This window comes from Kribbella jejuensis, from assembly GCF_006715085.1.
Classification (GTDB): domain Bacteria; phylum Actinomycetota; class Actinomycetes; order Propionibacteriales; family Kribbellaceae; genus Kribbella; species Kribbella jejuensis.
Window position 1 is genome coordinate 683,074 of sequence record NZ_VFMM01000003.1, and the last position, 55,291, is coordinate 738,364.

Annotated in this window: 59 protein-coding genes (2 of these 59 running past the window's edge); 27 read left to right on the forward strand and 32 right to left on the reverse strand. The window is 68.9% G+C overall.

All coding sequences use genetic code 11. The annotated features are described in order from the left end of the window. The 5 genes from FB475_RS30920 to FB475_RS30940 all read left to right on the forward strand — a co-directional run. A protein-coding gene (locus tag FB475_RS30920) for a DUF456 domain-containing protein (RefSeq protein ID WP_141860932.1) crosses the window boundary here: on the forward strand, nt 1-207 show its 3' portion. Its footprint begins 279 nt before the window's first position; 207 of the gene's 486 nt are visible here — the last part of the coding sequence; its start codon lies off the left edge, out of view; it ends in the stop codon at nt 205-207. Between the two features lie 80 nt (nt 208-287). Continuing rightward, complete coding sequence (locus tag FB475_RS30925) at nt 288-821, forward strand: hypothetical protein (protein ID WP_141860934.1); 534 nt, start codon at nt 288-290, stop codon at nt 819-821. 77 nt (nt 822-898) lie between these two features. Then, entirely contained in the window at nt 899-1,600 is a 702-nt protein-coding gene (locus FB475_RS30930; protein ID WP_141860935.1) for a response regulator transcription factor, read from the forward strand. Further along, nucleotides 1,600-3,096, forward strand: a complete 1,497-nt coding sequence (locus FB475_RS30935; protein WP_141860937.1) for a sensor histidine kinase — start codon at nt 1,600-1,602, stop codon at nt 3,094-3,096. The genes FB475_RS30930 and FB475_RS30935 overlap by 1 nt, the downstream gene beginning before the upstream one ends. Before the next feature lie 159 nt (nt 3,097-3,255). Next, complete coding sequence (locus FB475_RS30940) at nt 3,256-4,272, forward strand: glycoside hydrolase family 3 N-terminal domain-containing protein (RefSeq protein ID WP_141860939.1); 1,017 nt, start codon at nt 3,256-3,258, stop codon at nt 4,270-4,272. Nucleotides 4,273-4,415: 143 nt separating this feature from the next. Here FB475_RS30940 and FB475_RS30945 read toward each other — a convergent pair whose 3' ends face one another. Then, complete coding sequence (locus FB475_RS30945) at nt 4,416-5,042, reverse strand: SAM-dependent methyltransferase (protein ID WP_141860941.1); 627 nt, start codon at nt 5,040-5,042, stop codon at nt 4,416-4,418. Between the two features lie 100 nt (nt 5,043-5,142). Between FB475_RS30945 and FB475_RS30950 the strand changes: the two genes are divergently transcribed. Beyond that, nucleotides 5,143-5,952, forward strand: a complete 810-nt coding sequence (locus tag FB475_RS30950) for a phosphotransferase (protein WP_141860943.1) — start codon at nt 5,143-5,145, stop codon at nt 5,950-5,952. Between the two features lie 7 nt (nt 5,953-5,959). Here the strand turns inward: FB475_RS30950 and FB475_RS30955 are convergent, their stop codons facing one another. From FB475_RS30955 to FB475_RS31005, 10 genes are all read right to left on the reverse strand, one after another. Beyond that, entirely contained in the window at nt 5,960-7,015 is a 1,056-nt protein-coding gene (locus FB475_RS30955; RefSeq protein ID WP_141860945.1) for a Gfo/Idh/MocA family protein, read from the reverse strand. A 1-nt stretch (nt 7,016) separates the two neighbouring features. Then, nucleotides 7,017-7,823, reverse strand: a complete 807-nt coding sequence (locus FB475_RS30960; RefSeq protein WP_141860947.1) for a sugar phosphate isomerase/epimerase family protein — start codon at nt 7,821-7,823, stop codon at nt 7,017-7,019. A 35-nt stretch (nt 7,824-7,858) separates the two neighbouring features. After that, nucleotides 7,859-9,151: an ROK family transcriptional regulator gene (locus FB475_RS30965; protein ID WP_141860949.1), complete on the reverse strand. Its 1,293-nt coding sequence runs from the start codon at nt 9,149-9,151 to the stop codon at nt 7,859-7,861. A gap of 600 nt (nt 9,152-9,751) precedes the next feature. After that, on the reverse strand, nt 9,752-10,429 hold the full coding sequence (locus FB475_RS30975; protein WP_141860951.1) for a YidC/Oxa1 family membrane protein insertase: 678 nt from the start codon (nt 10,427-10,429) through the stop codon (nt 9,752-9,754). Between the two features lie 89 nt (nt 10,430-10,518). After that, nucleotides 10,519-10,785, reverse strand: coding sequence for a DUF6412 domain-containing protein (locus tag FB475_RS30980; RefSeq protein WP_141860953.1), 267 nt, complete (start codon nt 10,783-10,785; stop codon nt 10,519-10,521). Nucleotides 10,786-10,789: 4 nt separating this feature from the next. Further along, nucleotides 10,790-12,094, reverse strand: coding sequence for an RNA polymerase sigma factor (locus tag FB475_RS30985; protein WP_141860955.1), 1,305 nt, complete (start codon nt 12,092-12,094; stop codon nt 10,790-10,792). Between the two features lie 204 nt (nt 12,095-12,298). Beyond that, nucleotides 12,299-12,919: an HhH-GPD-type base excision DNA repair protein gene (locus tag FB475_RS30990; protein WP_141860957.1), complete on the reverse strand. Its 621-nt coding sequence runs from the start codon at nt 12,917-12,919 to the stop codon at nt 12,299-12,301. A 1-nt stretch (nt 12,920) separates the two neighbouring features. Next, nucleotides 12,921-13,334 (reverse strand): universal stress protein, encoded by a 414-nt coding sequence (locus tag FB475_RS30995; RefSeq protein ID WP_141860959.1) that lies wholly within the window; start codon nt 13,332-13,334, stop codon nt 12,921-12,923. A 365-nt stretch (nt 13,335-13,699) separates the two neighbouring features. Continuing rightward, nucleotides 13,700-15,178: a glutamate-cysteine ligase family protein gene (locus tag FB475_RS31000; RefSeq protein WP_141860961.1), complete on the reverse strand. Its 1,479-nt coding sequence runs from the start codon at nt 15,176-15,178 to the stop codon at nt 13,700-13,702. Nucleotides 15,179-15,288: 110 nt separating this feature from the next. Beyond that, a complete protein-coding gene (locus FB475_RS31005; protein WP_141860963.1) occupies nt 15,289-16,050 on the reverse strand; it encodes an MBL fold metallo-hydrolase in 762 nt (253 codons plus the stop codon). Between the two features lie 37 nt (nt 16,051-16,087). Between FB475_RS31005 and FB475_RS31010 the strand changes: the two genes are divergently transcribed. Both FB475_RS31010 and FB475_RS31015 read left to right on the forward strand, forming a co-directional pair. After that, nucleotides 16,088-17,443, forward strand: a complete 1,356-nt coding sequence (locus tag FB475_RS31010; protein ID WP_141860965.1) for a DNA polymerase IV — start codon at nt 16,088-16,090, stop codon at nt 17,441-17,443. Then, on the forward strand, nt 17,436-18,368 hold the full coding sequence (locus tag FB475_RS31015) for a tetratricopeptide repeat protein (RefSeq protein WP_141860967.1): 933 nt from the start codon (nt 17,436-17,438) through the stop codon (nt 18,366-18,368). The genes FB475_RS31010 and FB475_RS31015 overlap by 8 nt, the downstream gene beginning before the upstream one ends. 3 nt (nt 18,369-18,371) lie before the next feature. On the opposite strand, the gene FB475_RS31020 is transcribed toward FB475_RS31015, so the two are convergent. The 5 genes from FB475_RS31020 to FB475_RS31040 are packed head-to-tail and all read right to left on the reverse strand — an operon-like array spanning nt 18,372 to nt 22,326. Then, nucleotides 18,372-19,094 carry an MBL fold metallo-hydrolase gene (locus FB475_RS31020; protein WP_141860969.1) on the reverse strand — a complete coding sequence of 241 codons (723 nt, stop codon included), beginning with the start codon at nt 19,092-19,094 and terminating at the stop codon, nt 18,372-18,374. Further along, a complete protein-coding gene (locus FB475_RS31025; protein WP_141860970.1) occupies nt 19,091-19,477 on the reverse strand; it encodes a YccF domain-containing protein in 387 nt (128 codons plus the stop codon). Before FB475_RS31025 ends, FB475_RS31020 begins: the two co-directional genes overlap by 4 nt. Beyond that, nucleotides 19,474-20,328, reverse strand: a complete 855-nt coding sequence (locus FB475_RS31030) for an alpha/beta fold hydrolase (protein WP_141860972.1) — start codon at nt 20,326-20,328, stop codon at nt 19,474-19,476. The genes FB475_RS31025 and FB475_RS31030 overlap by 4 nt, the downstream gene beginning before the upstream one ends. Further along, nucleotides 20,300-21,436, reverse strand: coding sequence for a saccharopine dehydrogenase family protein (locus FB475_RS31035; protein ID WP_141860974.1), 1,137 nt, complete (start codon nt 21,434-21,436; stop codon nt 20,300-20,302). Before FB475_RS31035 ends, FB475_RS31030 begins: the two co-directional genes overlap by 29 nt. Beyond that, a complete protein-coding gene (locus FB475_RS31040) occupies nt 21,433-22,326 on the reverse strand; it encodes an SDR family oxidoreductase (RefSeq protein WP_141860976.1) in 894 nt (297 codons plus the stop codon). The genes FB475_RS31035 and FB475_RS31040 overlap by 4 nt, the downstream gene beginning before the upstream one ends. A 74-nt stretch (nt 22,327-22,400) precedes the next feature. Between FB475_RS31040 and FB475_RS31045 the strand changes: the two genes are divergently transcribed. From FB475_RS31045 to FB475_RS31065, 5 genes are all read left to right on the forward strand, one after another. Beyond that, nucleotides 22,401-23,015 (forward strand): TetR/AcrR family transcriptional regulator, encoded by a 615-nt coding sequence (locus tag FB475_RS31045; RefSeq protein ID WP_141860977.1) that lies wholly within the window; start codon nt 22,401-22,403, stop codon nt 23,013-23,015. A 9-nt stretch (nt 23,016-23,024) separates the two neighbouring features. Further along, nucleotides 23,025-23,489: a hypothetical protein gene (locus FB475_RS31050; RefSeq protein WP_141860979.1), complete on the forward strand. Its 465-nt coding sequence runs from the start codon at nt 23,025-23,027 to the stop codon at nt 23,487-23,489. A gap of 9 nt (nt 23,490-23,498) precedes the next feature. Further along, nucleotides 23,499-24,302, forward strand: a complete 804-nt coding sequence (xth, locus tag FB475_RS31055) for an exodeoxyribonuclease III (RefSeq protein WP_141860981.1) — start codon at nt 23,499-23,501, stop codon at nt 24,300-24,302. A gap of 23 nt (nt 24,303-24,325) precedes the next feature. Further along, complete coding sequence (locus tag FB475_RS31060; RefSeq protein ID WP_141860982.1) at nt 24,326-26,407, forward strand: S9 family peptidase; 2,082 nt, start codon at nt 24,326-24,328, stop codon at nt 26,405-26,407. A gap of 180 nt (nt 26,408-26,587) precedes the next feature. Continuing rightward, on the forward strand, nt 26,588-27,547 hold the full coding sequence (locus FB475_RS31065) for a sigma-70 family RNA polymerase sigma factor (protein WP_141860984.1): 960 nt from the start codon (nt 26,588-26,590) through the stop codon (nt 27,545-27,547). An 82-nt stretch (nt 27,548-27,629) separates the two neighbouring features. On the opposite strand, the gene FB475_RS31070 is transcribed toward FB475_RS31065, so the two are convergent. Then, nucleotides 27,630-28,346: an HAD family hydrolase gene (locus tag FB475_RS31070; protein WP_141860986.1), complete on the reverse strand. Its 717-nt coding sequence runs from the start codon at nt 28,344-28,346 to the stop codon at nt 27,630-27,632. Between the two features lie 45 nt (nt 28,347-28,391). Continuing rightward, on the reverse strand, nt 28,392-29,372 hold the full coding sequence (locus FB475_RS31075; protein ID WP_185759509.1) for a CPBP family intramembrane glutamic endopeptidase: 981 nt from the start codon (nt 29,370-29,372) through the stop codon (nt 28,392-28,394). A 192-nt stretch (nt 29,373-29,564) separates the two neighbouring features. On the opposite strand from FB475_RS31075, the gene FB475_RS31080 reads away from it, so the two are divergent. Continuing rightward, nucleotides 29,565-30,533 (forward strand): Dyp-type peroxidase, encoded by a 969-nt coding sequence (locus FB475_RS31080; protein ID WP_141860990.1) that lies wholly within the window; start codon nt 29,565-29,567, stop codon nt 30,531-30,533. Between the two features lie 3 nt (nt 30,534-30,536). On the opposite strand, the gene FB475_RS31085 is transcribed toward FB475_RS31080, so the two are convergent. Then, the gene (locus FB475_RS31085) at nt 30,537-31,445 is read right to left on the reverse strand and encodes a hypothetical protein (RefSeq protein WP_141860993.1); all 909 of its coding nucleotides are present in this window, start codon (nt 31,443-31,445) and stop codon (nt 30,537-30,539) included. A gap of 84 nt (nt 31,446-31,529) precedes the next feature. Between FB475_RS31085 and FB475_RS31090 the strand changes: the two genes are divergently transcribed. The 3 genes from FB475_RS31090 (at nt 31,530) to FB475_RS31100 (ending at nt 34,714) form a co-directional block, all read left to right on the forward strand. Beyond that, nucleotides 31,530-33,113, forward strand: a complete 1,584-nt coding sequence (locus tag FB475_RS31090; RefSeq protein WP_337678226.1) for an ATP-dependent DNA ligase — start codon at nt 31,530-31,532, stop codon at nt 33,111-33,113. Then, nucleotides 33,106-33,780 carry a class I SAM-dependent methyltransferase gene (locus FB475_RS31095; RefSeq protein ID WP_141860995.1) on the forward strand — a complete coding sequence of 225 codons (675 nt, stop codon included), beginning with the start codon at nt 33,106-33,108 and terminating at the stop codon, nt 33,778-33,780. Before FB475_RS31090 ends, FB475_RS31095 begins: the two co-directional genes overlap by 8 nt. A 61-nt stretch (nt 33,781-33,841) precedes the next feature. Continuing rightward, nucleotides 33,842-34,714, forward strand: a complete 873-nt coding sequence (locus FB475_RS31100) for a helix-turn-helix domain-containing protein (protein WP_141860997.1) — start codon at nt 33,842-33,844, stop codon at nt 34,712-34,714. On the opposite strand, the gene ctaD is transcribed toward FB475_RS31100, so the two are convergent. The 3 genes from ctaD to FB475_RS31115 all read right to left on the reverse strand — a co-directional run bounded on the left by ctaD (nt 34,691) and on the right by FB475_RS31115 (nt 37,822). Next, entirely contained in the window at nt 34,691-36,379 is a 1,689-nt protein-coding gene (ctaD, locus tag FB475_RS31105) for an aa3-type cytochrome oxidase subunit I (protein WP_141860999.1), read from the reverse strand. The two genes, FB475_RS31100 and ctaD, sit on opposite strands and share 24 nt — an antisense overlap. A 64-nt stretch (nt 36,380-36,443) precedes the next feature. Then, nucleotides 36,444-36,971: a type 1 glutamine amidotransferase domain-containing protein gene (locus FB475_RS31110; RefSeq protein ID WP_141861001.1), complete on the reverse strand. Its 528-nt coding sequence runs from the start codon at nt 36,969-36,971 to the stop codon at nt 36,444-36,446. Nucleotides 36,972-37,021: 50 nt separating this feature from the next. Then, on the reverse strand, nt 37,022-37,822 hold the full coding sequence (locus FB475_RS31115) for an alpha/beta fold hydrolase (RefSeq protein ID WP_141861003.1): 801 nt from the start codon (nt 37,820-37,822) through the stop codon (nt 37,022-37,024). 85 nt (nt 37,823-37,907) lie between these two features. Here FB475_RS31115 and FB475_RS31120 point away from each other — a divergent pair, with 85 nt between their 5' ends. Then, the gene (locus tag FB475_RS31120; protein ID WP_141861005.1) at nt 37,908-38,771 is read left to right on the forward strand and encodes a LysR family transcriptional regulator; all 864 of its coding nucleotides are present in this window, start codon (nt 37,908-37,910) and stop codon (nt 38,769-38,771) included. Here FB475_RS31120 and FB475_RS31125 read toward each other — a convergent pair. Beyond that, nucleotides 38,764-40,794: a DUF1906 domain-containing protein gene (locus tag FB475_RS31125; RefSeq protein ID WP_141861007.1), complete on the reverse strand. Its 2,031-nt coding sequence runs from the start codon at nt 40,792-40,794 to the stop codon at nt 38,764-38,766. The genes FB475_RS31120 and FB475_RS31125 overlap by 8 nt on opposite strands. A 147-nt stretch (nt 40,795-40,941) precedes the next feature. Here FB475_RS31125 and FB475_RS31130 point away from each other — a divergent pair, with 147 nt between their 5' ends. Both FB475_RS31130 and FB475_RS31135 read left to right on the forward strand, forming a co-directional pair. Beyond that, a complete protein-coding gene (locus FB475_RS31130; RefSeq protein WP_141861009.1) occupies nt 40,942-41,517 on the forward strand; it encodes a TetR/AcrR family transcriptional regulator in 576 nt (191 codons plus the stop codon). Nucleotides 41,518-41,574: 57 nt separating this feature from the next. Continuing rightward, on the forward strand, nt 41,575-42,750 hold the full coding sequence (locus FB475_RS31135) for a Cmx/CmrA family chloramphenicol efflux MFS transporter (RefSeq protein WP_141861011.1): 1,176 nt from the start codon (nt 41,575-41,577) through the stop codon (nt 42,748-42,750). On the opposite strand, the gene FB475_RS31140 is transcribed toward FB475_RS31135, so the two are convergent. Further along, nucleotides 42,708-43,505 (reverse strand): TIGR02569 family protein, encoded by a 798-nt coding sequence (locus tag FB475_RS31140; RefSeq protein WP_185759510.1) that lies wholly within the window; start codon nt 43,503-43,505, stop codon nt 42,708-42,710. The two genes, FB475_RS31135 and FB475_RS31140, sit on opposite strands and share 43 nt — an antisense overlap. An 88-nt stretch (nt 43,506-43,593) precedes the next feature. Between FB475_RS31140 and lexA the strand changes: the two genes are divergently transcribed. Next, on the forward strand, nt 43,594-44,247 hold the full coding sequence (gene lexA, locus FB475_RS31145; protein WP_141861012.1) for a transcriptional repressor LexA: 654 nt from the start codon (nt 43,594-43,596) through the stop codon (nt 44,245-44,247). On the opposite strand, the gene FB475_RS31150 is transcribed toward lexA, so the two are convergent. The 3 genes from FB475_RS31150 to FB475_RS31160 are packed head-to-tail and all read right to left on the reverse strand — an operon-like array spanning nt 44,244 to nt 46,187. After that, complete coding sequence (locus tag FB475_RS31150) at nt 44,244-45,401, reverse strand: RNA polymerase sigma factor (RefSeq protein WP_238332547.1); 1,158 nt, start codon at nt 45,399-45,401, stop codon at nt 44,244-44,246. The two genes, lexA and FB475_RS31150, sit on opposite strands and share 4 nt — an antisense overlap. A gap of 23 nt (nt 45,402-45,424) precedes the next feature. Beyond that, a complete protein-coding gene (locus FB475_RS31155; protein ID WP_141861016.1) occupies nt 45,425-45,772 on the reverse strand; it encodes a YciI family protein in 348 nt (115 codons plus the stop codon). A gap of 13 nt (nt 45,773-45,785) precedes the next feature. After that, complete coding sequence (locus FB475_RS31160) at nt 45,786-46,187, reverse strand: VOC family protein (protein ID WP_202878616.1); 402 nt, start codon at nt 46,185-46,187, stop codon at nt 45,786-45,788. Nucleotides 46,188-46,271: 84 nt separating this feature from the next. Here FB475_RS31160 and FB475_RS31165 point away from each other — a divergent pair, with 84 nt between their 5' ends. Then, nucleotides 46,272-46,898 carry a class I SAM-dependent methyltransferase gene (locus FB475_RS31165; RefSeq protein WP_141861018.1) on the forward strand — a complete coding sequence of 209 codons (627 nt, stop codon included), beginning with the start codon at nt 46,272-46,274 and terminating at the stop codon, nt 46,896-46,898. Here the strand turns inward: FB475_RS31165 and FB475_RS31170 are convergent. Next, nucleotides 46,888-47,328, reverse strand: a complete 441-nt coding sequence (locus tag FB475_RS31170; RefSeq protein ID WP_141861020.1) for a YybH family protein — start codon at nt 47,326-47,328, stop codon at nt 46,888-46,890. The genes FB475_RS31165 and FB475_RS31170 overlap by 11 nt on opposite strands. Before the next feature lie 72 nt (nt 47,329-47,400). Between FB475_RS31170 and sigJ the strand changes: the two genes are divergently transcribed. Beyond that, the gene (sigJ, locus tag FB475_RS31175; protein ID WP_141861022.1) at nt 47,401-48,312 is read left to right on the forward strand and encodes an RNA polymerase sigma factor SigJ; all 912 of its coding nucleotides are present in this window, start codon (nt 47,401-47,403) and stop codon (nt 48,310-48,312) included. Here sigJ and FB475_RS31180 read toward each other — a convergent pair. Continuing rightward, the gene (locus tag FB475_RS31180; protein WP_337678227.1) at nt 48,275-49,609 is read right to left on the reverse strand and encodes an FAD-dependent oxidoreductase; all 1,335 of its coding nucleotides are present in this window, start codon (nt 49,607-49,609) and stop codon (nt 48,275-48,277) included. The two genes, sigJ and FB475_RS31180, sit on opposite strands and share 38 nt — an antisense overlap. Continuing rightward, nucleotides 49,606-50,472, reverse strand: coding sequence for an AurF N-oxygenase family protein (locus FB475_RS31185; RefSeq protein ID WP_238332548.1), 867 nt, complete (start codon nt 50,470-50,472; stop codon nt 49,606-49,608). The genes FB475_RS31180 and FB475_RS31185 overlap by 4 nt, the downstream gene beginning before the upstream one ends. A gap of 179 nt (nt 50,473-50,651) precedes the next feature. On the opposite strand from FB475_RS31185, the gene FB475_RS31190 reads away from it, so the two are divergent. Continuing rightward, a complete protein-coding gene (locus tag FB475_RS31190; RefSeq protein WP_141861728.1) occupies nt 50,652-51,788 on the forward strand; it encodes an MFS transporter in 1,137 nt (378 codons plus the stop codon). Here the strand turns inward: FB475_RS31190 and FB475_RS31195 are convergent. Continuing rightward, nucleotides 51,713-52,372, reverse strand: a complete 660-nt coding sequence (locus tag FB475_RS31195; protein ID WP_141861028.1) for an SAM-dependent methyltransferase — start codon at nt 52,370-52,372, stop codon at nt 51,713-51,715. The genes FB475_RS31190 and FB475_RS31195 overlap by 76 nt on opposite strands. Before the next feature lie 145 nt (nt 52,373-52,517). Here FB475_RS31195 and FB475_RS31200 point away from each other — a divergent pair, with 145 nt between their 5' ends. Genes FB475_RS31200 through FB475_RS31210 form a run of 3 tightly spaced genes read left to right on the forward strand, consistent with a single transcriptional unit; the run spans nt 52,518 to nt 54,543 of the window. Further along, on the forward strand, nt 52,518-53,435 hold the full coding sequence (locus tag FB475_RS31200) for a DUF929 family protein (protein ID WP_141861030.1): 918 nt from the start codon (nt 52,518-52,520) through the stop codon (nt 53,433-53,435). Between the two features lie 5 nt (nt 53,436-53,440). After that, nucleotides 53,441-53,911 (forward strand): vitamin K epoxide reductase family protein, encoded by a 471-nt coding sequence (locus FB475_RS31205; RefSeq protein WP_141861031.1) that lies wholly within the window; start codon nt 53,441-53,443, stop codon nt 53,909-53,911. 17 nt (nt 53,912-53,928) lie between these two features. Continuing rightward, nucleotides 53,929-54,543 (forward strand): UdgX family uracil-DNA binding protein, encoded by a 615-nt coding sequence (locus FB475_RS31210; RefSeq protein WP_141861033.1) that lies wholly within the window; start codon nt 53,929-53,931, stop codon nt 54,541-54,543. Here the strand turns inward: FB475_RS31210 and FB475_RS31215 are convergent. After that, a protein-coding gene (locus FB475_RS31215) for a phosphoketolase family protein (RefSeq protein ID WP_141861035.1) crosses the window boundary here: on the reverse strand, nt 54,532-55,291 show its end. Its footprint extends 1,583 nt past the window's final position; the window shows 760 of its 2,343 coding nt (coding positions 1,584-2,343); its start codon lies beyond the right edge, outside the window; its stop codon occupies nt 54,532-54,534. The two genes, FB475_RS31210 and FB475_RS31215, sit on opposite strands and share 12 nt — an antisense overlap.

Here is a 55,291-nt window from a genome sequence, read left to right on the forward strand (position 1 = left end):
TTCTTCGTGATCCCGGTGGTCGGGATGTTCGTCGGCTTCCCGATCGGGGTGTACCTGTCCGAGCTGCAACGTCAGCGCACGCACAGGGCGGCGTGGACCTCCACCAAGCACGCCCTGCGCGAGACGGGCGTGTCGATGCTGATCGAGCTCGCCGGTACGTCGCTCGCCGCTGCCGTCTGGCTGATCGCCGTCCTCTTCCTGGTTTGACGCGACTTTCTTAGCTGATTGCCAGCTTGTTCTTAGTCGTACCGAAGGTTGGTCTCAGTCGGCCGGGTCATCCTGGGAAGATGAAGCTCTCAGAGAAGCGTTGGCGCCTGTTCGGCACAGTTGCCGCGGTTGCCGTGACCACTGCCGCCGGCGGGGTCGCGTGGGCGGCGAGCAACGCGGACCCGACACCCTCGGCCTCCCCGTCGGCGTCCACTCCCTCGCAGCCCAACCAGAACCAGAAGCCCGGCGGTGGGCCGGGACGCGGTGGATTCAAGGGCGAGTTCGGCCTCGGCGGGGCGCTGCACGGCGAGTTCGTCGTACAGAAGGCCGGCGGTGGCTACCAGACCATTGCTGTTCAGCGCGGTCAGGTAACGACGGTCAGCACGGATTCGCTGACCGTGAAGAGCGCCGACGGCTACAGCCGGACGTACACGCTCACGTCCGACACGATGGTGAACGCGGCGCGGGACGGCATCGGCGACGTCAAGACCGGGAACAAGGTCAACGTGTCGGCGATCGTGACCGACGGCAAGGCGACCGCGACCAGGGTCAACGACGGTACGGTCCGCGACGCGGCCGGCCAGAAGTGGGGATTCAAGCACGGTCCTCGCTGATTCGGGCCGTGGCGGCTCACAGCTGATTGCCAGGAAGCTTCCAGGGTTCACATGGGTGGCGGCGGCACACTGTCACCATGAGTCCGCATCTGTTGGTCGTCGACGACGAGCCGAACATTGTCGAGCTGCTGTCCGCGAGCCTGCGTTTCGCGGGGTACGACGTGACGACGGCGACGCACGGCGCCGAGGCGCTGCGCAAGGCGCGGGACGTGGACCCCGACCTCGTTGTACTCGACGTGATGATGCCGGGTCTGGACGGCTTCGAGGTGGTCCGCCGGCTGCGCGGTGAGGACCGGCATGTGCCGGTGCTGTTCCTCACCGCTCGCGACGCCATAGAGGACAAGGTGCTCGGGCTGCAGACGGGCGGAGACGACTACGTCACGAAGCCGTTCAGCCTCGATGAGCTCGTCGCGCGGGTCCGGGCGCTGCTGCGCCGGTCGGGTCACCGCGAGGAGACCGCGTCCGAAGCCGCCGTACTGCGCTATGCCGACCTCGAGCTGAACGAGGACAGCTACGAGGTGTTCAAGGCCGGTCAGGCGGTGCAGTTGTCGCTGACCGAGTTCAAGCTGCTGCGGTGTCTGCTGGAGAACGCCGAGCGGGTGATGTCGAAGGGACAGATCCTGTCCGCGGTGTGGAACTATGACTTCGCCGGTGACGCGGGCGTCGTCGAGTCGTACATGTCGTACCTGCGCCGCAAGGTCGACACCGGCGACCAGAAGCTGCTGCACACCGTCCGCGGGGTCGGCTACGTCCTGCGCACCCCGCGAGGCCCCAACTGATGCAACTGAGTCACCGGCGGTTCACCGACCGGTACCCGCTGCGCGTCACCATCGTGGTCGTCCTGCTCACGCTGGTAGCGCTCGCACTCGCCGCGTCCGGCGTGCTGGCGACGACGATCATGCGCGGCTACCTGATCGACCGCGTCGACGAGCAGTTGCAGCAGGCCGCCGTACCGCTGTCGCACGTCAAGCCCGACCGGCGACCCCTGCCGCCTGGTGCGGGCGGACCGGTCCGACGGCAGTTGCCGAGCGTGTTCGTCGTCCAGTTCAGCGACTCCGAGGGCAACAGCGACAACGGCCCGGTGGGGTCGCGGCTGGCCGACACGGAACCACTGCCGAAGCTGCCGGCGCTCAACCTGAACCAGGTCCGCGCGCTGAACGGCAAGCCGTTCGACGTCGACGCGCAGTCCGGTGACACCCAATGGCGCGTCCTCGCGGTGGAGACCGACGACGATACGGGGTCGGTGATGGTCGCGCAGAGCCTCAAGGACATGGACCACACGATCCAGCGGCTGATCGGGATCCAGGTCGCGGCCGGCGTGATCCTGCTCGTACTGCTGGCCGGCGTCGGGACGTTCGTCGTACGGCGAAGTCTGCGCGGACTGGAGGACGTGGAGCACACTGCGGTCGCGATCGCGGGCGGGGACCTGAGCCGGCGGGTACCGCAGCGCGACCCGCGGACCGAGGTCGGGCGGCTGTCACTTGCGTTGAACCAGATGCTCGGACAGATCGAGAACGCGTTCGCGCAACGGACTGCTTCGGAGCTGGCAGCGCGTCGGTCGGAGGACGCTGCGCGGCGCTCCGAGGAGGCGGCCCGGCAGTCGGAGGACCGGATGCGGCGGTTCGTGGCGGACGCGTCGCACGAGCTGCGTACGCCGCTGACGTCGATCCGCGGGTTCGCCGAGCTCGCCCGCCAGCGCGGCGAGACCGACTCCGACACCATGCGGCGGATCGAGCAGGAAGCGAAGCGGATGGGCCTGCTCGTCGACGACCTGCTGCTGCTCGCCCGGCTCGACCAGCAACGCCCGCTCCGGATGGAGCCGGTCGACCTGCTCCCGATCGCCGCCGACGCGCTGCACAACGCGCAAGCCGTCCAACCGGACCGCCCGCTGTCGCTGACCATCCTGCCCGGTTCGGAGGCGCCGATGGTCTCCGGAGACGAAGCGAGACTCCGGCAGGTGCTCGGCAACCTGATCAGCAACGCCCTCGACTACACGCCCGTGAACGCCCCCATCACAGTGTCGGTAGGCACCCGCGGCACCGAAGCCATCCTCGAGGTCCGCGACACCGGCCCAGGTCTGTCCGACGAACAAAAAGCCCACATCTTCGAACGCTTCTACCGAGCCGACACAGCCCGAACCCGCACCACCGGCGGCTCGGGCTTGGGCCTGTCCATAGTCGCCGCTCTGGTCGCCGCCCACCACGGCCGCGTCACCACCACCGACACCAGCCCGCACGGCGCCACCTTCACCGTCCACCTACCCCTCCTCAAGTAATCCGCGGCACGCGGAGGGCTAGCTGTAGTGATCCGCGCGAACGTCTAATGAGGTATGAGCAGAGTTCGGCTTGGGGCTTGGTTGTTGGCGCTTGCGCTGGTTGTGGGTACTACGGGAACAGCTTCTGCTGCCGGTGGGGCGTCGACGGTCTTCGCTCGGATGACGTTGGCGCAGCGGGTCGGGCAGTTGTTCATGGTGGGCGGGGCAGCTACCGGGCCCGGGACGGCGACGTACTCGGCGATTTCGAAGTACCACGTCGGGTCGGTGATGTTGACGGGTCGCAGCACGATCGGTCGGAGTGCGACGCTGACGGTGACCCGCAGGCTGCAGAGCAAGGCGACGTACGCCGCGACGCTCAGCGTGCCGTTGTTCGTCGCCACGGACCAGGAGGGCGGAAACGTCCAGGTGCTGCAAGGTCCCGGCTTCTCGCGGATGCCGGCCGCTCTGACGCAAGGCACATGGTCGACCAGCACGCTGCGGACCGATGCCGCGCTCTGGGGACGTCAGCTGCGGTTGGCAGGCGTCAACCAGAACCTCGCGCCGGTGATGGACACCGTGCCGTACTCCCTGCGCAACACGAACAAGCCGATCGGCTACTACCGTCGCGAGTTCGGATACACCACGTCCGTCGTCACCAGCCACGGCAACGCGTTCCTCTCAGGGATGCTCGGCGCCGGCGTCGCGACGAGCATCAAGCACTTCCCCGGGCTCGGACGGGTCGCCGCGAACACGGACGTGTCCGCCGGCGTGACCGACTACGTGACGACGTACAGCGACCCGTACCTCGCTCCGTTCCGCGCGGCGGTGAAGGCCGGTACGCCGTTCGTGATGATGTCGCTGGCCGACTACAACAAGATCGCACCGCGCGTACCCGCGGCGTTCTCGAGCAGGATCATCGGCGGCATGCTCCGGACCGAGCTCGGCTTCCGCGGTGTCGTGATGAGCGACTCACTCGCCGCCAAGCAGGTCCAGGCGTGGTCACCAGGGGCCCGCGCGATCAACTTCATCAACGCGGGCGGCGACCTGGTGCTGATGACCGACGCAACGCAGGTACCTGCAATGGTGACGGCAGTGCTGGCGAAGGCGAACGCCGACAGCGCCTTCCGCGCGAAGGTGAACGCGGCCGCACTGCTGGTGCTGTCCGCCAAGCAACGGATGGGGCTGATCGCCAGCTAGAGCTCCGGGAACACGCGGGTCGCCGACTCGCCGTGCTCGAGCACCTGGGCGGCCGGTCCGAACATCTTGGGATCCGCGCGGCCGACCACAAGATCATGGGTGGTCATGCCCCCCAGCGTCCGCCGCGATGGTGACCGTCAGCCTCAGCGGCGGCGCAGCTTGACCGTGCAGTCGCGGCGGTTGATCAGCTCGCCGTCCCGCATCACCTGCGCCCGCTCGTGTTCGCGGCTGACCAGCGTCTCCCACTCGCCGTCGGGCAGCGCGAGGCTCTCGATCACCTCGTCGGGTCCGGGGAAGTGGATGTCGGGATGCGGGTTGTGCTCGCCGGGCGGGAAGCCGAGGTGGCCTTCGATCAGCAGTACGCCGCCCGGCGCGACCGCGGCCGCCGCAGGACGCAGAATGCCGTCCCGCGGCAACTCGGTCTTCGAGTGCAGGAACTGCACCGACACCAGGTCGAACTCACCGTCCGGGAACGACTTCCCGAGCTCGTGCTGCTGCCACTCGATCCGGTCCCCCACCCCCGCCGCGCGAGCATGCTCGGCCGCCCGCCCCAGCGCGACGGTCGAGATGTCCACAGCTGTCACCGCCCATCCCCGCTGGGCCAGCCAGATCGCGTCGGCGCCTTCGCCGCAGCCGAGATCCAATGCGCGCCCCGGGGTCAGCCCGGAAACCTCCTCGGCGAAGGCGACGTTCGGCTTCCCACTCCACACCTGCTCGTGCTCGGAGTAGAACTCGTTCCAGTACTCGTCAGGCAGCTGTTCGGTCGTCATGCACCGATCGTCCGCCGGCACTCGGCATCCCGGCAAACATTCTTGCCAACCCGGCAAAACCTGCGGGCCTGTTGGTCGGCACAGACCCTAGGATCAGGCGGTGATCGAAGACGGTGAAGAGATTCCGCTGCTCGGCGGCGACGTGACCGAGGGGCTCGTGCGGGTCGGCGATACGGTACGGCGACCACCCGGCGAGCGCCCGCAACTCGTTCAGGACGTCCTGCTGCACCTGGAGAAGGTCGGGTTCGACGGCGCACCGCGGTTCCTCGGCGTCGACTCGAAAGGCCGGCACGCCCTGACGTACATCGACGGCGAGGTCGCCGGCCGACCGCGCCCGCCGTGGATCGCGGACGAGGACCGGATGGTGTCGGTCGCGCGACTGCTGCGCGCGTACCACGACGCGGTCGAGTCGTTCGGCGTACCCGGCAACCTGCCCGCCCCGATCCAGCCGCCCGGTCTCCCCGACCTCGACGATCCGCCCGAGCTGATCGGCCATCAGGACATCACGCCGGAGAACGTCGTGTTCCGCGACGGCCGTGCGTACGCGTTGATCGACTTCGACCTCGCGCAGCCGGCGAGCCGGGCTCGTGAGTTCGTGAACCTGATGCTGTGGTGGGGCCCGACCGGCGCCGAGGCCGACCAGGACCCGCGAATGCGCGGCCTGGACCGCCCGCGCCGCTGCCGGATGCTTGCCGACAGCTACGGTCTGTCCGAGGCCGACCGGGCGCGGGTGCTACCGCTGTCGATCGCGTTGAGCCGGCGTGCCTGGCACACGATGAAGTACCGCGCCGAACTCCTCGGCGGCGGCTGGCAACGCATGTGGGACGAGGGAGTCGGCAACATCATCCGCAACCGCGAAGCCTGGCTCCACCAACACGCCGACTCCCTCACCACAGCACTGCTCGACTGACCCTGCGTCAGTGGGTGATCCTCACCTCGGCGCCGGTCCGGGCGGATTCGTAGATGGCGGTGAGCATCTTCGCCATCTCGAGGCCTTGGGCCGCGGTGGCGTCGGCCGGGATCTCGCCGCGGCAGATCTGCAGGAAGTGGTCGATCTGGTTGGCGAAGCCGACCTTGAAGTCGAAGCCGAGCGAGTCGATCTGCGGCTGGACGTGCAGCAGCGTGTCGTGCCGCTCGGTGATCATCAGCAGCGCGGGCTCGATCTCCGCGCCGCCCTTGTCGCCGTGGATCCGGACGCTGATCTCGTTGCGGGCATGCAGCGAGAACGACGTGGCCACGTCGAGGACCGCCCCGCCCTCGAACCGGATCTGCGCGGTGGCGAAGTCCTCGACCGTGTTCGGCCGGGCCGCCGACGCGGCCTTGTACCGAGTCAGGTTCTGGATGTTGTCGCGGGCACCCAGCGGGGCGAACGTCGCGCCGGACGCCGACACCGCCTTCGGCATCCCCATCAGGTACCAGCACAGGTCGATGATGTGTACGCCGAGGTCGATGAGCGGACCGCCGCCGGACAGCTCCACGTCGCCGAACCAGCCGCCGGGGTTGCCGGCCGTCCGCAGCAGCGTCGCGCGGGCCGCGTAGATGTCGCCGAACTCGCCGGCGTCCAGGAACCTCTTGGTCACCAGCGCGTTCGGCGCGAACCGCCGTACGTACCCGATCTGCAGCGCCTTGCCGGTCTCTTCGACCGCCTTCACCAGCGCTTCGGCCTCGGGCACCGTCACGGTCATCGGCTTCTCGACCAGGACGTCCTTGCCGGCCCGGAGCGCCGCCTCGGCGATCGGGGCGTGCAGCGTGTTCGGTACGCACACGCTGACCGCGTCGATGCCCGGGTCGGCGAAGATCTCGGCGGCGTCGCCGGTGACCCGCTCGACACCGAACTGCGCGCCACGTGCCTTGGCGCGCTCGAGGTCGACGTCACAGACCGCGACCAGCTCGGCCTGCGGGTTCAGCTGGTACGCGCTCAGGTGCTCGACGGCGATCGAACCGAGCCCGATCACCGCAATTCGCGTCGTCATGTCAGGCAATGCCTTCCGTCAGTCGGAGGATGTTGGCCAGCGAGCGCTCGATCGCGGGCAGCGGCGTCTCCAGGCCCTCGAACTCCAGGCTCACCGGTACGTCGGGCTTGGTCGCGGCCAGTGCGAGCAGACCGGCCACGTCCACGTCGCCGTGGCCCGTGACCGTACCGAGCAGGTAGTCGCCGGCCAGCGTCTTCAGCCAGCCCTCGCCCGCCGAGCGGCGGATGTGGAAGTCCTTCACGCCGATCGACGCCGCGACGTCGATCAGGCCGGCGGCCGTCTTGCCCGGCACCTCGCCGACGCAGAGGCCGTTGCCGAGGTCGAGGGTGACCCGGAAGTTCGGGCGGTCGACCTCGTAGACGAGCCGGGCGAGCCGCTCGCTGCCGTTCATGAAGAACCCGTGGTTCTCGATCGTCGACACGATGCCCAGGTCGGCGGCGTGGTCGGCGACCGCGCGGCAGCCCTCGACGACCTTCGCGAACGTCGTCTCGAACTCGCCCGGGTCCTGCTCGCGCCAGGCCCACGGCGCCACGTCGTGGCGGAAGATCCGCGCCCCGAAGGCGTGCGCCACGTCCAGCTGCTTGCGCAACCGGTCGATCTCGTTCTCGTCCGCGGCCCGCAGGTCGCCGCTGACCAGGTAGTTCACGATCGGTACGCCGATCTCCTCGGCGTGCTTGGCGGTGTCGCGGACGACGTCCGGGTGCTCCAGGTAGTACTCGCCGTCCATCGCGGCGACCTCGATGTGCCCGGCCGGCGAGGCCGCGACCCAGTCCAGGACCCCGATCAGGTCCATCTCGCCGCTCGTCATGAGCTGACGGAAACAGTACGAACTGACTCCGAGCTTCACGTGCTGGTCCTCTCCACTGCGTGACTGATCCGGTCCCAGGGACTGGGGACGTCCTGGATCCCGTAGATGGCTGACGTCAATCGGTCGAAGGCGTTGCCGACCGCCCCGAGGACGACCGCCTCGCGCCCCAGGGTGGCGGCGACGAAGGGCGGGCGTTCGGGGAAGACGAGTTGGTTCTCCACCGCGGCTGCCAGCGGCCGCAGCAGCGCGCTGCTGTCCGCCGCCGGGCCGCCGCGGACGACGACAACCTCCGGGTCGACGACGAGAAGTACGGTCGCGATCCGGGGGGCGATCTGTTGGCAGAACTCCTCGAGCTCCGCCTGCGCCGCGGCGTCTCCGGCGGCCGCGGCGGTCAGTACTTCGGCACCGGTCGGGCGGGACGACCAGACGAGCTGCCCGCGCTGGGCGTTGCGGGTCCAGCGCATGCCGCGTTGCGCTCCGAGCTCACCGGCGAGGCGATGACGGCCTTGGCGGATGACGCCGTTCAGCACGATCGAGACCGACAGGCGGTGCCCTATCTGCAGGTAGACGACGTCGGAGTACCCACGCCCCGCCCCACCCCGCTGCTCCGCAAGCGCGGCCAGCTTGATGTCGTTGTCCACGACCACCGGCTGCCCGAGCTCCTTCGCCAGCAACTCCCCCACCGGCAACCCCACCAACCCAGGCAACGCCAAACTAGCCCGCAACCGCCCATCCGCCTCCACCACCCCAGGCAACCCCACCCCCACCCCCCGCAACCGCCCCAGATCAAGCGAGCCGTCCGACGGGTAGGAGCTCAGGCCCCCGCCAGCGGCCGCATCCAGCACATCCCGCCCCACACCCCGCGAACCGGCCGATGGGTCCAGCGCATCGCGCTCTGCGAGTGCAGCGTGGGTGGATGGCAAGGGCGAGGCGGCTGCTGCCTCCAAGGCGGTTGGGATGAGGGAGAGGTCGGCGGGGGCGGTGGTTGTTGGTAGCTCGGCGTAGGCGACTCTTCGGCCTGACAGGTCGGTGATGATGGCGCGGGCGCCGCGGGGGCCTAGGTCGACGCCGGCGACGAGGCCGGTTTCGCGGGCGAAGCGGAAGGCTCGGGCGGGGCGGCCGGGGCCGGCGGTTGCGGGGTTGGTGGATTCGACCAGCCCGGCGTCGACGAGGTCGTCGAGGACGGCGTGCACGGTCGGACGCGACAGGCCGGTGCGTTCGCTGATCACGCCGACCGTACGCGCCTCGTCGGCGTCGGCGAGGAAGCGCAGGCAGGCGACCTGGTTCGCCGCACGCTCCGCCTGCGCGGCTCCACGTGCTGTCTCCATCGACCCCAACCCATTAAGGAACCGGCTTTAATAAAGACGGTAACAGAATGATCCGGATCCCGGCAACGGTTGTTGCTGCAAGCAACACTTCGACGCGTGGATCGCGCCGCTGTGGTCGATGGAGACAGCCCCAGGTGTCTGGGGACAGGTAATAGCAGGTCCCCAGACACCATTGCTTGGTCCCCGACCCCGACCGATCCCAGGCCGAGCACGGTGCGCACGCGGGGTGGGCTGGGTCGGCCGAGTCGGTGGGGTCGGCCGGGGCGGTGATGGGGGCGGTGGTGGGGGCGGTGGTGGGGGCGGTGGTGGGGGCGGTGGTGGGGTTGGCCGGGTTGGCCGGGTTGGTGGGGTCGGCCGGGGTGGTGGGGTCGCGGGGTCGGCCGGGTTGACCGGGTCGTGGGGTTGGTGGGGGTCGGCCGGGTCGGTGGGGTCGGCCGGGTCGGTGGGGTTGGCGGGGTTGGCCGGGTTGGTGGGGTTGGCGGGGTCGCCGGGGCCGGCCGGGATGTCGACGACCACGGCAGTCACCGATGGCCGAGGCGCCGCCGGTGACGAGCGCGGGCCGGCGGGGGCGGCGGGGGCCGCGGGGGCCGCGGGGAGGTGTTAGCGGGTGAGGAGGGTGCGTTCGGCTATGGTCCAGGCCGTCGTTGTCAGGAGGTAGAGGCCTGCCGCCAACGGGAGGAAGGCGGCGCTCAGCAGCGTGCCGAAGGGGAGCAGTTGGGCGATTCGCCGTGACAGGATCGTCGCCGACGGGTCGAGTTGGCGTAGCTGCAGGCGGGTCGAGAAGAACGCGACTACAGCGAGCAACACTGCGATTACGAGGTACGCCGGAGTGGCGGTGAAGAGCGGCCAGTGCGTGCCGAGGGGCGCACCTAGCACGCTGCCGCTGATCAGCTGGTTGGACTCCCCCGCCACGACGGCCCGGGAGAACAGCGTGTACATCAACCAGAAGAACGGCAGCTGCGCGAGCGCCGGCAGGAACCCGGCGAACATCGACGTACCGGACTCGGCCTGCAGCTTCGCGATCTCACGCTGCAGGCGTTCCGGGTTGTTCTTGTGCTTGTCGGTGAGCTGCTTCAACTGCGGCATCAGCTCGGCGCGGGCCTTCGAGCCGCGATGAGCCCGCACGCTCAGCGGCACGAGACCCAGGCGGACGACGACGGTGCACAGCACGATCGCAATCACCGCGGCGTACGTGCCGGTGAGCGGCTGGAGGGTGGCAATGAGGGACGTGAGCAAGTGATAGGCACAGGCGACCGGTGCCTCCAGGAAAGAGGGCACGGCAAAACTCCACGAGTGAGTAGGAACGAGTAGGCGTGCGCGCAACGCGGAGCCGACCGCGGACGGCGGTGGCGAGAGCGGCGCGGAGGCTACTGCCCTGGTGCTCGTGGACGGGGACGTCCGGCGGCGTCCGGATCACGCAGCCGGAGGAAGACGGTGTGCTCGGCACGGCGCCGGACCGACGAGGCCCGCGCGAGCAATGGTGCGGCCGCGTGGCCGGACACGCGCGCGGCCGACCGTGCCACCACAGCCAGCGCCAACAGCAAAGCCGCCGCCGTGAGCACGGCGGCGGCCAGTGAAGCCGTCTCGAACGCAGGGATCGCCAGCGCGAACACGCCGGCGATCCAGTGCGTCATGTCATCAGTCCAGGTAGTCGCGGAGGACCTGCGAGCGCGACGGGTGCCGCAGCTTCGACATCGTCTTGGACTCGATCTGACGGATCCGCTCGCGGGTCACGCCGTACACCTTGCCGATCTCGTCGAGCGTCTTCGGCTGACCGTCGGTGAGACCGAAGCGCATCGAGACCACACCCGCCTCGCGCTCGGACAGCGTGTCGAGCACCGCGTGCAACTGCTCCTGGAGCAGCGTGAACGAGACCGCCTCGGCCGGCACGATCGCCTCGGAGTCCTCGATCAGGTCGCCGAACTCGGAGTCGCCGTCCTCACCGAGCGGGGTGTGCAGCGAGATCGGCTCGCGGCCGTACTTCTGCACCTCGATGACCTTCTCCGGGGTCATGTCGAGCTCCTTGGCGAGCTCCTCCGGAGTCGGCTCCCGGCCGAGGTCCTGCAGCATCTGCCGCTGGACACGGGCCAGCTTGTTGATGACCTCGACCATGTGCACCGGGATCCGGATCGTCCGGGCCTGGTCGGCCATCGCGCGAGTGATCGCCTGCCGGATCCACCAGGTCGCGTACGTCGAGAACTTGTAGCCCTTGGTGTAGTCGAACTTCTCCACCGCGCGGATCAGACCGAGGTTGCCCTCCTGGATCAGGTCCAGGAACAGCATGCCGCGGCCGGTGTAGCGCTTGGCCAACGACACCACCAGGCGCAGGTTGGCCTCGAGCAGATGGTTCTTGGCCCGGCGGCCGTCCTCGGAGATCCAGTCGTACTCGTCGCGGACCTTGTCCTTGAGCTTGTTCGACTCGTCGGCGATCTGCTCCTCGGCGAACAGGCCGGCCTCGATCCGCTTCGCGAGCTCGACCTCCTGCTCGGCGTTCAGCAGCGGGACCTTGCCGATCTGCTTCAGGTAGTCCTTGACCGGGTCCGCGGTGGCCCCGGCGACCATCACCTGCTGCTCGGGCTCGTCGGTCTCGTCGGCCTCGGAGACCACGAAGCCCTCGTCCTCGGTGAGCTCCTTCTCCAGGACCTTCACCGCGTCCGGCTGGAAGTCGGACTCGTCCACCTCGTCGAGCGCGCGCGGCTTCCCGGTCTTCGGGTCGATGGACAGACCCGCTTCGGACACTGCCTTCTTCGCCGGAGCCTTCTTGGCAGCGGCCTTCTTCGCGGGGATACCGTCCTCCTTGGTGCTTGCGGCCTTCACCGCCGCCTTCTTCTTGGCGGCCGGGTCGGTCACTCGGGCGCTGGTCCTCTGAGCCGTACTACGGGCGGTGGCGGCCACGGCCCGGGCCGGCTCGGCGGGAAGGTTCTCGGACGAGCTGGACGACACGAATTACCTCTCGTCTGACGCAGGGTTTGTACAACGGTACGACTGATGGAGCTCGGGGTGTTGCTGAGTCTTGGGGTACTGCGGTTGGCGGCTGCTCGCTGGTCAGGCGGCGGCAACAGTCCATTGTAATCCGCGAACCAAGGCCACGCGTCGCACGACCCCCCAGAACCGCGCATTTCCGGGGGGTCGTCCAGCGAACTTTGCTCACCCGTTACGTGTCTGCCGCAGCGGCCGGGCCACCACCGGACGCCGGACCAACTGCTGCTCCTGTTTGAACTGCCGTACCTTCACCAGCGACGCCACGTCGATCACGTCCGCGACGGACTTGTACGCGCCGTCCTCGCCGTACGGCTCGGACGCTTCACGCCAGCCCCGCGGGCGCACCTTCAGCTGCTTGCCGAGCAGCGCGACGAAGATCTTCGCCTTCTGCGCGCCGAACCCCGGCAAGGCGGACAGCCTGGCCAGCAGATCGTCCCCGGACTTCACATCGCACCAGAGCCCCGATGCGTTACCGCCGTAGTGCTCGTCGAGGTGTTTGGCCAGGGTCTGGATCCGGGCCGCCATCGCGGTCGGGAACCGGTGCACCGCGGGCGGGCCGGCCACCACCTCGACGAAGGCATCCGGGTCGTAGTGCGCGACCGTGACCGGGTCGAAGGGGCCGATCATCCGTTTCGCGATCGCGACCGGGCCGGCGAACGCCCGCTCCATCGGGATCTGCTGGTCGAGCAACATCCCGACCAGCAAGGCGAACGGATCTCTGCTCAGCATCTCGTCGGCGTCGGGCTGTTGCGCCAGGCACAGCTTCCGGCTGCGTGTCGTAGTCACCTCAGTCCTCCCCTTCCTCGGCCTTCACGGCCAGCACCGGACACGGCGCATCCAGCAGCACCCGCTGCGCGTTGCTGCCGAGGATCAGCTTGCCGACCGGCGACCGGCGCCGCAGCCCGATCACGATGAACTCCGCGTGCACCTGCTCGGCGACGGCCACCAGGTCCTCCGCCGGGTCCAGGCCCCGCACCAGCTGCCGCACCTCGTACGGCACACCGGTCGAGTCGAGTTGCTCCCGAACCTCCGTCAGTGCCGCGTCGCTGGCCGCGGCCTCGTCGGTGTCGAAGCTGCGCCCGCCCCGATGCGAGTTCACCACCACCAGCTTGGCGTCCCGCAGCGTCGCTTCCTCCGCTGCTCGCCGAAGGGCCGCACGGCCTTCCGCCTTCGGCACATAACCCACGACGATGGTCGTCATCGCCCTGCCTCACCTCCGGGTGTGTGTCGACCCGTCTCGAACGATACTGCTCCCGACCCCGGTCGGCATCCGCTGCATTTGCACCTGTTGTGTCGCACCGGTGACGGAGGGCTGCCGGTGCCCGACTACTACCCGCCGCGGGCCTGCCTAACCTTCCGGTGGCCACACCTTTGCAGGGCTGTCACCAAAAGCGCCACCCCTGTAGTCCGGGTCGTTATCGAACTCGCAACAGTTCTGCCTCGTCGGGCGCCCCCGGACACGCCGTTGCCCAGGGCAAATGCGCGGGTTCCGTCAGGAGGACCGAGGTTCCGGGCAGGTCCGCTGCTGTCTCACGTTGTCTGGCGCAGTTGTCGAGACGAACCGGTTCAGTCGACCGGCCAGAGATGTACGGGCGTGTTGTCGTGCATGTGGTCGCGATAACGACGTAGCATCCCGCGCAACGCGTCCCGTCGGCTGTGCGAGCCCTTTGTATACAGGCGATGGAACTCGTCGGCCTGCCAGGACGCACCGTTGCGGTTGGTGAGGCACCGCTGCTCGATGATGCCCAGCAAGCGGTCGCGGACAGCGACGTCCACGCCCCACGCATCGAGACCGCGAACCGCCAACGGCAGCAGGCGTCTGAGCACCAGCTCGGTCGCGCGCGCGGTGCCGACGCCCGGCCAGAACACCTCGGCGTCGATGCCGTTGCGGGCCGCGTTGTGGAAGTTCTCCTCGGCGGCGCTGAACGACATCTGCGACCAGATCGGCCGTTCGTCGTCGGCCAGTGCGCGGACCAGGCCGAAGTAGAAGGCGCCGTTCGCGATCGTGTCGACGACTGTCGGGCCGGCCGGCAGCACCCGGTTCTCCACCCGCAGATGCGGCTTGTCCCGGACAACGTCGTACACAGGGCGGTTCCAGCGGTAGATCGTCCCGTTGTGCAGGCGTAATTCCGAAAGGGCTGGTGTATCACCGCGTTCCAGCACGGCGATCGGGTCCTCGTCGGAGGTGACCGGCAGCAGCGCCGGGTAGTAGCGGGAGTTCTCCTCGAACAGGTCGAAGATCGAGGTGATCCATCGCTCGCCGAACCACACCCGGGGCCGCACGCCCTGCGTCTTGAGTTCGTGCGTGCGGGTGTCGGCCGCCTGCTCGAACAACGCGATCCGGGTCTCGCGGAGCAACTCCTTGCCGAACAGGAACGGGGAGTTCGCCCCGACCGCGAGCTGTACGCCGGAGATCGCCTGGGCCGCGTTCCAGTACCGCGGGAACGCCTCGGGCGTGACCTGCAGGTGGAACTGGGTCGACGTACAGGCGGCCTCCGGGACGATGCTGTCCGCGGTCACCTGCAGCCGCTCCACGCCGTCGATGGAGATCTGCACGTCCTCGCCGCGGGCCGCGAAGATCTGGTCGTTCAGCAGCGCGTACCGCGGGTTGGTGCTGAGCGCCTCGCGGTGGATGTGCTCGGTCAGCAGCGTCGGCAGGATCCCGACGGTCACCATCGAGGACCCGGTCCGGGCGGCCTTCTCGTCGGCGGCGTTCAGGCTGTCGCGGATGTTCGACTCCATCGTGTCCAGCCCGAGGCCGTCGATCTGCCCGGGCGGGACGTTGATCTCGATGTTGAACTGGCCGAGCTCGGTCTGGAACGCGTCGTCCTCGATCGCGCTCAGCACCTCGCTGTTCTTCATCGCCGGGTCGCACTTCTCGTCGACCAGGTTCAGCTCGATCTCGATCCCGGTCATCGGCCGGTCCGGGGCGAACCGGTTCTCGCGCAGCATCCGCGCGAACGCGTCCAGATTGCGATGGACCTGTTCGCGGAACGCGGTCCGGTCCGCCCGGGTGAACTCGACCCGGTCGACTTCCTCACCCATCAGCGCGCCTCCCGTGCCGGCTGCCAGCGACAGCCTCTTAGAGCATGGCCTCAGTGTGCCTGAAGGTGCCCCCGAGTGCGCGCCTCAATCGCGTCGTGACCAGACGGTGGTCAGACCGGGTACACGATGAAGTCGTCCCGCTCGATCCGTACGGGCTGCTCCCCGGCCGCGGCAACCACCTCGACGAGCTCCGTCAGTACGGCGGGACGCAGCTGCAGGACGTGCTCGCCGGGGTGCTTGGCGGCGCCCATCTCGTAGTCCTTGCCCGGTACGTCGGTGAGCTCGATGTGTGCGCCCAGCACCCACTCGACCGGATTGCCCGCGGCAACGAACTCGCCCAGTCGCGCCATGCTCGCGCGGAACGCCGGCCAGTCCTTCACGTACAGCCGGCCCGGGTACAACGAGTCGCCGGTGAACAGCAGGCGGGTGCTCCGGTCGTACAGAGCGATGTCCGCGCCTTGGTGGCCCGGGATCGGGATGATGTCGACGATGCGCTTCCCGAGATCGATCGTGCCGGTGGTGTGCGGCCAGTTCTCCAGGCCGAAGTACTCCGCGACTTCCTCGGCGGATCGGCCTACGACACGTTCGAATCCTCCGTCGCCGCCGACGTGATCGCTGTGCCCATGGGTGTGGGCGACAACCAACTCCTGCTCGTCCACGAGCTCGTCGACGAGGGCGGGGAGGTCGGCGTGGCCGGTGCCGGTGTCGAGGAGGAGGGCTCGGGACTCGCCGAGGAGGAGGTAGAGGAACGGGCCTTCGAAGTTCGTGTGCAGGGCCTGGCGGATGATCGCCGTACGGTCGTCGTACCAGTGCACCTGATGGTCGGGCGTGGACGGGTCGGTGCCGTCGTCCCAGTGGGCCGGGAAGGTCATGGCGGGAATTGTCGGTGACGGCGGCGACAATTGACGAGTGCGTGATGATCCGTCGGTGCTGCACGTCGACCTGGACGCGTTCTTCGCGGCCGTCGAGCAGCGGGACAAGCCGTCACTGCGGGGCAAGCCCGTGGTCGTCGGCGGGATCGGCCTGCGCGGCGTCGTGTCGACCGCGTCGTACGAGGCTCGCCGGTACGGCGTTCGTTCCGCGATGTCCACCGCGGAAGCCCGGTCGCGCTGCCCGCACGCGGCGTACCTGAGTCCCCGCTTCGAGGTGTACCGCCGGACCAGCCGGGCGGTGATGGCCGAGATGCGGGCGCTGTCGCCGCTGGTCGAGCCGCTGTCGGTGGACGAGGCCTTCATCGACCTGACCGCGAGCGGGCTGACCGGCCTGACCGTCGACGAGGTCGAGGCGATCGCGAACGATCTGAAGGACGCGATCCGGAAGGTGAGCGGCGGGCTGACCGCCTCGGTCGGCGCCGGTACGTCGAAGCTGATCGCGAAGATCGCCAGCGATCTCGACAAACCCGACGGCGTGGTCGTCGTGCCGGCCGGGACCGAAGCCGAGTTCCTCGCGCCGATGGAGGTGACCGTGATCCCGGGCGTCGGGCCGGCCACCGCACAGCGGCTCAGCATGTCCGGCGTCCGGACCGTCGCCGACCTGCAGCAACTGGACGAGGACGAGCTGATCCGCCAGGTCGGCTCGGCGCACGGCACCAGCCTGCACCGGCTCGCGATCGCGGCCGACGACCGGCCGGTGGTGAGCGACCGGGAGACGAAGTCGGTCAGCGTCGAGGACACGTTCGAGACCGACATCATCGACCGCACGCTGCTCACCGCGATCAGCGACCGGATGGCGCACCGGGTCGCGGAACGCCTGCAGAGGGCGCAGCTGTCCGGGCGCACCGTCACGGTCAAGACACGGATGCACGACTTCACCACGCACACCCGTTCGTCGACGCTGGCCGGGCCAACCGACGACCCGCGCGTGGTTGCCCGGGTGGCGCGGCGGTTGCTCGAGGAGAGCGACATCGGTGGCGGGATCCGGTTGCTGGGCGTAGGTGTCTCGTCACTGGCCGACTGGATCCAGGACGACCTGTTCACCGAGGACGAGCACGCCGACAATCCGATCGAGCTCGTCGAGTTGCCGGCCCGTCCGCGCGATCTGGTCGGCTTCCACCCGGGTCAGGACGTTGTCCATCCCGACTACGGCCCCGGCTGGGTCTGGGGCTCCGGTCGCGGCCGGGTCACGGTGCGCTTCGAGACTGCCGACACTCCCCCGGGTCCCGTCCGGACCTTCTCCATCGACGATCCCGCGCTGACAAAAGTGCAGCACGTCGGGGCCGATGCTGACGACGAACCCGAAACCGGCCAGAATGTCGAGAATGGATGAGGTTGGGCGGGGTGTGTACCCGTTCTGTGGGCCGTGCACGGCGACGTCGGAGGCTTGGCGGGCCGCTGAGGTGCGCGGGCCGATGGGTGGGCGGTTCTACGGGCATCGCGACGTCTGCGAGAACTGCGGGTCCTCGGTGCGGACGCTGTACAAGACCGTGTTGTGGGTGCCGGTCTCCAAGGTCGGGCGGTACCGGATCGTCCCCACCGGAGGTCGCTCGTACGTCGGCCGCAAGGTGATCGAGCAGCCACTGCGGACCGTCGTACGGCGGGAACCGGTGTCGGCGATCGCGCAGTATCCGGAGCTGGACGGTACGCCGGACTACAAGCAGGCCGAGGCGTACTGGCTGGACCGCGAGCCCGGTCAGGCGCTGCCGCACTACCAGGCCGCGCTGGCCGAGCGGGAACAGCTGCTGGGCGCGGACGACCCGGCGACGTTGCGGGTCCGGTTGCGGGTGGCTCAGGGGTTGCTCGCCACCGCCAACTACGGCCGGGCGATCGCTTGGTTCGAGCTGCTGACGCCGCAGCTCGTCGAGGTGTTCGGTTCACATCATGAGCTGACGCGGACGGCGGCGGAGGCGGTGACCGGTGCGCGGCTGATGGTCGGTGGGCCACGGTCCGAGGCTCAGCTGCTCGCGGACATCGTGGCGGCGGACGTGTCGAGTGGAGCGGATGCGCAGTTGCTGCGCGATCAGGCGGCGCTGGGGAAGGCGCAGCTCGCGTGCGGCGACATCTCGGACGCGGTCGAGACGCTGATCGAGGTCGTGCGACACGCCGTGCCAGGGCATCCGGACACTGCTGTTTATCGCAGTGCGCTGGCTGAGGCGTGCGAGGTCGCGGAGGCCCGGGGGAAGAAGCGTGACGTCCAGTTGGCGGGCGCCGCGCGTCAGCTGCTCAACCGCGCAGACGCACCGACAAGCACGTAGGGATTACAGCAGCAGTTCGAGGCCTTCGTCGGCCGCGATCACTTCGCCTTCGAAGACAGCCTCCGCCTCACGCACCGAGACAGCTCGATCAGAACCCGGCCAGAAGTGCGTCAGCAACAACCTGCGGGCACCACGCGCGCCATGGGCCGCCTCGGCTGCCGTCATCAGGTAGCGGTCGGAAGCGTCTCCCTGCAGCGTCGCGTCGGAGATGAAGAGATCGGTATCGGCCGCGAGCTTCCGTAGTTCGGGTGACGGTCCGCTGTCTCCTGTGTAGGCGATCGAGATCCCGGGCGCCGACAACCGCACACCGAGATTCGTCTTGTAATGCGGGAGTTCCACCGTCAGTACGTCGAACGGCCCGATCCGCGTCGTCGACGCCAGGTCGTGTACGTCGAACACCTCCGCCGGATCCGGGTTCGGCTCGAGCGCACGGAGTACGTCGAGGACGCCCGGAGCGCAGTGCAGCGCGACCGGGTCCGCATCGGGCGCCTCGTAGTGCCGCACCCGCGCGAGGGCACTCACGTCGACGCAGTGGTCCGGGTGCTGGTGCGTCACCACGACCGCGTCGACTTCACCGTGCGGAGAGTGTTCGAGCAGCCGCGGCAGAGCGGCGTACCCGAGATCGAGTACGACCCGGAAACCGTCGTACTCCAGCAGGAAGCCGGCACACGCGCGACCCGGCTCCGGCCAAGCGCCGCAGGAGCCGAGGACCGTCAGCGACCTCACGCGAACGGCTGGTTGGACGGCACGATCTCTTTGCCGAGTGGCAGCAGCGAGACCGGGATCAGTTTGAAGTTCGCGACGCCGAGCGGGATGCCGATGACGGTCAGGCAGAGCGCGATCCCGGTGGTCAGGTGGCCGAGCGCCAGCCACCAGCCGGCGAAGACGATCCAGATCAGGTTGCCGATCAGCGCGCCCGCGCCGGCCGTCGGCTTGTCGACCACGGTCCGGCCGAACGGCCACAGCGTGTACCCGGCGATCCGGAACGCCGCGACCCCGAACGGGATCGTGACGATCAGCAGGCAGCAGATGATCCCGGCGAGCGCGTATCCGACCGCCAGCCAGAACCCGGCCAGCACCAGCCAGATCAGGTTGAGAAGCGTCTTCATGCCTCCCAGCCTGCCACCTGGCGGGTGTGTTCCCGGACCAGCTCGGCGACAAGTCCGGGATCCTTCCGGGGTATCCAGTGGCCGCCCCTGACCACCTTTACCGTCAGGTTCGGGGCCCAGCGTGCGATGCCGGTCTGGAGGGCGGTGGTGACGAACGGGTCGTCCTCCGGTGAGACCGCCAGTACGGGGATGTCGGTACGGCGTTCCTCCGGGTTGATGAGCCGGCGGAGGACGTTGGCGCGGTACAGCTTCATGCCGTTGACGTAGTCGCCGATGCTGCGGTTGTGGGTCTCGTCCTGCGGTTCGAGGCGGTTGAACGCGCGCTGCGCCCAGCCCTTCCGCCAGGCGAGCTCGGGCAACCATGGGAGGTGGAAGTAGAAGATGTACCAGGAGTGCAGCAATTGTTTGAGCGCCGCGCGGTCCCACCGGCGAAGAAAATACCCGGCGTGATCCAGCGAAGGCCCGGAAATGCTTGTGAACGAAGCGATTCGGTCCTGTAGTTCTGGGGCAGTCACTGGGTGCCAGGATTGGATCGAACCCCAGTCGTGCGCCAGCACATGCACCGGGCCGTCGGGTGACACCTCCTGGAGGACCGCCTGGAAATCCTCCTGTAAGCGGTCCAGGGAATACGCGGAGGTGTTGGTCGGGTTGTCCGATTCGCCAGCGCCGCGTACGTCGTACGTGACGACGTGGAAATCCGAGGCTAGTTCTTCGGCGACCGACGACCACAGCGACGCGTTGTCCGGGTAGCCGTGCAGGCAGATGAGGACGGGGGCGCCGGGGTTGGGGTAGGTGTAGACGGCCAGGCGGGTGCCGTCGCGGCTAGTAGTGGTCGACCGAGAGGGTGGCAAAGGTCAGTCCCGCTTTCACCAGACGTTCGCGCAGGGCGGGACCCATCGCGGCGGCGGTTGTGGTTTGGCCGGCTGTCTCCGGGAGGTCATCGAGCGCCAGGCAGAGCGCGCTCTCGGCGAGCATCTTGGCGGTTTCGTCGTACCCGGGATCGCGACCCGCGACCTCGGTGATCACCTGCTTGCCGCCGCCGCGCCCGACGAAGCGGACGTTGAACCAGGACCGGCCCCGCGTCTCCGCGCTCGGACCGTCGCCGGGCTGCAGCCGCTTCAGCAGCGCGTTGCGCACCGGCGGCACCTGCGCGCCGGCGACCAGCAGCCCCACCCCACCGATGCCCGCGGCAACAGTCGGCAGGTGCTTCAGCGCTGCGTAGTGCGAGTACCGGAAATCCGGCCCGTAGCGATCCAGCAGCCGCGCCGAGAACGCCACGATCTGCGGATCGATCGTCGGCAGCGGAACCGCCCAGAACCCTTGCTGCCGGTGGATCCTGCCCGCCACCGCCCGGGCCTTCCGCCCCACGGGTCGCGCCTCCGCAGCCCGCCGCGCCCGATGCGCTTCGAGGTTCTGCTTCGGCCGCGAGAACGCGGTGATCGCGGTGTGGAACGTCCCACCCGACGGCCGCCCACCGGCGCGCAGCAACCCGTCGACCTGGATCGGCACGTTCTGCGGCAACTGCTCGACGGTGTACTGCACGCCGAGGTCGTACGGAATCGAGTCGAAACCGCACGCATGGATGATCCGCGCACCGGTCTGCTTCGCGCGTTCGTCGTACCGCACGTACATCCGGTCCAGGAACTCCGGCTCACCGGTCAGATCGAGGTACCCGGTGCCGGTCTCCGCACAGGCCGCGACCAGCGGTTCGCCGTACTGCACGTACGGGCCGACGGTCGTGGCGACGACTTTCGTGGACTCGGCCAATGATCGCAGCGACCTCGGCTCGGTCACGTCGGCATACAGCACGTCCTTGCCGAACCGCTCCAGCTTCGACTTGTTGCGTCCGGCAACCGCCCAGCGCGTCCCGTCCGGCGCGTTCTTCGCCAGGTACTCCGCGGTGAGCGCTCCCGTGAAACCGGAAGCCCCGAGTAGTACGACGTCGTACCCGCGGCTCATTTCCCGGCCGCCTTCTCCGCATCGGCCAGCCCGCCCGCGCCCGTCGGCCGCGACGACGCCGCTGCGCCACGCGCCCGCACGTCCGCGAGCGCCGCCGCATCGGCCTTCGGCACGCTGAACCTCGAACCCGCCTCGATGAGGTGCGGCAGCGCCCACCGCACCACCTTCAGCGCACCGATCCAGCCCGGTACGTGCACGGTCCGCGAGCGCTTCTTGATCCCCTCGACGAACTTCTCGACCGCGAACTCCAGCGGATAAGTCCTGCCCACCATCGGGATCCCGGTCCGCACCTTGCCGAACACCGGGTGGCTGTCGACCCCGCGCACCATGTCGGTGTCGACGAAAGTCATGTGCGCGACACCGACCCGTACGCCGAGGTGCTTCAGCTCGGCGCGCAACGTGTCGCCCATCGCCTCGACGCCGGCCTTCGCCACGTTGTACGACGCCAGGCCGGGAATGCGCACGATCGCCGCCAGCGACGACACGAGCAGCAGATAGCCCTTGCTCTCCAACAGGTACGGCAGTGTGAGGTGCACGGTCCGCCAGACACCGAGCAGGTTCACCTCGATGACCCGCTCCCACGCCTTCGGGTCCATGCTCCGGGTGAAGCCCGGCGCGGCGATGCCGGCGTTCGCCATCACGGCGTCGATCCGGCCGTACCGCGCCGCGATCTCCTCCACGGCGGTCCGCAGCGAGTCCACGTCGGTGACGTCGGCCTCCCACCACCCGGCGTCCGGGCCACAGTCCTCCGCGACCTTCTTCAGCTCGTCCGGCTCGAGGCCCACGAGCGCGAGCCGGGCGCCGTCCTCCGCCAACTTCCGGGCGACCGCGGCGCCGATTCCCCGGGAGGCTCCGGTGATGAGCACGACTTGACCGGCCAACGGACGCATCGGGACCTCCAGCTTGTTGAGTGGATACTCAACAGTAGGTGCTTGTTGACCGTTTACTCAATAGACTGCGCGGTATGAGCCGGACCACTGCCCGCTTGCGCCCGGACGAACGGCGTACGCAGATCCTCCAGGCCGCCCGCCGGGTGCTGCTGGCCGACCCGCACCGCGAGTTGACCGTCGAACTGGTCGCCGCCGAGGCCCGGGTCTCCCCCGCGCTGCTGTTCCACTACTTCGGCTCGAAGAAGAAGTTCCAGTACGCCGTCATCGAGGAGGCGGCCGCCGAGGTCATGCTCCGGACCGCGCCGGATCCGTCGCTGCCGCCGGACGAGCAGCTCCGAGCGGGCATCCGCGCGTTCGTCCGGGCCGTCCTCGAGGCGCCGCAGCTCTACCGGGCGACACTGCTGATGTCCGCGGCCGGCGATCCGGAGATCCGCGCACTGCACTCCGAGCTGCGGCGGGTCTTCAGCCGGTGGGTGATCGGCGCGGTCGCAGAGCGTGGCATCGAGGTCACCCCCGTCGTCGAACTCGCCTGTCACGGCTGGCAGGGTTACGTCGAACAGACCCTGCTGGTCTGGATCGACAACCCGACCGTCTCGCCGGAGGCTCTCGAGCACCTGTGCGAGCAGTCGCTGGACGCCATCCTGACGACGACCGGTGTCTCGACGACCGGCCCCTCGACGACGAATTGATGAGAGCAGATGAACAAGTTCTTCCTGATCGTCCACATCCTCGCCGCCATCCTCTGTGTCGGCCCGATCACCGTCGCGGCCAGCATGTACCCGCCCCTCGCCAAGAAGATGCTCGCAGCACAGACCCCGGACGCGGGCGGTCTCCAGGTACTGCACCGGATCACCACTGTGTACGCGTGGGCGAGCCTCGTCGTACCGCTCTTCGGGTTCGCGCTCGCAGGCAGCATGCACGTGATGGGTGAGGCGTGGCTGATCATCTCGATCGTCCTGACGCTGGCCGCCGCCCTCGTCCTCGCGTACCTGGTCGTCCCCGCGCAGTCCGCCGTACTCGCGGTGGCGGGCGGTACGCCGGAAGAGCGGAGCGCCGTACTCCCCAAGGCAAAGCTGCTCTCGATGACGTCCGGGATCTTCGCGCTGCTCTGGCTGATCGTGCTCGTCCTGATGGTGGTCAAGCCGGGACATCACAGAGGGTAGGGTCATGCCGTGCTGACGGTCGCCACGGTGAATGTGAACGGGATCAGGGCCGCCTTCCGGCGCGGAATGGGACCGTGGCTGGAGGACACCGACCCGGACGTGTTGCTGATGCAGGAGGTCCGCGCGCCGGACGAGGTACTGCGCGACCTGCTCGGCGCGGACTGGAACATCGCGCACGCGGAACCGGCGATCGACGGGCACAAGGGCCGCGCCGGCGTCGCGGTCGCGACGCGGCGGCCGCTCAAGGGCGAACGTGGCGAGCTCGGCCCGGCGCGCTTCGACGGCAGCGGCCGCTGGGTGGAGGCCGACCTGGTGCTCGACGACGGTACGACGCTGACCGCTGTCAGCACGTACGTCTTCACCGGCGAGTTCGAGACGCCATCGCGGCAGGAGGAGAAGTACGCCTTCCTGGACGCGATCACGGACCGGCTGACCGCGCTGCGCGCCGACGGGCGGCAGGTGCTGATGTGCGGCGACCTGAACATCGCGCATCGCGAGGTCGACCTGAAGGCCTGGAAGGCGAACCGGAAGAAGAGCGGTTTCCTGCCCGAGGAACGAGCGTGGCTGGACCGCCTGTTCGAGGCCGGCTGGGTCGACCTCGGCCGCAAGTTCGGCGGCGAAGGCCCCGGGCCGTACTCGTGGTGGTCCTGGCGCGGCAAGGCCTTCGACAACGACGCCGGCTGGCGGATCGACTACCAGATCGCCTCCCCTGAGCTCGCCGGCGCCGCGACGAACTGCGTCGTCCACCGCGCCCCGACGTACGCCGAACGATGGAGCGACCACGCCCCGGTCGTCGCGACGTACGGAGTCTGACCGCTGCCCGGTAGTCTCGCCGCATGGTTGAGAAATCTGGTGTTGAGCCGCCGGTCGCGGCGCGCAAGCCGGTGCAGCGGACGCACCACGGCGACACGTTCGTGGACGACTACGAGTGGCTCCGGGACAAGACCAACGACGAGGTACTGGACTACCTGCGGGCCGAGAACGCCTACACCGAGGCCCGCACGGCACACCTCGAATCGTTGCGTGAGGCAATCTTCAAGGAGATCTCGGACCGCACGCTGCAGACCGACCTGAGCGTGCCGGCCCGGCGGGGCGGTTACTGGTACTACTCCCGCACCATCGAAGGTCAGCAGTACTCGGTGCACTGCCGGGTCAAGGTGGACGGCGACCAGCCGCCCGCGCTCGACGGCGAGATCGCCGGCGAAGAGGTGATGCTCGACGGCAACGAGGTGGCGGGCGACAACGAATTCTTCTCGCTCGGCACCGTCGACGTCTCCCCCGACGGCCGGCTGCTGGCGTACTCGGTGGACCTCAAGGGCGACGAGCGGTTCACGCTGCGGATCAAGGACCTGAGCACCGGCGAGCTGCTGCCGGACGAGCTGCCCGACGTGCACTACGGCTCGGCCTGGTCGGCCGACGGCTCGACGATCTTCTACACCAAGGTCGATGACGCCTGGCGCCCGTACCAGGTCTGGCGGCACACGCTCGGCGCGTCCGAGGACTTGCTGGTGATGCAGGAGCCGGACGAGCGGTTCTGGGTCGGCGTCGACCTGACCCGCAACGAGCAGGCGATCCAGATCTCGCTCGGCAGCAAGCTGACCAGCGAGGTCTGGCTGCTGGACGCGAACAACCCGGCCGGTGAACCGGTCGTGGTCGCACCCCGCCGCGAGGGCGTGGAGTACGACGTCGAACATGCCGGCGACCAGCTGCTGATCACGCACAACGCGGACGCCGCCAACTTCTCCCTCGCCACCGCACCGCTCGACAACCCCGGCGAGTGGACGACGATGATCGAGGGCGACGAGACCAGCCGCCTGCTCGGCGCGGACGCGTTCGCCGACCACGTCATCCTCTACCGGCGCCGCAACGCGCTCACCGAGCTCGCGATCATGCGCCGCACCGGCGACACCTTCGGCGCCCCGGAAGCGCTCGAGTTCGACGAGCCGATCTACACCGTCTCCCCCGGCCGCAACGACGAGTGGCACGACACCCGGTACCGGTTCGGTTACACCTCCCTGGTCACGCCCGGTTCGACGTACGACGTCGACGTCGCGACCGGCGAGCGGCGCCTGCTCAAGCAGCAGCCCGTCCTCGGCGGGGTCGACCTCGGCGCGTACACCCAGTACCGGGAATGGGCCACCGCGCCGGACGGGACCAAGGTGCCGATCTCGATGGTCGCCCGCAAGGACGTCGCGAAGGACGGCAACGCCCCGGTCGTGCTGTACGGCTACGGCTCGTACGAGAGCTCGATGGATCCGTGGTTCTCGATCCCCCGGCTGTCACTGCTCGAGCGCGGTGTGGTGTTCGCGATCGCGCACGTCCGCGGTGGCGGCGAGCTCGGCCGGCACTGGTACGACGACGGCAAGATGCTGACCAAGCGGAACACCTTCACCGACTTCGTCGCGGCCGCCGAGCACCTGGTGCAGGCCGGCTGGACCAGGCCGGAACGGCTCGTCGCGCAGGGTGGCAGCGCGGGCGGCCTGCTGATGGGCGCGGTCGCGAACCTGGCCCCCGAGGCGTTCGCCGGAATCGTCGCGGAGGTCCCGTTCGTGGACGCGCTGACGTCGATTCTCGACCCGTCGCTGCCGCTGACGGTGATCGAGTGGGAGGAATGGGGTAATCCGCTCGCGGACCCCGAGGTGTACGCGTACATGAAGTCCTACTCGCCGTACGAAAACGTCACCGCGCAGCACTATCCGCGGATCCTCGCGATCACCAGCCTGAACGACACCCGGGTGTTGTACGTCGAACCGGCGAAATGGGTGGCGAAACTCCGGGCCACCGCGACCGGCGATTCCGAGGTGCTGCTGAAGACCGAGATGGAGGCCGGGCACGGCGGCCGCAGCGGCCGGTACGACGCCTGGCGCGAGGTCGCGTTCTCGCTCGCCTGGGAACTGGACACCCTCGGCCTGAGCTGAGAAAAGCGGGAATTGGTGCCCTTCGGCGTGTGTTGTGCAACACATCGGAGGGCACCAATACGTTCATGGGGAATTGCTGCCAGGAACTCTCAGGGAACCTTCAGGCTGTTTACACACTGGTACCGGAATCTTGAACCCTACTCGAGCGTTGCTCTCCATGTAACGACGAAGGGAGTTTCGGTGGCTCGCACGGCTCGTGTCCGCAGCACGGACGACGGAATCGACGGCAAGGACAGTGTTGGTCTCTACCTCGAGGAGATCGCACGCACTCCTTTGCTGACGGCTGAGGAAGAGGTCGAGCTCGCTGAGACGGTCGAAGCAGGACTCCTGGCGGAGCAACTGCTGGCCGAGGGGCGGGTTGGACGGAAGAAGGGCGGAGCGCCCAAATATGCGACGGAGGAAGAGCTGGAGTGGCTGGCCGACGAGGGCCGGCGCGCACAGCAGCGGTTCGTGACCGCGAACCTCCGGCTCGTGGTGTCGATCGCCCGCCGGTACGGGCGGTCCCAGATGCCGCTGCTGGACCTGGTCCAGGAGGGCAACACGGGACTGATCCGCGCGGTGGAGAAGTTCGACTACCGGAAGGGTTTCAAGTTCTCGACGTACGCGACGTGGTGGGTGCGGCAGGCGATCACCCGCGGTATCGCGCAGCAGGCCCGGGTGGTCCGGCTGCCGGTGCACGTGGTGGAGCAGCTGAACCAGATCGGGTCCGCCCGGCGCACGCTGGAGCGCAAGTTCGGGCGTGAGCCGGAGATCGACGAGATCGCGGCCGAGCTGGGCCTGGACGAGGAGCGGGTCACCGAACTGATCCGCATCGGCCGGGACCACATCAGCCTGAACAGTCCGGTCGACGACGAGGGTGAGACCTCGCTGGGTGACCTGATCGCGGCCGAGACCGCGCCGGGTCCGGACCAGCTGGTCGCCGACGCGTCGGACCGCTCGGGCCTGTTCAGTCTGGTCGACCAGCTTGACCCGCGGTCGGCCGACGTGATCCGCCGCCGGTACGGTCTGCACGACGGCCGCCAGGCCAAGCTGGCCGATATCGGCGCGGTGCACGGCATCTCGGCGGAACGGGTCCGCCAGATCGAGCGCGAGGCGCTGGGCCGCCTCCGCCTGCTGGCAGATCCGACCCTCGCCGCGTAGTAACACGCAGCATCTGTAAGGACACCACCCGAAACCCCTCAGGACCCCTGGGCCACGATCTGGCCCGGGGGTCCTTTCGGTGTCAGGCGGCGGCAGCGTTCCAGGAGTCGATCAGGGCGGGCAGCTCGGACAGCCGCTGGACGGTCGCGTCTGGCGTGCCCTCGGTGTGGCCGATCTGCTCGCGCGGGATCGCGCTGTGTGGCAGGTGAGCGGCGCGCATGCCGGCGTTCTGCGCACCCCAGACGTCGTCGAACAGCCGGTCGCCGACGAACAGGCACCGCGCCGGGTCCGACACCCCGACCGCGCGCATGGCCGCCAGGAACGTCTCCGGGTGCGGCTTGGTGTACGGGATCTCGCTGGTGTAGACCGCACCGTCGAGCAACTGGAGCACACCGTCGCGGGCGAAGATCTCCTCGTGCCTGCGCCGCGGCCAGATGGTGTTGGACAGCACGCCGACCTTCAGCCCGCGGGCGCGGAGCGCCTGTAGCGTCTCGATCGCGTCCGGCTCGAGGACCGTGTGCGGGTCCCACTGACGCTCGTACTCCGCGAGGGCCTCCGGGGTCAGTTGGACCTCGGCGAGCAGGCAGACCTCCTCCAGCGTGCTGCTCCGGTGCTCGTCGCGCGAGCGCCGCCAGATCGAGCCCTCGGCCGCGACCAGCCGGGCCGCCAACTCCTCGGCCTGCGCCTCGTCGAGCACCGTGGTCACCGCCCGCCACGTGTCGTGCAGGGAGATGTCGTGCCAGGTTGCCAGCGTGCCGCCCCAGTCGAACAGCACGGCATCGATCTTCGCGTTCGTCACCCGGCAAAGCCTGCCAGACCGCTCCGACAGTTCTCGCGTGGTTTTTCAGCTCAGCCGGCTGATCTCGCGCCGCCGCGCCAGCCAGAGGACCGCGACGGCGTACGCCCCGAGGCCGATACTGTCGAACACGAGCAGCGTCCACGGGGCGCCGCCCTGCTGGTCCCACGCACTGCCCTGACCCATTGCCGCAGGCAACAAAAAGGCGAACAGGTTGTTGAGTGCGTGCAGTGCGATCGCGGCCTCGAGTCCCCCGGTCCGCACGGTCAGCCAGCCGACCGTCACCGCGAACAGGAACACGTCGGCCATCGCCCAGCCGGTATACCCGTGCCCGAGGACGAACGCGGCGCCACCGACCACGATCCCCGGCCAGGGCGTCCGGAACAGCTTCCGCAGCCACGGCGCCTTGCCCTCGGCGCTGTCCGGGCCGTACGCGCCGACCGCCTGCACCAGCCAGCCGCGGAACACGAACTCCTCCGCGGTCGACTGGAACGGCACCAGGAACACGATCACCAGGGCCGGTACGACGAACGCACCCCAGCCGATCCAGGCGCCGCCCTCGATCCCGATCGAGTCCTGCGGCGGGAACACGGCATCCACCAGGAGGCCTGCCAGGTACGAGTACGCGACGTACCCGACGGCCGGGACGCAGCACCAGAGCAGCCAGCGCCAGCGGATCCGGTTCAGCACCGAGGCGACGCTCCAGAACGGGCGGCGTTGCACGAGCCACGCGGACAGGCCGACGAGGGGCGTCAGGATCGCGAGCAGCACGAGCGCGAGCGCCAGGTTCTCGGTGTCGCTCGGGAAGATGTCGGCGTTCTTCGGTGCGCGGAGGCCGCCGGCGACCAGCTCGTGCACGATCACCCAGCCGATCACGACGAAGGTCATCGCGAAGAACCCGGTGGCGGCCAGCAGCAGCGTGCCGACGAGCGGCCGCCACCACACGTGTTTCGCGGTCCGGGCCAGCCGGTGGTACGGCGTACCGCTCGGCGCCTGGACGGTGCGCGGCTCCCGCTGTGCGTACGGCATCGGGTACGGGCCGGGGTACTGCGCCGGATACTGCGCGGGATATTGCGCGGGTTGTCGGCCCGGCTGACCCCACGGTTGCGGGTACGGCCCCGGCTGGGAGTATTGGCCCGGTTGTGCTGGCGGTCCGGGCTGGTGCGGGTCCATGAGTGGACTCTAGAAGATCGGGCCAACTGGGAGCGGAGGGAGATCACGGTGGTTACAGAACCGACGCCGGACGCGGATCGGGCGACGGACGCGCTGCCGCAGTCCGTGCTGATGCCGCTGAGCGGTTCGGCCATCTTCCTGGTCGTGCAGATCGAGCCGGGCGGCGAAGGCCGGACCCGCGAGCTGCTCGGGCAGCTGAGCGGTCTCGTCCGCTCGGTCGGCTTCCGGGTGCCCGCCGGCAACCTGTCGTGCGTCGCCAGCATCGGTTCGGACGCGTGGGACCGGCTGTTCAGCGGACCGCGGCCGGCCGAGCTGCACCCGTTCGTCGAGCTCCAGGGCAAGACGCACCGCGCGCCCTCCACACCCGGCGACCTGCTGTTCCACATCCGGGCCGCCCACCAGGACCAGTGCTTCGAGCTCGCCAGCCACATCATGAACGTCCTCGACGGCGCCGCGACGGTCGTCGACGAGGTGCACGGCTTCAAGTACTTCGAGATGCGCGACCTGCTCGGCTTCGTCGACGGTACCGAGAACCCGACCGGCGACGAGGCGCAGGCCGCCGTACTGATCGGCGCCGAGGACCCGGACTTCGCCGGCGGCAGCTACGTGATCGTGCAGAAGTACCTGCACGACCTGAAGGCGTGGAACTCGCTGACCGTCGAACAGCAGGAACTCGCGGTCGGCCGGACGAAGCTCGACGACATCGAGCTGGCCGACGCGAAGAAGCCGAGCAACGCGCACATCGTGCTCAACGTGGTCGAGGACGAGAATGGCAACGAGCTGCAGATCCTGCGCGACAACATGCCGTTCGGGACCGTCGGCACGCAGGAGTTCGGCACCTACTTCATCGGGTACGCGAAGACGCCGTCGGTGACCGAGCTGATGCTGCGCCGGATGTTCATCGGCGTCCCCGAGGGCAACCACGACCGGCTCCTCGACTTCTCGACCGCGACCACCGGCTGCCTGTTCTTCACCCCGACGGCCGACTTCCTCGAAGACCTGCCGCCGGCCCCGTGAGCGCTACTCCCCGAACAGCGGCGCGTCGACCACGCTCTGCCAGCTGAAGTCGGCCTGGTCGTCGAACTTCGTCGGCACCTTGCCCAGCGACTTGATCACGGTAGCCGTGCCGTTCGCGTGCCCCACGGCGTACAGGTAGCCCGCGCCGGTGTCCTTGTCGATCGCGAGCAGCAGCGTGCCGTAATTCCCGCAGCGGGCGGTGAGCAGCCGCTCGAAGCTCCCCCACGACTTGGTCCGCAGCGGCTTCACGACCGGCTTCATCGGCGACGTCAACGGAATGTGGATCGTGTAGAGCGCGCCGCCCCAGGTCGTCGCCAGCAGGGTGTCGTAGGTCGACGTACGACTGAGCAGGGCGACTGCCTTGACGGACGAGAAGCCCGGGTAGGAACCGGCGGCGTGCCACGCCTCGGTGCCGTTGCTCTGCACGGTGAGGGTCCAGCGGAACAGCGAACCGTCGCCGCGCAGCGCGTACATCCGCCAGCCCGGCGTCTGCAGGGACCACGACTGGGTGAGGGTACGGAAGGCGTCCCAGCCGCTGCCGATCCGGGTCATGCTGCTGCGGACGACCTGTCCGCCGGTGCCCTTCGTGACCCACTGGTTCGCCGAGTACATCACGCCGCCGGAGACGACGTGCCCGGTCAGCGAGGTCTCGTCGCCGAAGTCGTCGTCCCACGTCCAGCTGGTGCTGAGCGCGATCGCGCGGCCGCCGAACGGGTTCTTGGCCATCACGTCGACGGGCTTCACGCTGATCGGCGAGCTCGCGTTGACGTACCGGTCGACGGTGTCGCCGCCCGCCGTCAGCCCGCCGGACTGCACGTAGCAGGGACTTGCCGTCGGCGCAGCGGACGCCGTGGTGGTGAGGAAGGGAACTGTCAGGGCCAGCCCCGCTACTGCCGCGATCGCATGTCGCATCTCGAACTCCCCAGTCGTAGCCGATCTACCGACCTCGATGCACGGCTCGGCCGGAAAGTTGTGCGGCCCGGAACTGTCGGTGGCGTGAGTGACACTGGGTACATGCTGCTCACCAAGGTGGTCGAGACCTCCGCCGCGCTGGCCGGGACCCGGTCGCGGCTGCAGAAGGCCGGGTTCATCGCCGGACTGTTGTCCGAGGCCACCGAGCCGGCCGAGATCGAGATCGTCGTGACGTACCTGTCCGGCGAGCTGCGGCAGCGCCGGACCGGGGTGGGCTGGCGGACGCTGATGGATGCGCCGGCGCCGGTCACCGAACCCTCGCTGACGGTCGAGGAGGTCGACCAGGCGTTCGCGGAGCTGGCCGAGATGTCGGGCGCCGGTGTGCAGGCCCGGCGGCGCGCGGCGGTGGACGCGCTGTTCCGGCGGGCGACCGCGGCCGAGCAGCAGTTCCTGCGGCAGCTCGTCGGCGGCGAGCTGCGGCAGGGCGCGCTCGACGGCGTGATGGCCGACGCGGTCGCCCGGGCGACGGACATTCCGCTGAACAAGATCCGGGCCGCGGCGATGCTGCGCGGAGCGACGGCTCCGGTGGCGGTCGCCGTACTGACCGAGGGTGAGGCGGGGCTCGCGCAGTTCGGGCTGGAGGTCGGGCGCGGGGTGCAGCCGATGCTCGCCCAGTCGGCGACGACGGTCGCCGAGGCGTTGGAGAAGACCGGTACGCCGGCGGCGCTGGAGTGGAAGCTCGACGGGATCCGGATCCAGGTGCACCGAAACGGTGACGAGGTCGTCGTCTACACGCGGACCCTCGACGACATCACCAATCGCGTGCCCGAGGTGGTGACCGCGGTGCTGGCGTTGGACGTGCGGCAGGTCGTGCTCGACGGCGAGCTGATCGCATTGCGCGGTGACGGCCGGCCCGAGCCGTTCCAGGTGACCGGGTCGCGGACGGCAACGCGTGCCGCGACGGGGCCGGAGAGTGTGCCGCTCACGCCGTACTTCTTCGACATCCTGCATCAGGACGGACAGGACCTGCTCGGCCTGACCGGTGCGGAGCGGCACGAGTGGTTGTCGAAACTGTTGCCGGAGGAGAAGCGGATCCAGCGGCTCGTGACCGACGACGCCGAGGCCGGACAGGCGTTCTTCGACGACGCCGTGGCGCGGGGGCACGAGGGCGTCGTGGTGAAGTCGCTGACGGTTCCGTACGAGGCCGGCCGGCGCGGGTCGGGGTGGGTAAAGGTCAAGCAGACGTTCACCCTCGACCTGCTGGTGCTCGCGGCCGAGTGGGGCCACGGCCGGCGGAAGGGCTGGTTGTCGAACCTGCATCTCGGCGCGCGGGACGAGGAGACCGGCGAGTTCGTGATGCTCGGGAAGACGTTCAAGGGGCTGACCGACGAGCTGCTGCGCTGGCAGACCGAGCGGTTCCAGGAGCTCGCCGTCCGGCAGGACGACTGGGTGGTCTTCATCAAGCCCGAGGTGGTTGTCGAGGTCGCGTTCGACGGCGTGCAGACCTCACCCCGGTATCCGGCCGGGATGGCGCTGCGGTTCGCCCGGGTGATCCGGTACCGCGAGGACAAGAGGCCGGCCGACGTGGACACCGTGCAGACCGTACGGTCGATCCACACCGGTCCCGAGGTGCCCGAGGTGCCCGAGGAGGAGGACGCTGATGACTGAGGATCCGGAGGTCGCGACGCGACGGATCGCGCGCGAGTCGCTCGACCGCGACGACCCGACCGGCTGGTTCGAGAACCTGTACGCCGCCGCGGCCGAGGGCGAGGCCGTCGTCCCGTGGGACCGCGGTACGGCACATCAGCTACTCGTCGACTGGATCAGCGAATCCCAGCCAGACGGGACCGGCAAGACCGCACTGATCGTCGGCACCGGCACCGGCTGGGACGCCGAACTGGTCGTCGACCGCGGCTACGACACGACCGCGTTCGACATCTCCCCCACCGCGATCGAAACCGCCCACCGCAACCACCCGGCCTCCCGGGCGCACTACATCGTCGCCGACCTCTTGGATCCACCGGCCGACTGGCACCGAGCGTTCGACCTGGTCGTCGAGATCTACACCGTCCAAGCGCTCCCGATCCATCTCCAACCCGACGCCATCAAACACGTCACCGAACTGGTGGCCCCCGGCGGCACGCTCCTCGTGATCGCCGCCGCCCGCCCCGACAACCAACCCGACGACGCCACCCACGGCCCACCGTGGCCCCTGACCCGCGCCGCGATCCAGTCCTTCACCACCCCCGACCTCCACCTCATCCAACTCGATCAGGTCCCCAGCCCCACCGACCCCACGATCCTCCGCTGGCGAGCCGAATACCTCCGCGACTGATGCCCCACCCGGCCCGGGATCGCATGGGAACATTTGTTCGATAATGATGTAGACTCGCTCTATGGCGGGGCGAAGTGTGGTGGGGCCTACTGCGCTGCGGATGATGTTGGGTGGTCATCTGCGGGAGTTGCGCGAGCGGGCCGGTGTCACACGGACCGATGCCGGGTGGGCGATCCGGGCGTCGGAGTCGAAGATCAGCCGGCTCGAGTTGGGACGGGTCGGGTTCAAGGAGCGGGACGTCTCGGATCTGCTCACGCTGTACGGCGTCCACGATCCGCAGGAGCGTGATCGGCTACTCAGGCTCGCGCGGGAGGCGAACGATCCCGGCTGGTGGCATCGGTACGGGGACGTCACACCGGAGTGGTTCGATGCGTACCTCGGGCTCGAGGCGACGGCCGAGCTGATCCGGACGTACGAGATCCAGTTCGTCCCCGGCCTGCTGCAGACCGCCGACTACGCGCGTGCCGTCGCCCAGCTCGACCCGAGCGGCACCCGCACCGAGAGCGAGGTCGAGCGGCTGGTCGCGCTCCGGACCCGGCGGCAACGCGCGCTCGACCGCGATCCGCCGCTGCGGTTGTGGGCCGTCATCGAGGAGGCCGTCCTGCACCGGCCGATCGGCGGCGTCGACGTCCTGCGACGTCAGCTCGGCGCCCTCCGCGAGGCCGTCGAGCGCCCGAACATCACGGTCCAGATCATCCCGTTGCAAAGCTCCGGCCACGCCGCCACCGGCGGCGCGTTCAGCCTGCTCCGCTTCCCGCAGCGGGATCTGCCCGACATCGTGTACCTCGAGCACCTGACCAGCGCGCTCTACCTGGACAAGCGCGACGACGTCGAGGCGTACACCCAAGCCATGGAGATGCTCGCCTCCAGCAGTCCCCCGCCGCAGCAGACCGTGCAGGCCCTCACCCGGTTACTCGACCGTCTGGCCCAGTAGCTTCCGCTCGTGTGCTTCGTCCGGATGATGCAGGTCGAACGCCGGGGACTCGGAGCGGATCCGCGGGAGCGACGTGAAGTTGTGCCGCGGCGGCGGGCAGCTCGTCGCCCACTCCAGCGACCGGCCCCAGCCCCACGGGTCGTCCACCTCGACCAGCGGGCTTCGGCGCGACTTGTAGACGTTGTAGAAGAACGGCAGCATCGACGCCCCGAGGATGAACGCACCCACGCTCGACACCTGGTTCAGCGTCGTGAACCCGTCACTCGGCCGGTAGTCGGCGTACCGCCGGGGCATCCCCTCGGCACCCAGCCAGTGCTGCACCAGGAAGGTCGTGTGGAACCCGATGAACAGCAGCCAGAAATGCATCTTCCCGAGCTTCTCGTCGAGCATCCGCCCGGTCATCTTCGGCCACCAGTAGTAGAACCCGGCGAACATCGCGAACACCACGGTCCCGAACACCACGTAGTGGAAGTGCGCGACCACGAAGTACGAGTCCTGCAACTGGTAGTCCAGCGCCGGCGACGCGAGGATGATCCCGGTCAGACCGCCGAACAGGAAAGTCACCAGGAACCCGATCGACCAGAGCATCGGGGTGTCCAGCGACACCGAACCGCCCCACATAGTGCCGATCCAGTTGAAGAACTTCACCCCGGTCGGCACCGCGATCAGGAACGTCATGAACGAGAAGAACGGCAGCGCCACAGCCCCGGTGGTGAACATGTGGTGTGCCCAGACCGCAATCGACAGTGCGCCGATCGCGATCGTGGCCGCCACCAGGCCGTAGTACCCGAAGATCGGCTTGCGGCTGAAGACCGGCAGGATCTCGGTGATGATGCCGAAGAACGGCAGCGCGATGATGTACACCTCGGGATGGCCGAAGAACCAGAACAGGTGCTGCCAGAGGATCGGCCCGCCGTTGGCCGCGTCGAAGACATGGGCCCCGAGTGTTCGATCCGCCTCCAGCACCAGCAGCGCGGCGGCGAAGATCGGGAACGCGATCAGCACCAGGATCGACGTCACCAGCACGTTCCAGGTGAAGATCGGCATCCGGAACATCGTCATCCCGGGCGCGCGCATGGTGATTATCGTGGTGACGAAGTTGACGCCGCCGAGGATCGTCCCGAGGCCGGCCATCCACAGCCCCATCACCCACAGATCACCGCCGACGCCCGGCGAACGAATGCCGTTCGACAGCGGCGAGTACGCCGTCCAGCCGAAGTCGGCCGCGCCGCCGGGCGTGAGGAAACCGCTGATCACGATCAGCCCACCGAACAGGAACAGCCAATAGCTGAACATGTTCAGCCGCGGGAACGCGACATCCGGCGAGCCGATCTGGATCGGCATGATCACGTTGGCGAACCCGATGAACAGCGGGGTCGCGAACAGCAGCAGCATGATCGTGCCGTGCATCGTGAAGAGCTGGTTGTACGTCTCCTCGTTGACGAACTGCAGGCCCGGCTCGGCCAGCTCGGCGCGGATCACCAACGCCAGCACACCGCCGATCAGGAAGAATCCGAACGAAGTGGCCAGGTACAGCTCACCGATCACCTTGTGGTCGGTGGTGGACAGAACCCGCCCGATCACCCGCCCCAGTGGCCGCCGCGCTTCGACCGCGGCCGGTCCAGTGCGTTCGGTGATCCCGGCCTGCCCGCTGACTGTGGCCATGCGACCCTCCGTACCGCCTGCTCCTTTCGATTAGACACCTATGTATCGAGGAGCAAAACCCCCGTCACCCGAGCGCGCCCAGCAGCGTCTTGCAGAACGCGGGCAGGTCGTCCGGCTTCCGGCTCGTGATCAGGTTCCCGTCGGTGACCACGGTTTCGTCCACCCACTCGGCCCCGGCGTTGCGCAGATCGGTCTGCAGACTCGGCCAGGACGTCAGCCTCCGGCCGCGGACGACGTCCGCCTCGATCAGGGTCCACGGGGCGTGGCAGATCGCCGCGACCGGTTTGCCGGACTCCACGAACGACTTCACGAACGCTACGGCTTCGGTGTCGGTCCGCAGCGCATCCGGGTTCGCGACCCCGCCCGGCAGGACCAGCGCGGCGAAGTCGCCGACCGACGCCTCGCCGACGGTCTGGTCGACCTGACTGGTCTCCGCGGCGGTCAGATGGTTGAAGGTCTGGACGGTGCCGGGTTTCGGACTGAGCAGTACCGGCTCGTAGCCGGCCTCGCTCACCGCCTGCCACGGCTCGGTGAGTTCCACCCGTTCGATTCCTTCGGCAGCGACCAGGAATGCGATCTTGGCGTCAGGCATGACTCTCCTCTCGAGGATCAGGAACGTGACGCCGGTACCCCGGAACGACCTCAACACACCTCGTCGACGAAGGTCTTCCAGTACGGCGCGGACAGCCCGTGCCCCATTCCGCGGAGGACGACGAAACGCGAGCCAGGGATGGCGTCCCGGACCGCCTCACCGTGCGGAAGCGGCAGCAGCGGATCCGCATCGCCGTGCATGACGAGCACCGGCATCACCGGCACCGGCCTCGCGAGCGAGCTGTACGGCGGGGCGTCGAAGGTCATGGCGTAGTGGTTGGTCAGCGAGGCGCGGTAGTTTCGCGCCCGAGCCATGTCCTGGCGGACGAGCGCCCGGGCCGCGGCCTCGTCGAAATGCCCGGCCGCCTCGGCTTCGATCGCCCTCACGACGTACTCCTCGACCGCGGCCGGATCGTCGTAGTCGGGCTCCGCGAGGTGCGGCATCGACGGAGGCGGCAGCCCCTCGTCGCCCGTGCTCGTCGACACGAAGGTCAGCGAGGCGACCCGGGACGGATGGTCGACGCCCAGGATCAGCGCCGTACCGCCGGACATCGACTGGGCCACGACGTGCGCGCGTTCGATGCCGAGGGCGTCGAGCAGCCCCAGTGCGTCCGCGGCCAGATCGCTCATAGCGTAGCCCGGCGCGCCGAGCGGGAACGATGTCGATCGGCCGGTGTCGCGCTGGTCGTAGCGGATCATGAACCGGCCGCGCGCGGCCAGCGCGGTACACAGCTCCGCGTCCCACCAGATCATCGACGCTCCGGCGCCGTGGATGAGGAGCATCGCGGGGTCCGCTGGGTCGCCGAACGTCTCGGCGCACAGCTCGATGCCGTTCACCTGGTAAGTCGTCATGCCACCGACCGTAAGAGCGGCGCGTGATCATGAAAAGCGATTGATTCTTATAGAACCGATCGCCAGCAGCGATAGAGTGCCGAACATGTACGAGTTGCGGCACCTCGCGACGCTGGCCGCGGTCGCCGACGAGGGATCGTTCGGGCGGGCGGCGAGCCGGCTCGGGTACACCCAGTCGAGCGTCAGCCAGCAGATCGCCGTCCTGGAGAAGATCGCGGGCGGTGCGCTGTTCGATCGGCCGGGCGGGCCCAGGCCGGTGCGGATCACGCCGCTCGGCGCGGTCGTCCTGCAGCACGGACGCGACCTGCTGCGCCGAGCCGACGAGATGCGTGAGGGGATCGAACGCTTCCGCGCGGGCGACAGCCGGATCGACATCGGCACCTTCCAGACCGTGTCGAACACGCTCCTGCCGCGCGTCATCGGCGAGCTCCGGAACGCACATCCCGGCTGTGACATCCGGCTGTTCGAGGAGGAGACCGACGACCCCGATCTCAGCGGCCTCGACCTGATGTTCTTCGACGCCCGTACCGGACACGACGGTCTCAAGCTGCTCGACGACCCGTACTTCCTGGTCGCCCGCCCTGGCGACTTCGAGCCCGGACCCGTCCCGCTCACGAAGCTCGACGGGTTGCCGCTGGTGGCGCATCCGCCGGTCTGTCATCAGGTGGTCATCGAGGACTTCCTGCGCGCTCGTGACATCCGCCCGCAGTTCGTGTTCCGCACCGAGGGCAACGAAGCGCTGCTGGCGATGGTGCGAGCCGGCCTCGGTGAGGCGTTGATGCCGCGCCTCGCCGTACTCCGGCACGACGAGAGCCTGGCGCTGCACGAACTCGCGCCAGGTCTCCCGTCGCGGGAGATCTTCCTGCTGTGGCAGGCCGGCCGCACGCACTCACCGCTCGCGGCGCACGCGATCGAGCTTGCGCGCAAGGCGGCCGCCGACCTCAGCTGACGGTGAGCACCTTCGACGCGGTCTGCGTGCCCTGGTGGTCGGCGTCGGCCAGCCAGACCACGCGGTACGTGTAGGTGCCACGCGCGGTCGGCTTGATGCTGAACGCGTACTTGCCGTTGGTCGTGAGCTTCCCGGTCGTCACGGCCACCCACGACGTACCGGAACGCCGCTGCAGGTACGCCGTCGTACCGGCGTGCGGCGGGTTCAGGTATCCGTACAGCAGCGTCGATCCGCCGAGCCGGATCGCCGCCGGGGTCAGGTACGCCGACAGCGCCGGGTGGACCTGCACCAGCACCGCCGCGCTCCGCGTGCCCAGCACACCGGCCGCGCCGTTGTAACCCCACATGTAGTACGTCGACACGGCTGGCTTGAGCGACGCCTTCACGATTCCGTTCGCATCGGACGTGTACGAACCCGCAGTCGCCCACTTGCTCGCGGTCTTCGCCTTCGAGTACAGCACCACCGGCACGCCGGCCAGCTTGGTGCCGTCCAGCTTGGTCACCGCCGTCGACAACGTGACCGCGCCGGTGTACATGATCGAGGCCGCGCTGGCTCCGATCGTCGCCTTCGACCCGACCAGCCGGACGTCGACACCGGGCCCGATCTTGCCTCTCGCGTCCTTCGTCCAGATCCGGTACGCATAGCTGGCCGAGTTCGACAAGCCGCCCTGCGTGAAGGCAATGGCCGCGCCGTTGTAGACCGCCGTACCCGCGGTCGTCAACTGCGGCGGAGTCGAACCAACCGCACTCCGCACCATCACCGTCGTGTTGGCCGGCATAGCCCAACGCAGCGTCGCCGCCGCCACCCCACCACTCACGGAGAAGCTACCGACAGGCGCCGGCGGAGCCGTCAGATTGAGGTAGTTCTTGTCGATCCGCGGGATGGTGACTCCGCCGTTGGACTCATTGGCGACCTCGCCCGCGAACTGGTGAACGCGCTGGTGGTTCGCCCAGTAGGCCGAGTTGATGAACCGGCTCGTGCCCACCGGAGATTCCCAGTGCGCGAACCAGATGTTGTCCGGCCGCGTGTAGGCCGTGCTCGTGTAGGCGCTGTTCAGATCGGCGCCGCCGGACGCCGCGCCGACGTACGCCCCACCCAGGTAACCACGTGCGTTCAGCTCCTGCGTCCACCCGCTCAGGTAGGACAGCACCGCCGCCTTGCACGCGGCAGTGGAGGTGTACGGCTCGATGTCGCTGTAGATCGCGCTCCGCTGGGCGAAGCCGAGCGCCTGCGCGGCGGCGACCGCGTTGGTCGCGGCGTTCTTGCCCTGGATGAACGAGGTCGCCGGCCGCGACGACATCAAGCTCCCATAGGACGCGCACGGCGCCTGCAGACCGACGTCGACGAGCAGGAACTGCCATCCCTTGCTCGCATTCGCCGCCACCCAATCGGCGGTCAGGTTCGGCTGGTCGCAGGCTCGCAACGAGCCACTGATGTAGATGCCGACACCCTGGTATTTCGCTCGCCACGCGTCCATCGTCGATTGTGGTGGTGCCGCGCAGGTGTCGAAGCCGTTGCCCGCAAAGTTGCCCGTAGCAACCACCGAAGGAGCGACCGCGGTCTGCTGGGTGACGCGCGCGGACGGTGCCTTGGTGACCACACGGCCGGTGGCCAGTACGTCGCTTGCGGACTGCTCCGCGCCTGGCGCGTAGTACGCCGTGGCCAGCACGCCCGCGTCGGTGATCGCGCGCCGCAGCAGCCCGTCACTGGACGTCTGCGCGGTGGTCAGCGGCTCCAGGATCAGGCCCGAGCTCCGGCCGACCAGGTGTGCCGGGCAGTCGGACTGCGCTGTACTGCGGCCCAGGTACACGGCCGGCTGGTCGAGCCGCACGCAAGCGGTCGGGTTCGCGGCCAGGTCGACCACCGGCCAGCCGGCCGGGACGGTTACCTGGTAGCCGCGGTACGAGACGGTCTTGGTGTCTCCGGCAGCGGCCGGGCCGACGGCGGTGACGCCCGCCAGCAGCGCGAGGGCCAGCGTGAGCCCCCCGGGTCTGAACAACCTCACTGTGGTCCCCAGTTTCATCGTTGGACGGTGCCCCCAAGTGAAGGCGAGCGCCCACCCTCCTGTCGAAGAGCCTGCGGCACTCGCCTCGATCCGCAGATCCTATCGGGGACACCGGATCAGCCTCATTTTGGATCGCTCAGTACATAACGTGCTACGCTACCGACCATGCCGAGACCGAGGACCTTCGACGAGGACCGTGCCATCGACGCCGCGATGCGGGTGTTCTGGACGACGGGCTACGAGGCGACGTCGACGCAGGACCTGTGCGCCGCCACCGGCCTCGGCCGGAGCAGCATCTACAACACGTTCAACAGCAAGCGCGACCTGTTCGACCGGGCGCTGCGCCGGTACGCCGAGCAGTTCACGACCGCCCAGCTCGAAGTGATCCAGGACGCGACGCTGCCGATCCGCGAACGCGTTCGGCGGATCCTCTGGACCGCGGTCGAGCCGGATCCGGACGATCCGGCAGGGTGTTTCGTCATCAACACGATCGTCGAGCTCGGCCCGAAGGACCCGGAGATCATCGAGTTCCTCGACCGGGATCACGAGCTCAAACTGGTCGCGTTGACGACGGCGATGAAGGCGGCGCAGGTGACCGGCGAGCTCGACCCGGAGCAGGATGCGGCCGCGCTCGCGCAGTACGTCTTCACCGTTCTCGGCGGTCTGCGGGTCGCCGCCCGGCGCAACACGGCGCCCGAGATCCAGCGCGCCGTCGTCGAGGCGACGCTACGCAGTTTCTGACACGTCGGTCTGTTCTGCCCGCATTTTGCACCGATTGATCCATTATGAGAGGACCTCATGTCCCGCGCTGTGTACCTGCTCGGCCTGGCGATCTTCGCCCAGGGCACGTCCGAACTGATGCTCGCCGGCCTGCTCCCTGAGATCGCGACCGGGCTGGGCGTCTCGATTCCGGCCGCCGGGCTGCTGATCTCCGCTTTCGCCGTAGGCATGCTCGTCGGTGCCCCGATTCTGGCCGTGACCACGCTCCGCTGGTCCCGCCGCGCGGCGATGCTCGCGTTCCTCACGATCTTCGCGCTCACCCACGTGGCCGGCGCGTTGACCTCCTCGTACGGCGTCCTGCTCGCGACCCGGGTCGCCGGAGCGTTCGTTTACGCCGGGTTCTGGGCGGTCGCTTCGGTGACCGCGATCGAACTCGCCGGACCGCAGGCGCGGGCGAAAGCGATGAGCATCCTGGCCGGCGGCCTCACCGTCGCCACGATCGTCGGGCTGCCGGCCGGGACGCTGCTCGGCCAGCACCTCGGCTGGCGGTCGGCGTTCTGGGCGGTCGCCGTACTGTCGGTGCTCGCGATCGTCGGCGTCCTCGCGACGATTCCAGGCGGCCGGTCAGAGCACCTCCCGCGACTGCGGGACGAAGTACGCAGCATGGTGAACCCGCAACTGTGGCTCGCGTACGGCACGACCGCGCTGTCGACCGGGGCGATCCTGGTCGTGTTCAGCTACCTCGCTCCGCTGCTGACCGGGCCTACCGGCCTGTCCGAGGTGTGGGTGCCGGTGATCCTCGCGCTGTACGGCGTGGGCGCGCTGCTCGGGATCACGGTCAGCGGACGGACCGCGGACCGGCGCCCGTTCAGGACGCTCGTGATCAGCCTCGGCGGCGTGGTCGCCGCCGCGGTCGTGCTGGCACTCGCGACGAGCACTCCGTGGCTGGCGGTGCCGGCGGTGATCGGGATCGGGACGTTCGGCTTCGCGACCAACCCGGCGGTGAACTCGCGGGTGTTCAGCGTCGCCGGTTCCGCGCCGACGCTCGCGGCCGCGTTCAACATCTCGGCCTTCAACGTCGGCATCACGGTCGGTCCGTGGCTCGGCGGTCTCGCCCTCGACGCGGGCGCCGGCTATCCGTCGGTCGGCTGGATCGGCGCCGCTCTCGGAGTACTTGCTCTTGGCACCATTCCGTTGGCCTTGCGCATCGGTCAGCGGGAGTACGCGAGCGCCAGCGCGATGACGGGCGTGTAGCCGGCAACCCGAGCATCCGTCCAGGTCGCGGCTCCCCCGGCGAGATCGTCCGTGGTCATCCGGTAGATCAGAGCGCGGATCAGCATCTGTCCCCATTCCGGCAAATGCGCCCACCGTGCCGCGAGACCCGGCTCGGCGCCGTACCAGCACAAGGCGTCCGCGACCGCCACCGCCGACGCCCACGCCGTCGGGCGCCAGTACACCGGCCAGTCGATGATTGCCGGCGGCAACCCGTCGGCGAACATCACGTTCCCGGGCAGGTCGCCGTGCACCGCCTGCGCCACCAGGTCCACCGGCCGCCAGGCGTCCACGAGCGGCCCGACGAGTTCGGCGTACGGCGAAGTCCCGTCGTACGTCTGCTCGCGCCAGGCGACCCGATCGCCGTCGCACCACGGGTCGTGCCGCGTGTCGATGAAGTCGGGCCGCGGCAGACCCGCCACCGCCTCGTGAAACGCGGCCGCAGCGAACAGCACCTCGTCCTGCCGCCGCACGTCGGTCGCGCCGGCGACCAACTCGTTCGCCTCCCATCCGAACGCGACCCACTCGCCACTCGCCGCCCGCACCGGCCTCGGCACCCGGAAGTCGTTCGACTCCGGCAGCGCGCTCAGTACGTCGCCACGCCAGGCGCTCTCGCTGTCCGCCCGCTTGAGCACGACTCCGCCCGAGCGCCACGTCTGCCCCTGGCCGCCCGCCAACCGCACGGCGGGTTCCGACAAGCCGAACGCCGCGAGCACCTGTTCCTCCGGACCGTCCATACCCGCACTCTTTCATCTCGCTCTTTCATGTCGGCAGCGCAGCGGGTCGGTGTGCGGCGGGCGGGCGCGGGCGCTCTAAGATTTCGCGGTGACTGATCTCGATCTGTTCGGCGACCTCGACACCGGCGCGCTGCCCGAACGGCAGCAGCGGATCCTGGTGGTGATCCGGGACTGGGTGAGCCGGCACGGCTACGCGCCGAGCAGCCGGCAGATCGGCGACGCGGTCGGGCTGAAGTCCTCGTCGTCGGTGTCGAAGCACCTGGCCAGCCTGGAGGACAAGGGTTTCCTGCGGCGCAGCCCGTCGGTGTCGCGGCCGATCGACGTCCGGATGTTCCTGCAGGAGACGGCCGGCGGCACCACCAGCGACGAGAACGTGCCGGTCCCGGTGGTCGGTGACATCGCCGCCGGTACGCCGATCTCGGCCGTCGAGCACGTCGACGACGTACTGCAACTCCCCCGCGGGCTCACCGGGCGCGGCACCGTGTTCGGGCTGCGGGTCCGCGGCGAGTCGATGATCGACGCGGCGATCTGCGACGGCGACATCGTCGTGGTCCGGCAGCAGTCCGAGGCCCACTCCGGTCAGATCGTCGCCGCGATGATCGACGAGGAAGCGACGGTCAAGGTGTACCGCCGGCGCAACGGCCACGTGTACCTCGAGCCGCGCAACCCGGCGTACGAGGTGATCGACGGCGACAACGCGACCGTCCTCGGCGTGGTCGTCTCGGTACTGCGCAGCGTCTAGTTCGCCAGGCGCTCGTGGAGCAGATCCAGTTGGGCCGGGTTCGTGGTCAGTTGCGCGGCGCGTTCGTCGGCGGCGTGGGCCTCGGCCGGGCGGTTGAGCTCGCGGAGGAATTGGGCGCGGGTGGCATGGAACAGCGGGTAGGTGTCGAGGTCTCCGGCCAGCGCGTCGAGCTCGGTCAGAGCGGTCGCCGTGCCTCGTACGTACGAGAGGGCGATCGTGCGGTGGAGGCAGGTCACTGGGCTCGGCTGCAGGGTCAGCAGCATGTCGTACAGGACGACGATCTGCGGCCAGTCCGTCCGGGACCAGTCGGCTGCCTCGCTGTGGCAGGCGGCGATGGCGGCCTGGAGCTGGTACGGGCCGGGGGCGTGGTGGCGGCGGGCCGTCCGGGTGAGTAAGGCGGTCGCCTCGGCAATCGCCGCGTGGTCCCACAACGTGCGGTCCTGATCCGGGAGTAGCACGAGGTTCGGGTTGAAGCGGGCCGCCGTACGGGCTCGGTGCAGGCGGATCAGCGCGAGTAGGCCGGCCACCTCGGGCTCGTTCGGGAGCAGACCGTGCAGGAGTGCGGTAAGCCATTCGGCGTCGTCGACGAGGTCGCGGGAGTGCGCGCGTTCCGCCGTACTGGACAGGTAGCCCTCGTTGAAGAGCAGGTAGATGACCGTCAGTACTTCGGTGAGCCGCTCGGGCAGCTCGTCGTCGCGCGGGATCCGGTACGGGATGCGTGCGTCGGTGATCTTTCGCTTGGCGCGGGTGATCCGCTGGGAGACCGCCGACTCCGACGCGAGGAAGGCCGCCGCGATCTGGGCGGTCGTCAGCCCGCACACCACGCGCAACGTGAGCGCGATCTGGGCCTCCCGCGCGAGGGCCGGGTGGCAGCAGGTGAAGATCAGTCGCAGCCGGTCGTCCCGGGGCGACGGTTCCGGCGGTTCGAGCAGCGCGAGCTTGGCGCGGTAGTTCTCCTGCCGGCGCAGTACGTCGAGGCCGCGGCGCTTGGCGACCGTGAACAACCACGCGTCCGGCCGATCGGGGATCCCTTCGACCGGCCAGCGTTTCAGTGCGATCTCGACCGCGTCCTGCACCAGGTCCTCGGCCGCCGCGAAGTCCCCGAGCAGCGACACCAACGCACCCGCCAGCCTGCCCGCATGGTCGCGCACCACGCGGGCAAGCTCTTGTTGAGTAGTCACATCTGGGCGACGGGCCGGATCTCGATCACCGGGCAGGCCGGCCATGTCTTCACCATCCGGAGCGCCTCGTCCAGGTCCTCGACGTCGATCTCGGTGAACCCGGACACGACCTCCTTGCCCTCGATGAACGGTCCGTCGGTGGTCAGCACCCCTGAACCGTCCAGACGGACGGTCGTCGCGGTCTCGGCGCCCTGCAACTTGCTGCCGCGGTTGGTGATCTTGTCCGCGTGGTCCTCGAACCACTGGTACACCCGCCGGTACGCCTCCTCCTTCTCGGCCGGCTCCAGCGCCGCGAAGTCCTTGGCGAACTGCTCGGTCTCGATGAACATCAGCACGTACTTCACCCGCACACCTCCTTCAGGCCAGTGTGGCGTAGAGGTCTACACCGTTTCCGGACGGATCCGCGACGGTCGCGTAACGCATGCCCCACGGCGCGTCGTACGGCTCCTGCAGGCTCGTCACACCGGCCGTGACGAGTTCGGCGTACGTCGCATCGACCTCGGCGGGGGTGCCGTACTCGAGGGTGAGGAAAATCCGGCCGAGCTTCGGCGGGGTCCAGTCCGCGGTGATCTTGCTGCGGGCCGCGTCGGTGTCGAGCATCAGGTGCAGACCGTTCGGCAGATCGCAGCCGGCGTGGTCGTCCGGCATGTACTGGTCGCGCTCGAACTCGAGCCCGAGCCGGCGGTAGAACTCGATCGCCGCGCCGAGGTCGGTGACGGCGATGTCGATGATCTTCACGGTGTTGACGGGGGTAGGCACTGCTCTTCTCCTCTGCTGAAGACGACTCTCACTCAGCAGACGATCGGCGTACGCCGGGATCCGACACTCTGGCAGGGTGGGTCCATGAAACGTCCGTTGTTCGCCCGGATGTACGCCCGGGTCCGGCCGACGCTCGACGATGCCGGTGCCGCCGAGCACCGGCGCCGGTTGCTCGCCGGTACGGCGGGACGCGTGATCGAGGTCGGCGCCGGCGACGGCGGGAACTTCGCGCACTACCCGCCCTCGGTCACCCACGTACTCGCCGTCGAACCGGAACCGTTCCTCCGCGCTTACGCCCATCGCGAGGCCTCCGCCGCACCGGTCCCGGTCGAGGTCGTCGAGGGCACAGCTGACCACCTTCCAGCCGCTTCCGGCTCCGCCGACGTGGTCGTCGTCTCGCTGGTCCTCTGCTCAGTCCCCGACCAGACGGCCGCGTTGGCCGAGGCCCGTCGAGTACTACGCCCCGACGGCGAACTCAGGTTCTACGAACACGTCGCCGCGCAGCCCGGCCGCCTCGCCACGGTCCAGAAGATCGCCGACGCCACCCTCTGGCCCCTCCTCGTAGGCGGCTGCCACACCCACCGCGACACCGCATCCGCAATCACCTCAGCCGGCTTCACAATCGAGGACCTGCACCACTTCAACTTCCCCCCAAACCGCCAAACCCCCGCCAGCCCCCACATCCTCGGCCGAGCCCGGCTCAGGGCGTGAGGTCCATCGCGGCGCGGGCGCCGTTCGCGAAGTCGGTCGGGACCGAGACCTGGTCGTGGACGACCAGCCATTCGCCGTTGATCCTCCGCCACGCGGACGTCCAGCGGAGCCAGTAGTCGATCTTGCCGCCGTTGATCATCGCGGCGTTCATGTGGTTGAGCGAATAGACGACCGCGAGGTCACCGTCGACGAGCACGGTCAGGTCGCGGACCTCGTACTCCAGTGGCACTTGGAAGACCTCGAAGACCTGCTGCCAGTTCGCCAGTTTCTTGTACGCGCCGACGTGGCGCAGTGGTGGCTCGATGTCGAACGAGACCACATCGGGCGCGAAGACCGTCTTCAGTACGGCCAGGTCGCCGGTCCGGACGGCGTCCAGCAGGACCTCGATGCGGTCACGGATCTCGGCTTCGGAGACTGCGTTGTTCGTCATACCGGGTACGACGCGACAGCCCCTCGTACTGTGAGACCTCACGGTTCGGCGCGCTGTTTCGTCGTACCGGGTATGAGTGAGAGGACGGACATGGGCGAGCCCGGATTGAGCGCGATCATGAGTGAGCGGCGGCAGCTGATCAACCTGGCGTACCGGTTGCTCGGGTCGCTGGCCGACGCCGAGGACGTGGTCCAGGAGACGTACGCCCGCTGGTACGCGATGACCGGTCCGGAGCGGGAGGCGATCGACAACCCGCCCGCGTGGTTGACCAAGGTCGCGAGCCGGATCTGCCTGGATCTGCTCCGCTCGGCCCGTGCTCGCCGCGAGCGGTACGTCGGCGAATGGATCCCGGAGCCGCTGCCCGAGAGCAGCGAGTGGCACACCGGTCAGACCGGCCCCGACCCGGCGGACCGCGTGACGCTGGACGAGTCCGTCAACATGGCGTTCCTCGTCGTGCTCGACTCGATGACACCGGCCGAACGGGTCGCGTTCATCCTGCACGACGTGTTCCGGTACCCGTTTCCGGAGGTCGCCGAGATCGTCGGCCGGACACCCGCGGCCTGCCGGCAACTGGCCTCGTCGGCCCGACGGCGGATCCAGGACGCGGAGCTTCCCTCGGCGCCGTCGGCGCGCCGGGCGCAACTCATCCAGCAGTTCAAGCAGGCGTGGGAGGCGACCGACATCGCTGCCCTGGTCAGCCTGCTCGATCCGGACGTCACTGCGGTCGCCGACGGTGGTGGCGTGGTCACGGCCGCACTCGAGCCGGTGCGCGGTGGCGCGGAGGTCGCCCGGTACTTCGCCGAACTGCCGGTGTTCCGCCTCGGCCGCACGCTGCTCGAGCGGACGGTCAACGGACAGCCCGGTCTGGTGATCCAGTTCGAGGGCGTCACCGAGACGGTGATCGCGTTCGACGTGGACGGCGATCACATCCGCAACATCTGGGCGATCAGGAACCCGGAGAAGCTGCAGCCCTGGACGCGTTGACCAGGGTCCGCACCGTCTCCTGCGCACAGGCCTTGTTCACGCCGATCCCGCCGCGCGCGCCGCGTTTGATCCAGCCCGCCACGTAGTGGCCCGGCCGGCCGACGACGGCGCCGCGGACGTTCGGCACGATCCCGAGGTCCGCGTCGAACGGCAGCCCGTCGACCGGCCGTCCCTCGAACCCGATCGCCGTGAACAGGTCGCCCGCCTCGACGATCTCCCCGGTGTCGAGGGTCAGCCCCGCGGACGTCCATGTCGTCGGCCGGGCGTGGTACCGCAACTCGACCCGGTCCCCCGCCATCGCCAGCAATTCCTGCAACGCGGGTTCGGTGTACGCCGCTTCCTCCGGCCCGCGCCGTCCGAGCAACACGACCTGCTTGATCCCGCTGGCCGCGAGCACCCGCCTGACGTCCGGCGGAACGTCCATCCCGCGAAGCTGATCCTCGTCCGCCAGCAACATGCGTGCGACATCGAGCGCCACGTTCCCGTTGCCGACGACAACCGCCCGCGGCCCCACCAGCTCGGGCGGCGGCACCGCGCCCGGCCGCCCGTTGTACCAGGCAACAAAATCCCCGGCGGTGCAGGCACCGTCCTCACCGGCGATCCCAAGCCTGCGGCTCTGCCAGGCGCCCACCGCATGGATCACCGCATCGAACCCCGCCGGCAGCTGGCCCGGTACGAGCCCACGCTTGTCCGACCCGCTCGCCGACCGGCGAGAGGCAAGACCGTCCGCCCGCCCACGCCCGGCTGGAATGTCGTCCGCAGCAGTTCCGGGCAGCCATTGCACTCGCTCGTGCCGGATGATTCGTTCGAACGTCTCGATGATCTGCTTGGTCTGCGGGTGGTCCGGCGCCACGCCGTACCGGACCAGCCCGCCCACCCGGTCGAGCCGATCGACAACGGTGATCTCGGCGGTTGTGCGCAGCAACAACTCGCGTGTCGCGTACATCCCGGCCGGCCCCGCGCCGACCACCAGCACGCGCCGCGGGCCGCCGCCCCAGGTCTGGTACGAGACCGGCTCCCAGCTGTCCAGGTCGGTCGCGTCCAGCGGCGACGTCTCCGCGAAGTACGCCGCGTTCCGGACCACGTCCTCCGGCGCCGACTGCGAGGCCGGCTTGGCCGCGTCGACCGGGCAGATGTCCGCGCACGCGCCGCAGTCGATGCAGGTCCGCGGATCGATGAACAGGCTGGCGCCGGTACCGAACCCGGGCTCGCCCGGCGCCGGATGAATGCTGTTCATCGGGCAGACCGCGACGCAGCTCGCATCCGAGCAGCAGTCGCCCGAGATCGCGAACGTCACAGCAGACCGGTCCGCCGGTACACCCGGGACGCGGCCGGCGTCAGCAGCCCGACCGAGGCGAGGAAGTCCATCAGGTTCGCGCAGCTCGTCCGCAGCAGCGACCGGTGGTGCTCGTTCCGGCGCGCCTCGCGGACGGCACGATCCGCGTCCAGCCCGACGTTCACGTACACCTGGCGCCCGACCATGCTCGACACGATCATGTCGGCCGCGATCGCGATCACCAGCGCGCTCACCCACCGGCGCCCACGCCCTGCCGCGGCCAGTCGCTCGCGGGTCTCCTCGCGCGCGAACACCATGTGCCGCGACTCCTCCACCACGTGGATGTGGTTCACGGTCCGCACGAGCGGCTCGACCCGGCTGTCCCGCATCCAGTCGCGCTGCATCACGTCCAGAACCTCTTCGGCCACCAGGATCGCGGCGTACGCCGACTCGCCGGTCGCCACGGTCTTGAACATCCGCCCGAGCTCGCGCGCCAGCAACCGCGGCCGGTACGCCGGTTCGACCATCCGCTCGGTCGCGCGGGCGAACATGATCGAGTGCCGGCACTCGTCGGCGATCTCGGTCAGCGCCCACTGGAACTCCGGGCTGCGGGCCGGCTTGTCGTAGATGTCGCGCAGGATCAGCTGCTGCAGGATCAGCTCGAACCAGATCCCGGTGGTCGCGACCGACGCCGACTCGTGCCGGGTCAGCTCGCGCTGCTGCGCCTCGGTCAGCTCGTCCCAGTACGGCGTGCCGTACAGCGTGCTCCATTCCGGGGACATCCCGTACCCGTCGCCGACCGGTGCGTCCCAGTCGATCTCGGTCTCGGGATCCCGGGACAACCGGCTCGCCGATCCCAGCAACCGCTCAGCAGTCTGGTCCACCGCGCACACCTCCGGAGCTATATGACACCGTCTATGTAACATAACCGATGTCCGAAGCGCTGTCGAGATGCAGCCTCGATGTAACGAGCGCTACAGTGTCCCCGAGCTACCGGTCCTCGAGGCGGCGCTGCAGCGGACGACCGAACTGCCCACCCACTACCAGGAGTCGACCGGTGCGAATGTGGCCGCTCTACGCGGCGGGGTTCACTACCGCGTTCGGTGCGCACGCTGTCGCGGCCAGCCTCGGCGGGATGTCGTCCGACGCCGTCAGGTCGCTGATGACGCTCGGTGCCCTGCTCGCGCTGTACGACGGCGCGGAGGTGCTGCTGAAACCTGTCTTCGGCACTATCTCCGACCGGATCGGCGCACGCCCGGTGCTGCTGCTCGGGCTGGTCGGCTTTGCCGTTGCCTCGAGCACCTATGTGATCGCGGACCGGCCCGGCTGGTTGTGGGTCGCGCGACTCGGCCAGGGCGCCGCGGCGTCCGCCTTCTCCCCCGCCGCGTCGACACTCGTCGCCCGGCTCAATCCGTCGGCGAAGCACGGACGCGCGTTCGGCAGCTACGGGTTCTACAAGAGCATCGGATACACCGCCGGGCCGTTGCTCGGTGGCGGGATCGTCTGGCTCGGCGGGTTCCGGTTGCTGTTCGGCGTGATGACCGTGCTCGCGGCGGCCGTCGCGTTGTGGGCGCTGCTTGCCGTACCGGTCGTACCGCCGCTGCCGCGCACCCGTCAGACGGTGCTGGATCTCGCGCGGCGAATCACTGACCCAGCGTTCCTCCGGCCGACCGCCGCGCTCGCCGCCGCGACAGCCGCCTTGTCGGTCGGCGTGGGCTTCCTGCCCGTCACGGGGGCCTCGGACGGCCTCGGGACGATCGCCACCGGCGCTGCCGTTTCATTGCTCGCGGCAACAGCCGCCGTGGTCCAGCCACGCTCCGGGCGGGCGCTCGACGCCGGGAAGCTGACGACACGGACCGGCATCGCGGTGGGCCTCGGCCTGGCGGCAGCCGGCTTCGTCTGCGCGGCGCTGCCCGGCGTCGCGTTCCTGTTGATCGCCGCTGCGCTGATCGGTGCCGGTACGGGCGTGATCACACCACTCGGGTTCGCTGCCCTGGCAGCGAGCACTCCCCCGGAACGTCTCGGCCAGACGATGGGCACCGCCGAACTGGGTCGCGAACTCGGCGACGCAGGCGGCCCGCTCCTCGTCGCCGCCGTCGCGTCGATCGCAGTACTCGACGCCGGCTACGTCGTACTCGCCGTGCTCCTGGCGGTCGGGCTGCTCATACTGCGTCCCGCACGGAAGCTGAACAGGGTCTGACCCTTCACCAGAGGTTGAGGTAAACCTCTGAATCGGTGTACGCCGACTCCGAAGCCTGCGTCCTTGCCGGACAGCCACACCCGGTCGAACTCGCGGGCCTCGAACCACTCGCAGATCGACGGAACCAGGTCCGGGTCCTCGCGGTGGCGGGTCCAGATCACTGTGCCGCCGGTGCGGCAGAACTGCGGCACGGCCGCGACCGTCCGGTGGATGTCCGCGGACGAGATGTTGCCGAAGATCCCACACAGCAGGACGAGCTCCGCCGGCACGAACCCGTCGTACTGATCCGTCAGCGACGCGTCGCCGGTGATCACCTCGACGTTCTCCGGCGCCCGCTCGCGAGCCCACGCGGCCAGCTCCGGTTCCAGCTCGACAAGACGCGCTCGGACGTCCCTCCGACGGGGGTGGTCCGCCAGTACGTCGAGGAGGTCGCGGCCCTGCCCCGCACACAGGCTGATCACCGGCACCGGTCCGGCCGGTGCCCGGTCGAGGGCGTCGCGCACCTGCGCCTGCACCGCCTGCAGGCGGCGGGAAAGTTCCGAGTCGGGATCGTCGTACCGCTGGTGCCACGCCTGCCAGTCCATGGCAGGAGATTAGTGTGGAGAAGGCGTACCTTCTGTGCGGCGCCGGACCCGGGATCTGTAACCTCACGGTGACGGACAGGCAGGAACTTCCGGGGCCGATGGATAGTTGTTCTTCCGGGGTCCCGTGCGCGATCAGAGGAGAGTCATGGCAAGGCGTGTCGAACAGAAGGCTGCGGCCCGGGAGCGGATCGCCGCGCAGCAGGCCGCGCAACGGCGGGCCGAGCAGCGCCGGCGGCTTCTGCTCGCGGTCGGCGCGGTCGTTCTGGTCGTGGTGATCGTCGGTGGGCTGGTGGCGATCCGGCTGGCCGGCGGGGGCAAGAAGACCGCCACCGGGCCGAACGGCTCGGCGGACGCTGCGCTGATCAGCACCCTCTCCTCGATCCCGGCATCCACCTTCGCCACCGTCGGCAGCGCGGACGTGAAGACCGCACCGTCGGCGATCAACGACCAGCCGCCGCTGACCGACAACGGTAAGCCCAAGGTCCTCTACATCGGCGCCGAGTACTGCCCGTTCTGCGCCGCCGAGCGCTGGCCGGTGGTGGTCGCGCTGTCCCGCTTCGGCACCTTCAAGAACCTCGGCACGACGCACTCCGCGGCCGCCGACGTGCACCCGAACACGCCGACACTGTCGTTCCACGGCTCGACGTACACGAGCCAGTACCTCGTCTTCACCGGCGTCGAGACGACCACGAACGAGGTCCAGGGCAACAGCTACAAGCCGCTCGACACCCCGTCGGCCGCGGACCAGGCGACGCTGGAGAAGTACGACAACGCGCCGTACGTCGACAAGCAGAGCGCCGGGTCGATCCCGTTCATCGACCTCGGCAACAAGTTCATCGGCTCCGGCGCCACGTACGACCCCGACCTGCTGGCCGGCAAGACCCAGGCGCAGGTCGCGGACGCGATCAAGGACCCGTCGACCGCGATCTCGAAGGCGGTCATCGGGTCGGCCAACGTCTACACCGCGGCGATCTGCAAGCTGACGAACAACCAGCCGTCGACCGTCTGCAACACCGAGGCCGTCACCGCGGCCGCGGGCAAGCTCGGTGCCGCGAAGGGCTGACAAGCATGGCTGACACTGCGCAGCGCTCGACCGGGTCGTCCCTGGGCGTGATCCCGTGGGCGACCCTGGTCGTGTCGATCGCCGGGCTCGCGGTCGCGGCGTACCTGACCTACGAGCATTTCACCGCCGGGACGACGTTGGCCTGTCCCGACACCGGCGTGGTCAACTGCGCCAAGGTCACCAGCAGCCAGTACTCGAAGGTCTTCGGGATCCCGGTCGCGCTGCTCGGCCTGTTGTTCTTCGTCGGCATGACCGCGCTCTCGGTGCCGCCGATGTGGCGTACGTCGTCCCCGTGGCCGGCCCGGCTCCGCCTGGTCGGCGTACTCACCGGCGTGGTGTTCGTGTGCTACCTGATCTGGGCCGAGCTGTTCCAGATCAACGCGATCTGCCTGTGGTGCACGGTCGTGCACGCGCTCACGCTGGTGCTGTTCGCGTTGGTGATCATCCGGTTGGCCCTGGTACCGCCCGCGCCATAAGTGGGTACCGGAGCCGCATGAAAGCTCCAGGGGCCGAGCAGTGGGTGCCGCACGACGGTGGGATGCGGAAGGTTCGCGAATCGCTGCCGGACTGTCGTGGCTGTGAGCTGTGGGAGAACGCCGAGCACGTCGTGCCCGGCGAGGGACCGGTCCGGGCGCGGATGATGCTGATCGGCGAGACGCCCGGTGACCAGGAAGACAAGGAAGGCCATGTCTTCGTCGGGCCGGCCGGCCATCTGCTCGACAAGGCGCTGGTGGAGGCGGGGATCGACCGCACCCAGGTCTACCTGACCAACGCGGTGAAGCACTTCCGGTACGAGCGCCAAGGGAAGCGGCGGATCCACAAGACGCCCAGCGCCGGTCAGATCACCGCGTGCCATCCGTGGTTGACACGGGAGCTCGAGATCGTGAAACCGGCGCTGGTCGTCGTGATGGGCTCCGTCGCGGCGAAAGCTCTCCTAGGCGCATCGTTCCGAGTGACCCAGCAGCGTGGACAAAGACTGGAACTTCCCGGCAGACAGACGGCAGTCGCGACCGTGCACCCTTCGTCGGTGCTTCGATCCAACGACTTCCGCCGCGACTTCGAGCAGTTCGTCAGTGATCTGCGAACCGCCGTCGACCTACTCGGCTGACCAGCGCCAGGCGCGTACCTCCGGGAGGTCCTCGCCGTACTCCGTCACGTACGCGTGGTGCCGCGTGCGCTGATCCGCGAAGTACTGGCGGGTGGTAGCGGCATGCGGCCCCAGCGCCGGGACCCGGTCGATGACGTCCATGGCCAGGTGGTACCGGTCGAGGTTGTTACGGACGACCATGTCGAACGGAGTGGTCGTCGTACCCTCCTCGATGTACCCGCGGACGTGCAGGTTGTCGTGACCGTGGCGGCGATAGGTCAGGCGATGGATCAGCCACGGGTAGCCGTGGTACGCGAAGATGACCGGCTTGTCGGTGGTGAACAGAGCGTCGTACTCCGCGTCCGTCAGACCGTGCGGATGCTCCGCCGCGTCCTGCAGGCGCATCAGGTCGACCACGTTCACGACCCGGATCCGCAGGCCCGGGAGACGTTCCCGCAGCAGCGAGACCGCCGCCAGCGTCTCCATCGTCGGTACGTCGCCCGCGCACGCCATCACCACGTCCGGATCGCCCTCGTCGTTGCTCGCGAAGTCCCAGATGCCGGCGCCCCGCGCGCAGTGCAGCGCGGCCGCCTCCCAGTCGAGCCAGTTCGGCTGCGGTTGCTTGCCGGCGACAACGACGTTGATGTAGTTCCGGGTCCGCAGGCAGTGGTCCATCGTGGACAGCAACGTGTTGGTGTCCGGCGGCAGGTACACCCGGACGACCTCGGCCTTCTTGTTCACCACATGGTCGATGAAGCCCGGGTCCTGG

Excerpts from the sequence above, each read along its gene's own strand:
- FB475_RS30925 (WP_141860934.1), top strand. The coding sequence starts at position 288 with ATGAAGCTCTCAGAGAAGCGTTGGCGCCTGTTCGGCACAGTTGCCGCG.
- FB475_RS30930 (WP_141860935.1), top strand. The coding sequence starts at position 899 with ATGAGTCCGCATCTGTTGGTCGTCGACGACGAGCCGAACATTGTCGAG.
- FB475_RS30935 (WP_141860937.1), top strand. The coding sequence starts at position 1,600 with ATGCAACTGAGTCACCGGCGGTTCACCGACCGGTACCCGCTGCGCGTC.
- FB475_RS30940 (WP_141860939.1), top strand. The coding sequence starts at position 3,256 with ATGACGTTGGCGCAGCGGGTCGGGCAGTTGTTCATGGTGGGCGGGGCA.
- FB475_RS30945 (WP_141860941.1), bottom strand. The coding sequence starts at position 5,042 with ATGACGACCGAACAGCTGCCTGACGAGTACTGGAACGAGTTCTACTCC.
- FB475_RS30955 (WP_141860945.1), bottom strand. The coding sequence starts at position 7,015 with ATGACGACGCGAATTGCGGTGATCGGGCTCGGTTCGATCGCCGTCGAG.
- FB475_RS30960 (WP_141860947.1), bottom strand. The coding sequence starts at position 7,823 with ATGACGAGCGGCGAGATGGACCTGATCGGGGTCCTGGACTGGGTCGCG.
- FB475_RS30965 (WP_141860949.1), bottom strand. The coding sequence starts at position 9,151 with ATGGAGACAGCACGTGGAGCCGCGCAGGCGGAGCGTGCGGCGAACCAG.
- FB475_RS30980 (WP_141860953.1), bottom strand. The coding sequence starts at position 10,785 with ATGACGCACTGGATCGCCGGCGTGTTCGCGCTGGCGATCCCTGCGTTC.
- FB475_RS30995 (WP_141860959.1), bottom strand. The coding sequence starts at position 13,334 with ATGACGACCATCGTCGTGGGTTATGTGCCGAAGGCGGAAGGCCGTGCG.
- FB475_RS31000 (WP_141860961.1), bottom strand. The coding sequence starts at position 15,178 with ATGGGTGAGGAAGTCGACCGGGTCGAGTTCACCCGGGCGGACCGGACC.
- FB475_RS31005 (WP_141860963.1), bottom strand. The coding sequence starts at position 16,050 with ATGACCTTCCCGGCCCACTGGGACGACGGCACCGACCCGTCCACGCCC.
- FB475_RS31015 (WP_141860967.1), top strand. The coding sequence starts at position 17,436 with ATGGATGAGGTTGGGCGGGGTGTGTACCCGTTCTGTGGGCCGTGCACG.
- FB475_RS31025 (WP_141860970.1), bottom strand. The coding sequence starts at position 19,477 with ATGAAGACGCTTCTCAACCTGATCTGGCTGGTGCTGGCCGGGTTCTGG.
- FB475_RS31035 (WP_141860974.1), bottom strand. The coding sequence starts at position 21,436 with ATGAGCCGCGGGTACGACGTCGTACTACTCGGGGCTTCCGGTTTCACG.
- FB475_RS31040 (WP_141860976.1), bottom strand. The coding sequence starts at position 22,326 with ATGCGTCCGTTGGCCGGTCAAGTCGTGCTCATCACCGGAGCCTCCCGG.
- FB475_RS31045 (WP_141860977.1), top strand. The coding sequence starts at position 22,401 with ATGAGCCGGACCACTGCCCGCTTGCGCCCGGACGAACGGCGTACGCAG.
- FB475_RS31050 (WP_141860979.1), top strand. The coding sequence starts at position 23,025 with ATGAACAAGTTCTTCCTGATCGTCCACATCCTCGCCGCCATCCTCTGT.
- FB475_RS31060 (WP_141860982.1), top strand. The coding sequence starts at position 24,326 with ATGGTTGAGAAATCTGGTGTTGAGCCGCCGGTCGCGGCGCGCAAGCCG.
- FB475_RS31075 (WP_185759509.1), bottom strand. The coding sequence starts at position 29,372 with ATGCCGTACGCACAGCGGGAGCCGCGCACCGTCCAGGCGCCGAGCGGT.
- FB475_RS31085 (WP_141860993.1), bottom strand. The coding sequence starts at position 31,445 with ATGCGACATGCGATCGCGGCAGTAGCGGGGCTGGCCCTGACAGTTCCC.
- FB475_RS31095 (WP_141860995.1), top strand. The coding sequence starts at position 33,106 with ATGACTGAGGATCCGGAGGTCGCGACGCGACGGATCGCGCGCGAGTCG.
- FB475_RS31100 (WP_141860997.1), top strand. The coding sequence starts at position 33,842 with ATGGCGGGGCGAAGTGTGGTGGGGCCTACTGCGCTGCGGATGATGTTG.
- ctaD (WP_141860999.1), bottom strand. The coding sequence starts at position 36,379 with ATGGCCACAGTCAGCGGGCAGGCCGGGATCACCGAACGCACTGGACCG.
- FB475_RS31110 (WP_141861001.1), bottom strand. The coding sequence starts at position 36,971 with ATGCCTGACGCCAAGATCGCATTCCTGGTCGCTGCCGAAGGAATCGAA.
- FB475_RS31115 (WP_141861003.1), bottom strand. The coding sequence starts at position 37,822 with ATGACGACTTACCAGGTGAACGGCATCGAGCTGTGCGCCGAGACGTTC.
- FB475_RS31120 (WP_141861005.1), top strand. The coding sequence starts at position 37,908 with ATGTACGAGTTGCGGCACCTCGCGACGCTGGCCGCGGTCGCCGACGAG.
- FB475_RS31125 (WP_141861007.1), bottom strand. The coding sequence starts at position 40,794 with ATGAAACTGGGGACCACAGTGAGGTTGTTCAGACCCGGGGGGCTCACG.
- FB475_RS31130 (WP_141861009.1), top strand. The coding sequence starts at position 40,942 with ATGCCGAGACCGAGGACCTTCGACGAGGACCGTGCCATCGACGCCGCG.
- FB475_RS31135 (WP_141861011.1), top strand. The coding sequence starts at position 41,575 with ATGTCCCGCGCTGTGTACCTGCTCGGCCTGGCGATCTTCGCCCAGGGC.
- FB475_RS31140 (WP_185759510.1), bottom strand. The coding sequence starts at position 43,505 with ATGGACGGTCCGGAGGAACAGGTGCTCGCGGCGTTCGGCTTGTCGGAA.
- FB475_RS31165 (WP_141861018.1), top strand. The coding sequence starts at position 46,272 with ATGAAACGTCCGTTGTTCGCCCGGATGTACGCCCGGGTCCGGCCGACG.
- FB475_RS31170 (WP_141861020.1), bottom strand. The coding sequence starts at position 47,328 with ATGACGAACAACGCAGTCTCCGAAGCCGAGATCCGTGACCGCATCGAG.
- sigJ (WP_141861022.1), top strand. The coding sequence starts at position 47,401 with ATGAGTGAGAGGACGGACATGGGCGAGCCCGGATTGAGCGCGATCATG.
- FB475_RS31190 (WP_141861728.1), top strand. The coding sequence starts at position 50,652 with ATGTGGCCGCTCTACGCGGCGGGGTTCACTACCGCGTTCGGTGCGCAC.
- FB475_RS31195 (WP_141861028.1), bottom strand. The coding sequence starts at position 52,372 with ATGGACTGGCAGGCGTGGCACCAGCGGTACGACGATCCCGACTCGGAA.
- FB475_RS31200 (WP_141861030.1), top strand. The coding sequence starts at position 52,518 with ATGGCAAGGCGTGTCGAACAGAAGGCTGCGGCCCGGGAGCGGATCGCC.
- FB475_RS31205 (WP_141861031.1), top strand. The coding sequence starts at position 53,441 with ATGGCTGACACTGCGCAGCGCTCGACCGGGTCGTCCCTGGGCGTGATC.
- FB475_RS31210 (WP_141861033.1), top strand. The coding sequence starts at position 53,929 with ATGAAAGCTCCAGGGGCCGAGCAGTGGGTGCCGCACGACGGTGGGATG.